Origin of the sequence: Bacillus sp. EKM206B, assembly GCF_011066015.1 — a bacterium.
GTDB classification, from domain to species: domain Bacteria; phylum Bacillota; class Bacilli; order Bacillales; family Bacillaceae; genus Bacillus; species Bacillus velezensis.
In genome coordinates this window covers 1-57,671 of record NZ_JAAMNL010000003.1, presented here as the reverse complement: position 1 = coordinate 57,671, position 57,671 = coordinate 1, and the positions used below count along the sequence as shown (strand labels likewise).

The following is a 57,671-nucleotide window of genomic DNA, read 5'->3' as shown; positions in this document are numbered from 1 at the left end:
TTTAGTCTACTTTTCAAACGGCACCCAGCCGCCTGTATTCTGAATCATTTCCCATAACGGTTCAGGAAGTCGGTATTTCTCAATTTCAGATGCTTGAATGGCTTTTTCGATTTCCTGTTCGCGGCCTTCTTTGACCAGCACCGCCCATTCGGGGTTAATCAAAATGACACGTCCCAGAGCCACCAGCGGAATTCCGCTTTCTAATACAGCAAGCGCTTCGTCCGCGGTATAGATGGAACCGACGGCCATCAGCGGCACTTTATGGCCGACGCGTTCGTTTAATAAATCCATCCGGGTCCGTGAAGTATCCGCCCCGCGGCGGGCTTTGGAATTGACATCCATCAGTGAAATATGCAGATAATCCAAGTTCTCTTCCGCAAGCGCGTCGGCGAGCATGAATGTTTCTTTCATTGTAAGCCCCGGTGTTTCCGGCTCTTCCGGTGACAGGCGGTAGCCGAGAACGAATGGATTTTCAGCGTGTGTATCAATTGCCTGTTTGACAGCGTCAACGACTGCAAGCGGGAACGCAAGGCGCTTTTCATCGCTTCCGCCCCAGCGGTCTGTGCGCCGGTTTGTTTTCGGTGAATAAAATTGGTGAATCAGGTACCCGTTTGCCCCGTGAATTTCAACACCGTCAAAGCCGGCTTCAATCGCTCTGCGTGTCGCTTCGCCGAATGCTTTCACGATGTGCTCAATTTCTTGTTCGGTGAGAGCCCGGGACGTTTGTCTCCCGTCTTCTTCTGAGCCGCTCGGACTGACGACGTCGTTGTTTGGCACGAGTTCAGGAGGGCATTCCAATCCTCCGTGGTGAATCTGCACAACGGCTTTCGCTCCTTGAGACTGGATCGCCTGAGCGAGTTTTTTCAAGCCGGGAATGTGAGAATCATCATAGATGCCGGGCTGGCCTGGAAACGCTTTGCCGTCCGGCGTTACGTTTGCACATGCCGTAATGACCATGCCCATTTCTTTTGAACGGGGAGTAATGTAGCTTAATTCACGGTCGGAAATTGTTCCGTCATCATTTGATGAATAGTGTGTCATCGGTGCGACTGAAATACGGTTTGGTATGGTGACGCCGCTTTCGAACGTAAAAGGTTCAAACAGCGGTTTATAAGTTTGCTTCATCATTTCGCCTTCTTCCTTAGGAGTTTAACTCGTCCGTATTCTAGCTTATGTTTTAATTGTGTGCAATTATTTTGCTTGTTCTTCTTCCTGAGGTTATGATCGGCTGAACCATTTAAACGAATGAAACGGTTTTCTCCGTTCCTTTTCAGGATCTTTATATCCTCCTGAAATTTGATGGCCGATCGAGCTGAATATGACAGCGGCGGCGAAGAGGAGAATGATTTTTTTCATATACATATCTTCTTTCTTATCTTTTACAAGGTTATTTATAAGCATACGCTTGTGCGAAAAAACCGTCAATTTGTTTTTATTTATTCTTTTTTCCACTTTCCTGCGGCGAATATCGTTCCGATCTGAATCACAACACTTAACAGAGCGCACACTGCCACAACTGTGTTGCTGTCCATAGAAGACACCCTCCTTTTTGTTAGGTTGATGTATCATATGACAGCTGTCTCTGTTTTGACAAAACCGTAATGCGGTGTTTCATATTTTTCAACACAAAAAGGGCGCTTTTTTAAGCGCCTTTACTTTTTTTTCAGCCGGTTCAAAGCGATTTGAACGGCGATGGCGTCATCCAGGTAGCCGATCGGAAACATGTAATCCGGAATGACGTCGGTCGCTAAAATATAATACAGCAGCGCGCTCCCGAGAATCGCGCGGTCTTCAGCCGGTGTTGATTCATCCATATACTGATGATGCATGTTTTTCAAATGATCAATAAAAGGGCCGACGCTTTCTTCATTGTCCATTTTCTTTTGAAACTCATCGCAAATCAGGCGATGGCCCTGCTGGGTTTTGGCGTATTGTTCATATCTGGTCAGTTCGCGCTCAATTTGCTCCCGGGAAAAAGGCTGATCAAACATCTCGGCCATATTCAGCATATCCTGAATCGCGTGCATCGGGTCTTGCGGCGCAGCTTCTTTTTCATGACCGATGTCTATGCCTGACGCCTCAAGCAATTCCTCCAGCGGGGTGCGGAGGTGTTTTGAAAATTCCTGAAGATGCTTTAAATTGGCCTTCTGTTTGCCGTTGATAATCCGGGAGATGGTGGCCGTATCAATGTTTGTTAAGGCGCCGAGCTTTCTCATGGAGAGCGAGTGCTTATCAAGCAGTGATTTTAAAAGGGGCCCCAGTGTCGTATTTTTATTTTCTGTCAAGGGTGTCACCTCGTTTCCGCCGGAATGATGATCATTAATCAATAATTTTTGCAGAAAAGGTACCTTTTTTGTGCTGCTGAATAGGATAGTGTAGATTCAACGGCACAACATGTTGAAAAGACATCAAAGAATGGAGAGAAACGAACATGGCTTGGTTATTGATTTTAGGTTTGGCAGTGTCCTCGAGCATTGATAATTTAGGAGTGGGGATGTCATACGGCATCAGAAAAATCAAAATATCGCATGCGTCAAATATGATGATCGCTTTTATCTGTTTTGTATTCAGTTATATCGGAATTTATTTCGGCAAATGGATTTCAGCCGTTTTACCGGGCTTTCTTCCTGTATTGCTGGCGGCGTTTATTTTATCTGTCATCGGTATTCGCATCATTCTGATGGCTGTGCCGAGAAAAACAGCGCGTGTTGGCGCGTCAGGAAAAAAAGGCCGTTTTGCCGGTCTGCTGCAAAATCCGGAGGCAGCGGATGCCGACGGTTCGGGAGAAATCGGTATATTGGAATCCATGGTTCTCGGGGTGGCCGTATCCGCAAATGCGCTGACCAACGGATTAAGCGCGGGGTTGATCGGGCTTTCTCCCGCTGCCATTTCCATCACTGCGGCGGTCGGAAGCTTTTTGACCATATGGATCGGCTGCTCGCTTGGAAAAAAAGCCGCATCATTGCGCATCGGTTCTTTTCACGTCGGACAGTTCAGCACGGTGCTGAGCGGAGTGATTATTCTCATCATTGCCGCCAATACGCTGCTCTTTTAAGTTGTCCCGTTCATTTTATGAAAAGCTCAAAATAAATATGAATGTTTCTATTCGGGAGAGCGCATGACGCGGCTCTCTTTTTTTGCCGATCTGATATTTTTTCAAAATGAACAGAAAGTCGTCCGTTTCCGTTAAATTCTGCATATTTGGCCTTCAGACAGAACCTTTTTCATAGACTGATCAGCTTGTTTTCTTTCTAAGTTCAGGTAAACAGCAGGTCAGATAGCCTTCATTCCAAATATGGAAAAGCGCTGGAGGAATGGGGGCTCCCTTTACAAATCGGTCATTCTGTTCAAAGATAAAGCCGAATGAGAAAACGTGAGGTGATCTGTGTGAAGTCTGTCATACTTCTGATCTTCACCGCATGGCTGTTATCAGGCTGCGAGTATACCGCGGAGGCTGATGCGGCGCCGTCATTTACACAGGAAGGAACATTTATAAAAGCGGCCGGAAACGATACGATCGCGGTCGAAATTGACGGAGAAAGGCAAGAGGTGAAGGTGCCTTTCGCTAAGCGGTTTGAATGTCAGTCCCTGCCTGAACATACGGCGGTGCAAATCACCTATAAAAAAGAGAGCAACGGACAATTACGGCTTGAGGAACTGAAAAAAGAAACAGATATGTGAAAACGGGGAGGAAAAAAACGTGGGTTTACTGACAAAAAGCGCTGCTGCCTTCGGTGCCGCTCTGCTTCTGCTTGCGCCGTCTGCTTATGCAGCTGAACCTTTGCAAGGGAAAACCATTTATATCGATGCCGGACATGGCGGAGAAGACAGCGGGGCCGGCGGAAATGGACTGCTTGAGAAAAACATCAATTTAGCGGTGTCAAACAAGGTGATCGCCAAATTGGAGACAGAAGGCGCAAAACCTGTTGCTTCAAGGACTGACGATACTTTTTTACGTTTGGACGAGCGGGTGGCGAAAGCAAGCGCCAGCCAATCCGATTTATTCGTCAGCCTCCATACGAATTCAGCCGTCTCAACGGCATCGGGCACGGAAACGTATTTTAATTCGACATATGAAGGAGCAGACAGCGAAAGGCTTGCTTCCGACATCCAGCAGCAGCTTGTCACGTCTTTAGGGATGAAGGACAGAGGCGTAAAAGAAGCTCCTTTTTATGTTATTACATATTCAAAGATGCCGAGTGTGCTGGCTGAATTAGGTTTTATCACAAATCCTCAAGATGCGGACAAGCTGAAAAGCGATAACGGACAAGAGCACGCCGCGGACGCCGTTGTAAACGGAATCGAAACCTATTACAGCGGACGGTAATTATAAAATATGTGTAAATAGCGCCCTCCTTATGTGCATAACGATTATAATAGAGAAAAGCGATGACAAACACCTGAGGTGACACATATGACGAATATTTTTGCCCACCGGGGGGCGTCGGGCGACTGCCCTGAAAATACGATGCCCGCGTTCAAAAAAGCGATTGAGGACGGGGCTGACGGAATCGAACTTGATGTACAGATGACAAAAGACGGCCGGATCGTGGTCATTCACGATGAAACCCTCGACCGCACGACGTCTTTGAAAGGATTTGTGAAAGATACGGCGTATGACAAAATCAGAACCGCCGATGCCGCCGGAAAATGGAAAGATGCTTTTAAAGGTGTCAGAATTCCGCTTTTGTCAGATGTGCTGCGTTTTGCGGAACGTGCTGATTTTCTGATAAACATTGAGCTGAAAAACAGTGTATTCCGTTACGAAGGAATGGAAGAAGAAGTGATTAAAAAAGTCAGATATTACGGACTGGAAAAGCGCGTTATTTTTTCTTCATTTAATCATGAGAGTCTTGCGGTTTGCCACGCCTTGGCGCCTGAAATTGAACGGGCGGTGCTGACAATGGATGTGCTGTACCGGCCTGAACGGTATCTTGCCGCCATTCCCGCTTCGGGTTATCATCCGAAGCTCGGTACGCCGGCGGTGAGCGCTGAAGTGATCAAACATCTTGCAAAACACCAAGCGGCGCTCCGTCCGTTCACCGTCAATCGTCCTGAGGATATGAAGCAGCTGATGAAAGCGGGAGCAGACGCAATTTTTACCGATTATCCAAAGCTGGCTGTTTCTATAAAAAAAGAATGCCGCAGCTGAGAAGACTGTTCAGACAGTCTTCTTTTTTTATGGGCGGGAAAAAGGCGGTGCACTCATAACTCGGTCAGCCGGTTCATATATTGTAACAGGGCGTTTTGTGTAAGCGTTATCTTTTATCTTATTGAAAGTGAGGCAAAATTGTGGGAAAAACGGTTATCGTCAGTGCGGCAAGAACGCCGTTCGGAAAATTTGGCGGCGCATTAAAAGAGGTAAAGGCAGCCGAGCTTGGCGGCATTGCCATAAAAGAAGCAATCAAGCGCGCCGCTATCAGTGAAAGCGAAGCGGAAGGAGCGGTGATGGGAATGGTCGTCCAGGCGGGTGCCGGGCAGATTCCGGCACGGCAGGCTGCAAGATATGCCGGGCTTCCGTGGTCCGTTCCGGCTGAAACCATTAATAAGGTCTGTGCATCAGGGCTCAGGGCCGTTACCATCTGTGATCAAATGATCCGGGCGAAAGATGCGGACGTGCTGATTGCAGGCGGAATGGAAAGCATGAGCAACATTCCGTACGCCATTCCGGCCGGCCGCTGGGGTGTGAGGATGGGGGACGGGGTGTTTCAGGATTTAATGGTTCATGACGGGCTGACCTGTGCGTTCGACCAGGTGCATATGGCTGTCCACGGAAGCACTGCGGCCAAAAAGTACGGCATTTCCCGGGATGAACAGGATCATTACGCTCTTTTGAGCCAGAAACGCGCGGCTGAGGCGGCCGAGGCGGGCAAATTGCGTGAAGAAATTGTCCCCGTCACCTGGACCGGCAAAAAGGGCAAACAGCATACCGTTGAAGCGGATGAGGGGCTGCGCCCTGATACGAGCCTTGAGCAGCTTGCAGCGCTCAAGCCAATTTTTACAGCCGACGGAACGGTTACAGCCGGAAACGCTCCCGGTGTAAATGACGGGGCCGGAGCATTTGTGCTGATGTCAGAGGAAAAAGCCGCGAAGCAGCATGTCAGGCCGCTCGCAGCGATACTTGGCTTTGCGTCCGTCGGACTGGAAGCGTCCGAGCTGGCCAGCGCGCCGGGAGAGGCCATCAGCCGGCTCTTGACAAAAACCGGACTGTCCGTTGACGATATTGATTTGTTTGAAGTAAATGAAGCATTTGCGTCCGTCGTGCTCGTGAGTGAAAAAATAGCCGGGTTCAGCCGGGAAAAAGTGAATGTAAACGGAGGGGCGATTGCGTTCGGCCACCCGATCGGTGCAAGCGGAGCGAGAATCATCATGAGTTTAATATACGAATTAAAGCGTCGCGGAGGAGGTTTAGGCATAGCGGCTATATGCAGCGGAGCGGCTCAAGGAGATGCCGTCTTGCTGGAGGTGTACTGATCAAAAGGAGGGAGCGACAGATGAAGATGAAAACAATCATGGTCGCAGGTGCCGGTCAGATGGGAGCAGGCATCGCGCAGACGGCTGCAGAAGCCGGGTTTGCCGTCAAGTTATACGATTGGGAGCCGGAAACGGTAACAAAAGGTCTTCACCGCATAAAGACAAACCTGGAGAAAGAGCAGGCAAAAGGACGGAAGTCACAGCAGGAGACAGATGCCGTTTTCAGCCGTATTTCCCCAGCAGAACTCACAGAAGCGGAAGATGCTGATTTTATAATTGAAGCCATTGCCGAAAACAAAAAAGCAAAAGCAGAATTGTTTGACACACTAGATAAAATCTGTCCCCCTCATGCCGTATTGGCAAGCAATACGTCTTCTCTTCCCATTACGGAGCTTGCCGCGGCCACAAAAAGGCCTGAAAAAGTAATCGGCATGCATTTTATGAATCCGGTTCCTGTCATGGAGCTTGTCGAAGTCATCAGAGGACTCGCCACATCGGAAGAAACGGCGGAAACAGTAAAGAAGCTTGCCGTCCGGATGAATAAAACCCCTGTCGAAGTCAATGACTTCCCGGGCTTTATATCTAATCGCATATTAATGCCGATGATTAACGAAGCCGTTTATTGCCTTTACGAAGGAGCAGCTTCTAAGGAAGCGATTGATGAGGTGATGAAGCTCGGCATGCGTCATCCGATGGGTCCTTTAACATTAGCTGACTTCATCGGGCTGGATACGTGCCTTTCCATTATGGAGGTTCTCTATGCGGGGCTCGGAGATTCGAAATACCGCCCATGCCCTCTGCTCAGAAAATATGTCAGCGCCGGCTGGCTCGGCAAAAAAAGCGGGCGCGGTTTTTATGAGTACGGCAGATGACGTAAAGATCATGAGGGGAGACGGCAGCCATGCATTTTACAGAAGAGCACATCATGATGAGAAAAATGGTGCGTGATTTTGCCCGCAAGGAAATCGCGCCGATGGTTGAGTTCATGGAATCAACAGATGAATTTCCGGAGCGGCTGATTAAAAAAATGGGCGAAGCGGGATTGATGGGCATTCCCGTCCCGGAAGCTTACGGCGGGGCGGGTGCTGATACAACATCTTACATTTTAGCGATTCATGAAATATCAAAAGTCAGCGCGGCCGTCGGCGTCATTTTGTCCGTCCACACATCGGTAGGGACAATCCCGATTTTGCATTTCGGGACAGAAGCCCAAAAACAAACGTATATTCCGAAGCTGGCAGCGGGCGAATATATTGGGGCTTTTGCGCTTACTGAGCCTCAATCCGGATCTGATGCGGGAAGCCTGAAAACAACGGCCGTGCGAAAAGGCGGTTCATATATTCTGAACGGTTCAAAAATCTTTATTACAAACGGCGGAGCGGCAGATCTGTATCTGACATTCGCCATAACCGATCCGGGTAAGGGGAGAAAGGGAATTTCCGCGTTTATCATTGAGAAAAACACACCCGGTTTTTCTATCGGAAAAAAAGAAAAAAAGCTCGGATTGTTAGGTTCCAACACTGTCGAATTGCAGTTTGACCAAGCGGAAATTCCGATTGAAAACCGGCTCGGCGAAGAGGGCGAAGGCTTTTCAATCGCCATGAAAAACCTTGACGTCGGACGGATCGGCATAGCGGCCCAGGCGCTCGGGATTATCGAAGCGGCGCTCGGCTGCTCGGTGGAGTACGCCAAAACCCGCAGCCAGTTCGGCAGACCCATCGCTTCGAATCAGGCCGTTTCATTTAAATTATCTGACATGGCGACGAATGCGGAAGCTGCCAAATTATTGGTCTATCATGCTGCTGATCTGTATCAGCGAGGGCTTCCGTGCGGAAAAGAAGCATCTATGGCGAAGCAATTCGCGTCCGATGCGGCGATGAAAGCGGCGGTGGAGGCTGTGCAGATTCACGGCGGCTACGGCTATATGAAAGAGTATCCCGCGGAGCGTTTATTTCGGGATGCGAAAGTCACGCAAATCTATGAAGGAACCAATGAGATTCAAAGGCTGATTATTTCTAAGTATCTTCTTCAATAAAAAGTGCGCAAAGGAGCGAAACCATGGAATCTTATTCTCCCGGTTTAGATGGCGTCATTGCGGTGGAAACGGGGATTTCTTTCCTGGATACACAGCAGGGCAGTATTTTAATCAAAGGCCACGATCTGATTGAGCTTTCTAAAACGGCCGGCTATATGGACATTGTTCATCTCTTATTGGAAGACAGACTTCCTGATGTGAAAGAGAAGGCGGCGCTTGAAGAAGACGTTCGGCGCGGCGGACACCTTCCCGAGGAAATCTTGCACATATGCCGTCTGCTGCCCGAACATACTCACCCGATGGACGGATTGAGGACGGGTTTGTCTGCGCTTGGAGGCTTTGACAAGGACATCGATGACCGTTCATCTTCCGTAAATCAGCACCGCGTACGCGGACTGATAGGCAAAATGCCGAATCTGACGGTCAACAGCTATCGAGTCATCAACGGGCTGGAGCCTTTGGCGCCGGTCGGAACCTTATCATACAGCGCAAACTTTTTATATATGATTACCGGAAAAACGCCGTCATCTTTGGAAGAAGAAATCTTCGACAGGTCGCTTCTTTTATACAGTGAGCATGAATTGCCGAACTCAACGTTTACGGCCCGTGTCATCGCTTCGACGCAATCGGATATTTACGGCGCGCTGACCGGAGCCGTCGCCTCGCTTAAGGGAAATCTTCACGGCGGAGCGAACGAAGCGGTTATGTACATGCTTGAGGAAGCGAAGGATACAGACGGGTTTACACAATTATTAACTCAAAAACTCGCAAACAAAGAAAAAATCATGGGCTTCGGCCACCGTGTCTACATGAAAAAAATGGACCCGAGGGCGCTCATGATGAAAGAAGCGTTAAAAAAGCTGTCTGATCTTTCAGGTGATTTCCGTCTTTATCATATGTGTGAAGCCGGCGAAACCGTCATGCGGGAGAAAAAAGGCCTTTATCCGAATTTAGATTACTACGCAGCGCCGGTCTATTACATGCTCGGCATCCCGATACCGCTGTACACGCCTATATTCTTCAGCGCACGGACGGTCGGACTGTGCGCTCACGTCATTGAACAGCACAGCCGAAACCGGCTTTTCCGCCCGCGTGTCCGCTATACCGGAGCGCGCCTGTAAACAGATGAGAAAGGAAGATGAAAACATGACAGAACCCCGCCGAATGGACGCTGTAATCGAAGAGATTTCTGACTACGTGCTCCATCAGGAAATTGACAGTTCAGAAGCTTTTACTACGGCAGGACATGTGCTTCTTGATACGATAGGCTGCGGAATTTTGGCGCTCAGCTATCCCGAATGTACAAAGCTGCTCGGCCCGATTGTCCCGGGAACCTCCGTGCCCAACGGCAGCAGAGTCCCGGGCACGCCTTTTGTTTTAGACCCGGTCACGGCTGCTTTTAATATCGGCTGTATCAACAGGTGGCTTGATTATAATGATACGTGGCTTGCGGCGGAATGGGGTCATCCGTCTGACAATCTCGGAGGCATATTGGCTTGTGCGGATTATATATCCAGAGTGCGGATTTCAGAAGGGAAAGAACCGCTTACCGTGCGCGATGTGCTTTGCGCAATGATCAAAGCGCACGAAATTCAAGGAATTCTCGCTTTGGAAAACAGCTTAAACAGAGTGGGGCTTGACCATGTGCTGTTTGTGAAAGTGGCGACTGCGGCTGTTTGCGCGCAAATGCTGGGCGGCTCAAAAGAGGAAATCAATAACGCCGTATCTCATGCCTGGATTGATAATTCAAGCCTCAGAACGTACCGTCATGCGCCGAACACCGGATCACGCAAATCATGGGCGGCCGGCGACGCGACGAGCAGAGGCGTATATTTGGCCCTTATGGCGCACAAAGGTGAAATGGGGTACCCGACGGCTCTGACCGCATCTGGGTGGGGATTTCAAGACGTATTGTTTAACCGGCAGGAAATAAAGCTTGCCCGCCCGCTTGGGTCTTATGTGATGGAGAATGTTCTGTTTAAAGTATCCTACCCGGCTGAATTCCATGCCCAGACAGCGGCGGAATGCGCGGTCCGGCTTCATCCCGAGGTGAAAGACCGCATCGAAGACATTGATAGGATCACGATTATGACCCATGAGTCGGCAATCCGGATTATCGATAAAAAAGGGCCGCTTCACAATCCGGCTGACCGGGATCACTGCCTCCAGTACATTACGGCAATCGGGCTGCTTTTCGGAGATATCACGGCCGATCATTATGAAGAGGAAACAGCGTCTGACCCGCGAATTGATACATTGCGGAGCAAAATGGAGGTGACGGAACACAAAGCGTACTCAAAAGATTACTTAGACCCGAATAAGCGATCCATATCAAATGCCGTACAGGTGCATTTTACAGACGGCACGGCTACGGGACGGATTGAATGTGAATACCCGCTCGGGCACCGGTTCCGCAGAAAAGAAGCCGTTCCGAAGATTCTTGCCAAGTTTTCAGCAAACATCAGCACTCATTTTTCATTGAAGCAGCAGCGAAAAATCGAAGAGGCCTGCGAACATAGCGGCCGAATGCAGAAGCTCAGCGTCAGTGAATTTATGGACTTATTTCTCGTATAAAATAGGAGGGTGACAAACATGACGTGGATCGTCAGCGAGCAGTCGTCTCAAGAGGAGCTTGCAGAGCGGTTCCGTACGCTGATGACAGCGCCGGATCTACTGCAGATCCCCGGCGCCCATGATGCGATGGCCGCTCTTATCGCCAAGAAAACGGGGTTTTCGGCTCTTTATTTATCAGGCGCGGCTTACGCGGCGAGCAGAGGGCTGCCCGATTTAGGGATCATCACGTCGGCGGAAATGGCTGAACGGGTTAAAGATCTGGTCCGCTCGTCTGATCTGCCCGTCCTTGTCGATATTGACACGGGTTTCGGAGGAGTGCTGAATGCCGCCCGGACGGCGAAAGAAATGTATGAAGCGCGCGCGGCCGCCGTCCAGATGGAGGATCAGCGCCTGCCGAAAAAATGCGGACATCTGAATGGGAAGCAGCTCGTGCCGATTGAAGAAATGGCGCAAAAAATCCAAGCGGTCAAGCGGGCCGCGCCGACTCTTCTTGTTGTTGCGAGAACAGACGCCAGACAGCAGGAAGGATTGGAGGGGGCATTAAAAAGGGCGTCCGCTTATATAAAAGCGGGTGCTGACGCTGTTTTTCCGGAAGCGCTCCAATCCGAAAGTGAATTCAGAGCGTTTTCCAAACAAATCAGTGTGCCGATTCTCGCAAACATGACTGAATTCGGAAAAACGCCGTATTACAGTGCTGATGAATTTTCCGATATGGGCTGTCAGATGGTCATTTACCCGGTCACGTCACTCAGAACGGCGGCCAAGGCTTTTGAGCGTATTTTCCGCCTTCTGAAAGAAGAAGGCTCGCAAAAAGAGGGGCTTTCGGATATGCAGACGAGAAAAGAATTATATGAAACGATCGCTTACGATGATTATGAAGAACTGGATCAATCCATTGCCAAAACGATACTGCCGGACGACTGAAAAAGCCCTTTTTTTGCAAGGGCTTTTTTTACAGCTTTTTTTTCCTGAACCGCGGGCTGACTTGATTGCGTTTCCGATCTCTGTACAGAATAAATCCGGCCAGAACATAAAGGCCGAACAAAAAAAACGCCAATCCGGCCGCCCCCTGAAGAAAAAGGGACGGAAACGGGGAAAACGCATGCCCGAATAATGCATCTCTCATCAGCTTAATGCCGAGCGCCGCGACAGCGCCGGGGAGGACCAGAATCAAAAGCGCTACAAGCCGGCTCATATTCAGAAAACCCCTTTACGATATGTTTTCCTTTATTGTCCAATCGAAAAAATATTTTGTCAAGAGATCAAAACGTGGTAACATAGGGTTGTGCAAATTATTGCAACGGGAAATACAGGTGTGCAAATTTTTTCATATAAAGGGGTATCGGGATGCAGAAGGTGCTGATTATAGGTGCTGGTAAAGGAGGCACGGCGCTCCTACAGATTTTGATGAAAACAAAGCTGATCCGGATTATTGCGGTGGTTGATCAAGATCCGGAGGCGCAAGGGCTGCAAGAAGCCCGGAGATATGGAATTGCAACCTCATCAGATTGGAAACCCTACATAACTGAAGATATAGATATTATCATTCATACAACAGGCGATAAAGCGGTCATGGATGAGCTGCTCCATGAGAAAAAAGAACAAACCATCGTCATGCCGGGAAAATTGGCGTACATGGTGTTTCAGCTGATGGAGGAAAAACAGCAGCTTATCCAAATGCTGAAGTCGCAGACGTATAAGCATGACCGGATTTTTAATTCAACGCACGACGGCATGATTTTTATAGACGTCAACGAAACGATCATTTTATTTAATCAGATGGCAGAAAAAATGGTCGGCCAAAAACGGGAGGATGTCATCGGCCGCCAAATTAAAGATGTAGTGCCGAACACAAAGCTGCCGCGGATTCTGGAAACGAGAGAGCCGGAATATAACCAGAAGCAGCTTCTCGGAAAGCACCTGCAGATTGTCACGACAAGACTGCCGATCATTGATGAAGGCGGAAAACTTCTCGGCGCGTTATGCGTGTTTAAAGACATCACCGACGCAGTTGAACTGGCGGAAGAGGTCACGAACTTAAAACAAATCCGCACCATGCTTGAAGCGATTATTCAATCGTCAGACGAGGCCATTTCCGTCGTTGATGAAAACGGCATCGGAATGTTAATCAACAAAGCGTATACAAAAATGACCGGGCTGTCAGAAAGCGAAGTCATCGGAAAACCCGCTTCCACCGATATCTCAGAAGGGGAAAGCATGCACCTGAAAGTATTGGGGACAAGGCGGCCCGTTCGGGGTGTGAGGATGAAGGTCGGCCCCAATAAAAAGGATGTCATCGTAAATGTTGCCCCCGTTATTGTGGACGGTATTTTAAAAGGCAGCGTCGGCGTCATCCACGACGTGTCAGAAATTAAAACGCTGACTGCTGAGCTGAATCGGGCGCGCCAGATCATCCGCACGCTTGAAGCGAAATACACGTTTGACGACATTATCGGCACGAGTGAACAAATGCTGGTCGCCCTTGAACAGGCGAAGCTCGGGGCGAAAACGCCGGCGACGATTCTGCTGCGGGGAGAATCCGGCACAGGAAAAGAACTTTTCGCCCACGCCATCCATAATGAAAGCGACCGAAAATACAATAAATTCATCCGGGTCAATTGTGCGGCCCTGTCTGAATCCCTGCTTGAATCCGAGCTTTTCGGCTATGAGGAAGGCGCGTTTACGGGTGCGAGGCGCGGGGGCAAAAAAGGACTTTTTGAGGAAGCGAATAACGGCAGCATTTTCTTAGATGAAATCGGAGAGCTGACCCAAAGCACCCAGGCAAAGCTGCTCAGAGTTCTGCAGGAAAAAGAAATTATCAGAGTCGGCGGCGCTAAAGCGATTTCTGTCAATGTCAGAATTATCGCAGCGACAAACGTCAACATCGAAAAGGCCATGGCGGAAGGCGCGTTCCGTGAAGACCTGTATTACCGGATTAACCGCTATCCGATCTCAATCCCGCCGCTTCGGCAGCGCAAAGAAGATATTGAAGCGCTGAGCATTCGGCTCATTGAAAAAATCAATCAGGATTACGGCCGCAATGTAAAGGGGCTCACGCCGAACGCGCTGCGAGCTTTATCAGCCTACAGCTGGCCGGGAAACGTACGGGAGCTTGAAAATGTTCTCGGACGGGCAATGATATTTTTAGAGCCGCACATGGAACGGATCGAACAGCAGCATCTGCCTGTTTTTGAATCAGAGCTGAATGAAAAAAACGGCACCCAAAGTGATTTTCCGGATGTGGAAGGGGAAAAGCTGTCTCAGGCTGTTGAAAAATTTGAAGCGCACGTCATTCAAAAAACGCTTGAAAAGCATAAATTCAACCGAACCAAAACGGCAAAAGCGCTTGGTGTCAGCATTCGGAATCTGTACTACAAAATGGACAAGTACGGCCTTGCAAATGACGGCATGCAATAAATTGCAGAGAAAGCGCAAACAGCTGCATGTTTTCTTGAAGAAAGCCGGAATAAACCCTCCCGCACATTTGGCACGGAACTTGCATTGTTAAAAGCGGATTCGCACAAGGAAGGTGGTACAAAATGAAGCTGAGAGACCTAGTTGAAAAAGCCGCGGCAAAAAACGCAAAAACCATTGCAGTGGCCCACGCAGCAGATAAAGAAGTGATCCAGGCCGTCAAAATGGCGGCAGAACACTTGTCGGCACGATTTTTACTGACGGGTGACAGCAGAAAGCTGAAAGAGCTTCTCGCAAATGAGCCGAAGTTCAATGCTGAAATCATCCACGCCGATTCACCCGAAGAATCTGCGGCAAAAGCAGTGCGCGCAGTGCGTGAACAAGAGGCGGCCGTTTTAATGAAAGGGAATCTTCCGAGCTCAACTCTTCTGAAATCGGTTTTAAACCGCCATGAAGGGCTTCGTTCAAAAAAGGTGTTATCACATGTAGCCGTTTTTGAGGTGCCGGACTATGACCGGCTGATGTATGTGACTGATTCAGCGCTGAACATTGCCCCGTCTCTTGAAGAGCTCGGGCATATTCTGCAAAATGCGGTTCATGTCGCACATTCAGTAGGGAATCCTATGCCGAAAGCCGCAGTCCTTGCCGCTATTGAAACGATTAATCCGAAAATGGAGGCGACGCTGAACGCGGCTGCGATCGTCCAGATGTGCAATAGAGGACAGATTATCGGCTGCATTGCGGACGGACCGCTTGCTTTGGATAATGCCGTATCTCAAGCGGCTGCGCTGCAAAAAGGAATTTCCGGAAGCGTAGCGGGCCAGGCGGATATTCTCTTGGTTCCTTCAATCGAGGCCGGAAATATGCTTTATAAGTCAATGATTTATTTTGCGAAAGCAAATGTTGCTGCCGTCATCGCCGGTGCAAAAGCGCCGATCGCATTAACGAGCAGAGCGGATACCGCAGAAAATAAACTGTATTCAATTGCGCTTGCGTTTTGCGCATCACAAGAACAGTAGGAGGAACGAACCTATGGAAATTTTTAAATATATGGAGACTTATGATTACGAACAATTGGTATTCTGCCAAGATGAACAATCCGGATTAAAAGCGATCATCGCGATTCATGATACGACGCTCGGCCCCGCACTCGGCGGAACAAGAATGTGGACATATGACAGTGAAGAAGCGGCGATTGAAGATGCACTAAGACTCGCAAAAGGTATGACTTATAAAAATGCGGCTGCCGGTTTAAACTTAGGCGGCGGGAAAACCGTTATTATCGGAGACCCGCGCAAAGATAAAAATGAAGAAATGTTCCGCGCGTTCGGCCGGTACATCCAAGGCTTAAACGGAAGGTATATTACGGCGGAAGACGTCGGCACCACCGTTGAAGATATGGACATCATTCATGATGAAACAGACTATGTAACCGGAATTTCTCCGGCATTCGGTTCATCAGGAAATCCGTCCCCGGTTACGGCGTACGGCGTCTACAAAGGGATGAAAGCCGCAGCGAAAGCGGCGTTTGGCACTGATTCCCTGGAAGGTAAAACAATTGCCGTGCAAGGCGTGGGAAATGTGGCTTACAATCTATGCCGCCACCTTCACGAAGAAGGCGCTTCTTTAATCGTAACGGATATCAATAAAGAATCTGTTAAACGTGCCGTTGAGGACTTCGGCGCACGCGCAGTTGATCCCGGCGACATTTACTCACAGGCGTGCGATATTTATGCCCCATGTGCTCTCGGCGCCGTCATTAACGATGACACGATTAAACAGCTGAAGGCGAAAGTCATTGCGGGAGCGGCCAATAACCAGCTGAAAGAAACACGTCACGGCGATACCATTCATGAAATGGGAATCGTGTACGCTCCGGATTATGTCATCAATGCAGGCGGCGTCATCAATGTGGCCGATGAGCTTTACGGCTACAATGCTGAGCGGGCTTTGAAAAAGGTTGAAGGCATTTATGCAAACATTGAGAGGGTGCTCGATATTTCCGCGCGTGACGGCATTCCGACATACTTAGCGGCTGACCGTCTGGCTGAGGAACGAATTGAGCGCATGCGCCGTTCAAGAAGCCAGTTTCTGCAAAACGGCCAAAGTATATTAAGCAGACGATAGGAATTTGATCTGGAGGTATGAAAATGTTCGAAAAGGAAAAACGCATTCTCATTCTGAATCCAGGCTCAACATCAACGAAAATCGGTGTCTTTCACAATGAACGCTGTATCTTTGAAAAGACGCTGCGGCATCCCGAAGAAGAGCTGAAAACATTTAACAGCATCATCGACCAATACGAATTTCGAAAAATAAGCATTCTTGAGTCTTTACACGAACAGGGCATCAACATTTCAAAGTTCGATGCCGTTTGTGCCAGGGGCGGCCTGCTCAGACCGATTGAGGGCGGCACATATGAAGTGAATGACGCCATGATCACTGATTTGAAAAACGGCTACAACGGCCAGCATGCTTCTAATCTGGGCGGAATTATTGCCAGGGAAATAGCTGACGGATTAAATATCCCCGCGTATATCGTCGATCCGGTCGTGGTGGATGAGATGACTCCGCTCGCTAAAGTATCAGGAATGCCTGAAATCAAGCGGAAAAGCATTTTCCATGCTTTGAATCAAAAAGCTGTTGCCCGTCAGGCGGCGGCGTCCCTCGGCAAACGGTATGAACAGATGAAGATGATCGTCACTCATATGGGCGGCGGCACCACAGTCGGTGTCCATGATTGCGGACGGGTGACGGATGTCAACAACGGGCTTCACGGAGAAGGACCCTTCAGCCCGGAGCGCGCGGGAACCGTTCCTGCGGGTGATTTGGTGGAGATGTGTTTTTCCGGCAAGTATTCAAAAGCCGATATGATGAAAAAACTTGTCGGCACGGGCGGACTCTCCGGCTACCTGGGGACAACGGACGCGGTGAAGGTGGAAAAACGCATTCAGGCCGGAGATGAGCATGCGAGGCTCATTTATGACGCCATGGCTTATCAAGTAGCAAAAGAAATCGGGGCGGCAAGCGCCGTTTTAAAAGGAAAAGTAGACATTATCGTCCTGACGGGCGGATTGGCGTACGGGAAAAGTTTCGTATCCGCCATCAGATCGTACATAGATTGGATTTCGGATGTACTGGTGTACCCGGGAGAAAATGAACTGCAATCTCTCGCGCAAGGCGCGCTTCGGGTTTTAGCCGGTGAGGAGCAGTCAAAGCAATATCAGATCGGCGAAGGAGTGAAAACAAATGGCGACTGAGTATGATGTGGTCATTCTGGGCGGCGGCACGGGCGGTTATGTAGCCGCCATCAGAGCGGCCCAGCTCGGCTTAAAAACGGCCGTTGTAGAAAAAGAAAAGCTCGGCGGAACATGCCTGCATAAAGGATGTATCCCGAGTAAAGCGCTGTTAAGAAGCGCGGAAGTGTACCGAACCGCAAAGGAAGCGGCAGCATTCGGCATTGAAACGGAAGGTGTCTCCCTCCGCTTTGACAGCGTGCAAAAACGAAAGCAGGGAATCGTTGACCGGCTGGCTGGCGGTGTCGCCCACTTGATGAAAAAGGGGAAGATTGATGTATTCAACGGGTACGGACGTATGCTCGGCCCTTCCATCTTCTCACCTCTTCCCGGTACGGTTTCCGTTGAATACGCAAATGGTGAAGAAAACGACATGCTGATACCGAAACAATTGATTATCGCAACCGGTTCAAGGCCGAAAATGCTGCCGGGTTTAGAAGCAGACGGTACATATATTCTGACATCAGATGAAGCGTTAGAGCTTGAACGTCTGCCCCAATCCATGATGATCGTCGGCGGCGGTGTCATCGGAATTGAATGGGCATCCATGCTGAACGATTTCGGCGTCAATATCACTGTGATTGAATATGCGGATCGCATTTTGCCGACGGAAGACCGTGATATTTCAAGCGAGATGGAAAAACTGTTAACGAAAAAAGGAATTAAGATCGTGACGGGTGCGAAAGTGCTTCCGGATACATTGGAAAAAGCGGACGGCGTTTCAATTGCCGCTGAAAAGAATGGAAAAAAAGAAACGTATCAAGCGGAACAAATGCTTGTTTCCATCGGCCGCCAGCCGAACATTGAAGGGATCGGGCTTGAAAACACGGATATTGAAGCGGAAAACGGTTCTATCATCGTGAACGAAGCCGGGCAGACGAAGGAATCGCACATTTATGCGATCGGTGATGTTGTCGGCGGGCTGCAGCTTGCGCATGTGGCCTCCCGTGAGGGCATCATTGCCGTTGAGCATATGGCGGGTCTTAATCCGGCTCCGCTTGATGCCGCTCTTGTGCCGAAATGTATTTATTCAAATCCGGAAGCGGCGAGCGTCGGTCTGACAGAAGAGGAAGCTCTTCGAAAAGGGCATGAACTGAAAATCGGGAAGTTTCCGTTCATGGCGATCGGAAAGGCTCTTGTATACGGAGAAAGCGACGGCTTTGTCAAAATCGTCGCCGATCGGAATACAGATGATATTCTCGGTGTTCATATGATCGGCCCGCACGTCACCGATATGATCTCTGAAGCGGGGCTTGCCAAGGTGCTCGACGCGACGCCTTGGGAAATCGGCCAGTCCATACATCCGCATCCGTCGCTGTCAGAAGCGATTGGAGAAGCTGCGTTAGCCGCAGACGGAAACGCGATTCATTTTTAAAAGGAAAGAAGGAGGGGTTTGAATGACTACAAACCGCCATCAAGCATTAGGGCTCTCTGACGAAGAAGCCGTTGAAATGTATAGAACTATGCTGTTAGCCAGAAAAATCGACGAAAGAATGTGGCTCTTAAACCGCTCGGGCAAAATTCCGTTCGTTGTTTCATGTCAAGGACAGGAAGCGGCGCAAGTAGGCGCGGCCTATGCCTTAAACCGTGATACCGACTATGTGCTTCCGTACTACAGAGATATAGGGGTTGTGCTTGCATTCGGTATGACTGCAAAGGATTTGATGATGTCGGGTTTTGCGAAAGCAGCTGACCCGAACTCAGGCGGAAGGCAGATGCCGGGCCACTTCGGGCAAAAGGAAAACAGAATCGTAACGGGCTCATCCCCTGTTACGACGCAGGTTCCTCATGCAGTCGGAATCGCGCTTGCGGGACGCATGGATAAAAAGGATATCGTCTCTTTCGTTACCTTTGGAGAAGGATCTTCCAACCAGGGGGATTTTCACGAAGGGGCAAACTTTGCCGCCGTGTATAAACTGCCGGTCATTTTCATGTGTGAAAACAATAAGTATGCCATTTCTGTCCCGTATGACAGACAGGTGGCGTGCGAGAAAATATCCGACCGGGCGGCAGGCTACGGCATGCCGGGAGTCACAGTTGACGGAAACGACCTGCTGGAAGTTTACCGGGCCGTAAAAGAAGCGCGCGAACGGGCATCTAAAGGCGAAGGCCCTACATTAATAGAAACGGTTTCCTACCGTTTGACGCCGCATTCCAGTGATGACGACGACAGCAGCTACAGAGAACGCGAAGAAGTAGAAGAAGCGAAGAAACAAGATCCGCTTCTTTTATACAAAGCATACTTGCAAGAAGCCGGGCTTCTAGGTGAAGAAGAAGAAAAGACCATGCTGGATGACATCATGGCTATCGTAAACGAAGCGACAGACGAAGCGGAGAAAGCGCCATACGCATCTCCTGAATCAACGCTTGATCACGTTTATGCGAAGTAGGGAGGAATACTTATGTCTGTAATGTCTTATATTGACAGTATTAATGCAGCAATGAAAGAAGAAATGGAAAGAGATTCGCGCGTTTTTGTTCTCGGGGAAGACGTCGGGAGAAAAGGCGGCGTGTTTAAAGCAACGGCGGGTCTCTATGAACAGTTTGGAGAAGAGCGGGTGATGGATACGCCGCTTGCTGAATCAGCGATTGCCGGTGTCGGGATCGGCGCCGCGATGTACGGCATGCGCCCGATTGCCGAGATGCAGTTTGCCGATTTCATTCTGCCTGCGGTCAACCAAATCATTTCAGAAGCGGCAAAAATACGCTACCGTTCAAACAATGATTGGAGCTGTCCGATGGTCATCAGAGCGCCTTACGGCGGCGGCGTGCACGGCGCGTTGTATCATTCCCAATCTGTGGAGGCCATTTTTGCCAACCAGCCGGGCCTTAAAATTGTCATGCCTTCAACTCCTTATGACGCAAAAGGGCTGTTGAAAGCTGCAGTCCGTGACGAAGATCCGGTGCTGTTTTTCGAACATAAGAGGGCGTACCGCCTGATTAAAGGCGAAGTCCCTGCGGATGATTACGTCCTTCCGATCGGAAAGGCGGATGTAAAACGCGAAGGCAGCGACATTACTGTCATTACGTACGGATTATGCGTCCATTTTGCTTTGCAGGCTGCCGAGCGCCTTGAAAAAGACGGAATTTCCGCACACGTATTAGATTTGCGTACGGTTTATCCGTTAGATAAAGAAGCCATCATTGAAGCCGCGTCTAAAACGGGAAAAGTATTGCTGATCACAGAAGATACGAAAGAAGGCGGTATTATGAGCGAGGTCGCCGCCATTATTTCTGAAAACTGCTTATTTGATTTAGACGCGCCGATCAAGCGGCTTGCAGGTCCTGACGTTCCGGCAATGCCTTATGCGCCGACAATGGAAAAATACTTCATGATGAATCCTGACAAAGCAGAAGCCGCGATGAGAGAATTAGCGGAGTTTTAAAGACGTAAGGAGGTTTTTGACATGGCGATTGAACAAATGGCTATGCCTCAGCTCGGAGAGAGCGTGACGGAAGGGACGATCAGCAAGTGGCTGGTATCCCCCGGTGATCAAGTGAATAAATATGACCCCATTGCGGAGGTCATGACGGATAAAGTGAATGCGGAGGTGCCGTCTTCTTTTACCGGTACGATTACAGAACTTGTAGGAGAAGAAGGCCAGACTCTTACAGTCGGCGAGATCATCTGCAAAATTGAAACGGAAGAAACGGAAACCGAAGAGGCGCCGAAGCGGGAAGAAGAGCAGAATACCCCTTCAGACACCGATGCAAACCGTCAAGGTAAAGATCAGTCAAATAAAGCGCGTTATTCACCGGCCGTGCTCAGATTAGCAGGAGAACACGGCATTCAGCTTGAAGAAGTTGAAGGAACGGGTGCAGGCGGAAGAATTACGCGAAAAGACATTCAAAAGATCATTGATTCGGGAATGCAGCAGAAGTCGGAAGCACCGGCGCCGGCTGCCGTTCAAACAACGCAACAAGCGCCGAAACAACAGCAAAAACAAGCGCCGGTGCCAGCTCTGTCAGCCGGTGATATTGAGATTCCGGTTACAGGCGTCAGAAAAGCCATCGCCGCCAATATGCATAAAAGCAAAACAGAAATTCCGCACGCCTGGACGATGATGGAAGTCGACGTCACGAACATGACGGCGTACAGAAACAGCATAAAAGACTCATTTAAACAGAAAGAAGGCTTCAATTTAACATTTTTCGCTTTCTTTGTAAAAGCGGCGGCGCAGGCTCTCAAAGAGTTCCCGCAGATGAACAGCATGTGGGCGGGAGACAAAATCGTCCAAAAGAAAGACATCAACATCTCTATTGCCGTTGCCACGGAAGATTCGCTGTTTGTTCCGGTTATTAAGCATGCTGATGAAAAAACGATTAAAGGCATAGCCAGAGAAATAACGGACCTTGCGAAAAAAGTGAGAAACGGAAAACTTACCGCGGAAGATATGCAGGGCGGCACATTTACCGTCAATAACACGGGATCTTTCGGCTCAGTTCAATCTATGGGCATTATCAACCATCCGCAGGCGGCGATTCTTCAGGTAGAATCTATCGTCAAACGTCCGGTTGTCATGAATAACGGGATGATTGCCGTTCGTGATATGGTTAATCTTTGCCTGTCTTTAGATCACAGAGTGCTCGACGGGCTCGTGTGCGGCCGATTCCTCGGACGCGTCAAAGAAATCTTAGAAAACATTGACGAAAATACTTCAGTCTATTAAAAAAACTCCTTTTGCCCGGGCGGCAAAAGGAGTTTTTTTACTTTCATTGTGAATCCTCGGGAACAAGCATAGTGAGATGATGTTTTTTCACTTCGATCGTACAAGGCGTTGTTCCGTATACCTCGCCATCTGTATCCGCGTCCATTTCACGTCCGGTTTCGATTTCAATCCTGGAGGCCTGAATATAGGACAGCTCCCCTTTGAAATCATCAAATGAACCCTGCTCCATCGTCATCAGCTCCCGCAACGCGGCAAGGCTTGTGTTGCGGCAGATTAACACATCGGCTAAGCCGTCCCGGAGGCTGGCATCAGGCAGGGGAACTCGGTTTGTCCCGATATAATGCCCGTTCATGACAAGCACCATTACGGCTTCGTCTTCTTTCACCTCGCCGTCAATCGTCAATTTGACAGGGAACGGGTTCGCGCTTGTCATCGTTCGCAAGGCGCTCGTGAAGTAGCTGATTTTACCGAGCCATGCTTTTTCAGTTTCATTGATATGGCTTGATGCTTCGGTGATCAATCCGATGCCCCAAAAGTTCAGAAAATAGCCGTCATCCGTTTTACAGACGTCAATCATTCGTTTATGTCCGGACGCGAGCGCTTCAGCGGCCTTTTGAAGGTTTTGCGGGATGCCGAGCGCCCGTGAGAAATCGTTGCACGTTCCTCCCGGCAAAATGCCGACAGCGGGCCTGTGATCAAGTTTGCTGATGCTGTTGATGCATTGATGCACAGTGCCGTCTCCGCCTAAAATATATAAATAGTCAACTGAACTGTCGAGATTTTCACAATACTGACGGGCATCATCCTGATGTTTGGTCGGTTTAATCAAAAGTTCGTCAGCTGACTGGGCCAAAATGGGGACGACCGTGCCGAGCGTTTTATCAATCTGTTTTTGACCGGCGTTTCCGTTATAAATTAATACTGCTTTCCGTTGGCTCATACGACTGCTCCTTTATTTCAGACAATCTCTTTAACAAGTTTCCCGTTTTTAAAAGGTCATAAACTTACATCGGGTACATAAAAGGGACAAAAACAATTGGATATGAGCGGTGTCATTTGCCGATAGGGAGGTTCCTTGCTATCATAAGAAGAGATGATCAAAAAGGAGAGGTCCCAGTTGAATATGGATTTTAATTTATTTATGAATGATGTCGTGCGTCAAGCCCGCCAGGAAATCACGGCCGCCGGGTATACAGAGCTGAAAACCGCTGAGGAAGTGGACGAAGCGCTTTCGAAAAAAGGAACCACACTCGTTATGGTTAACTCTGTGTGCGGATGCGCAGGCGGTATTGCACGGCCTGCCGCGTACCATTCCGTACATTACGATAAACGCCCGGATCAGCTTGTGACGGTATTTGCCGGACAGGATAAAGAAGCGACAGCCAAAGCGAGAGAATACTTTGAAGGCTATCCGCCGTCCTCTCCGTCATTTGCCATTTTAAAAGACGGGAAAATCATGAAAATGGTGGAACGCCATGAAATTGAAGGCCATGAGCCGATGGCCGTCGTCACAAAACTGCAGGAAGCATTTGAAGAATATTGTGAAGAAGTATAAGTGAAAGAAAAACCCCGGAGCCAAGCGCTTGGGGGTTTTTTTTATATGGCATATGTATAAATATAAATATATATACATCGGCGTTCAGCTGTCACTAACCTGAAAAACAATGACTATAATAAACACAGAAAGGAAAATATATTTTTCAAAAATAGTATTGCATCACAATTAAAAAGTGTTTAAAATACAAGTTAACGAATAAATATTCAAATTTAAGAGATCAGTAGATATGGGGGAAATGAATCATGAAGAAATGGCTGTTGGTATTAGCTGCCGCATGTATCACCTTTGCGCTGTCCGCTTGCGGATCAGGCAATTCAGGCTCAGAGGGCGGAAAGAACAAGCTGATTATGGGTACATCGGCTGACTATAAACCATTTGAATATAAAGACGGCGATCAGATCACCGGGTTTGACGTTGATCTGGCAAAAGCTCTGGGCAAAAAGACCGGCTATGACGTTGAGGTGCAGGACATGGACTTCAACAGCCTGATTACAGCCTTGAAGTCCAAGCAGGTAGATATGATTTTATCTGGAATGACACCTACGCCGGAACGGAAAAAGCAAGTTGATTTTTCTGATATTTATTATACTGCTAACAATATGATCGTTACGAAAAAGGGAAGCAGCATGAAATCCTTGAATGATCTGAAAGGCAAAACCGTCGGTGTTCAGCTCGGCTCCATTCAAGAGGAAAAAGGCAAGAAGCTCGCTTCGAAATACGGTTTTCAGCTCGAAGACCGCAACCGGATCTCAGACTTAACCGAAGAGATCAAATCCGGGCGTTTTGATGCCGCGATTATCGAAGACATCGTAGCACAAGGCTATTTCAGTTCAAATCAAGATCTGCAGGGCTTTGCGTCAGCAGATGCGAAATCAGAGGAATCGGGTTCCGCGATTGCGTTCCGCAAAGACAGTGATCTGACAGCGAAGTTCAACAAAGCGCTGAAAGAAATGGAGAAAAACGGAGAAATCGAAAAACTGAAGAAAAAATGGTTCACCAACGAGAAATAAAAGAAAGCTCAACTTTTCGTTGAGCTTTTTATCTTGAATAAAGACAAAGGAGATCACACGTATGAATTTGGATTTCTCAGCGACAATCCCCCAAATTCCTTTTATATTGGAAGGCCTTGCGGTCACATTGAAAATTGTGCTCGTTTCGGCGGTCATCGGTCTTGTATTAGGCATCGTGCTCAGCTTATTTAAAATCAGCACGATCAGTCCGCTGAAATGGATTGCGGATTTTTATACTTCGATATTCCGCGGCACGCCGCTCGTGCTGCAGCTGATGATCATCTATTTCGGTATGCCGCAGCTTCTGGGCTTTCAGATCGATCAATTTTGGGCGGCGGTCACTGCATTATCGCTCAATTCAGCCGCTTACGTCTCTGAAATTATCAGAGCGGGAATCAACGCAATTGACAAAGGACAAAAAGAGGCCGCCGTCGCTCTCGGCGTGCCGTACGGAAAAATGATGAAAGATCTGCTGCTGCCGCAGGCGTTTAAAAACATTTCTCCGGCTATTATTAACGAATTAATCACCTTAACGAAAGAATCGGCGATCGTCACAGTTATCGGTCTTGGCGACATTATGAGACGGGCCTACCAGTCCGGCGCCGCAACATACAACTATTTAGAACCTCTTATTGTGGCGGGCTTAATCTATTACGTGCTCGTTTTGATCTTAGCATTCATCGGAAAAGGCGTAGAAAGGAAGCTGAAAGCCAATGATTAAGGTCGACAACCTGTCAAAATCATTCGGGAAACATGAAGTACTGAAAAACATTTCAACACAGATCGAAGAAGGGGAAGTCGTCGCTGTCATCGGCCCTTCCGGTTCCGGCAAATCAACGTTTCTGCGCTGCTTAAATCTGCTGGAAACCCCGAGCGGCGGAACGATTGCCATTAAAGAAAATGAAATTACCGCAGCTAAAACGAATAAACTGAAAGTGCGGGAAAATATCGGCATGGTATTTCAGCATTTTCATTTGTTTCCTCATAAAACGGTGCTTGAAAATATCACATACGCGCCAGTCAGCGTGAAGAAAGAGTCTAAAAAGGAGGCGGAGGAAAAGGCGTGCGCCCTCCTTGAAAAAGTCGGACTGCTTGACAAACAGAACGACTATCCGAACCGTTTGTCAGGCGGACAGAAGCAGCGGGTCGCCATCGCGCGTGCGCTTGCCATGAATCCTGACATCATGCTGTTTGATGAACCGACCTCGGCTCTTGACCCGGAAATGGTCAAAGAAGTTCTTGAGGTGATGAAAGAGCTCGCGCAGACGGGCATGACGATGGTGATCGTAACGCACGAAATGGGATTTGCCAAAGAAGTCGCAGACCGCGTATTATTCATGGATGAAGGGACGATCGTGGAAGACGGGCAGCCGGAAGAATTTTTTCTTTCTCCGAAGTCAAAAAGAGCACAGGACTTTTTAGAAAAAATATTATAAAATATAACTGTAAGAAAAGAAGAAGAATGCTCTTCTTCTTTTTTTTGAGAAAGAAACAAACAGAATGGAGCAAGCAATGTTTAAAATCGGTTACCGCACACTAAAGACCGCACTTGGAACGGCGCTGGCCATTTATTTAGCCCAGCTGTTGCATCTGCAAAACTTCGCATCCGCAGGAATCATCACCATATTGTGCATCCAGATTACGCAAAAGCGGTCGCTTCAGGCCTCGTGGGCCCGATTTGCCGCCTGTTTATTGGCGATCGTCTTCTCATATGTCTTTTTCGGGCTGATCGGCTATTATCCGTTTGCGATCGGAATATTGCTGGTGCTCTTCATTCCGACTACAGTCGTTTTAAAAATAAACGAAGGGATCGTCACCAGCTCAGTAATCATTCTTCATTTATATATGTCCGGCGGCATTACGATGGCGTTTATCTGGAATGAGTTCCAGCTGATCACCGTAGGTATCGGCGTCGCGCTGTTAATGAATCTGTATATGCCGAGCCTCGACAGAAAACTCGCGGCGTACCGGAAAAAAATCGAGGACAACTTTTCCGTCATCTTCGCCGAAATCGAACGGTATTTGTTAACTGGTGAGCAAGATTGGTCGGGGAAGGAAATACCGGAGACGCATCAGATGATTCAAGAGGCGAAAAACCTCGCCTATCGGGACGTTCAGAATCATATTTTGCGCCATGAAAATCTTTACTATCATTATTTTAAGATGAGACAGAAACAATTTGAAATCATTGAACGGCTGCTGCCGAAGATTACCTCTATTTCAATAACGGTGGAGCAGGGCAAAATAATCGCCCATTTCATCCATGAATTAAGGGAAGCCATTCATCCCGGCAATACCGCTCATAAATTTTTAAAAAGACTTGCAGAAATGAGAACGGAATTTGAAGAAATGCCGCTCCCGGCAACGCGCGAGGAGTTTGAAGCGCGGGCGGCTTTGTTCCACCTCCTCGGTGAGATGGAACAATATCTCGTGATTAAAAGTTATTTCAAAGGCATCAAGCTGTAAAAAACATATGGATCAATCGCATGAGTCCTCCTTTCATTGGTCATTCTAATGAAAAAAGGAGGGGAGCCCATGCGATTTTTTTTATTGTCAGCCGCCCTGCTGCTGTCTCCGCTTTGGCCGCTTGGCGCGAACCCTTTGCCGGGTGACCCTTATATTATCGTCAATAAAGCCACAAATGCGCTTGCTGTTGTGAAGGATAACCGAATAGAAGGCATTTATCAGGTGGCGACGGGAAAAACGGATGATTTGACGCCTGAAGGAGAATTTACGGTAACGGTCAAAGCCGTCAATCCGTATTACCGGAAGAAAAATGTAGAGGGAGGCGCGCCGGAAAACCCGCTCGGCGTCCGCTGGATCGGTTTTGACGCGAAAGGTACCGACGGCAGGATATACGGCATTCACGGAACAAACAGAGAAGAGCTGATCGGGGGGTTTGTATCAAACGGCTGTATCCGTATGAAAAACCGGGATGTCATCCGTATTTTCCGGATTATTCCTCCCGGAACGAAAGTATTGATTACAAAAGAAAACCGCTCATTCGAGGACATTGCAATAGAGCGGAAAGCCCTCATAAAAAAGCAGGAAACCCCCTTGCAATGAGGCGCCTGCTTTTTTACCGCAAATACATCATAATGCCTGAGAGGAGGGTTGAAAGTATAAATACGCCCAAAATGACGATGACGGCGCTTTTCATAAATTTTTGAGACATTGTTTCACTCCTTAAGATTACTGTCTATCATTTTAACGTGTTTTGCTTGTATGAACAAGCCATATCCTATGGCGGAAAGCAGGTGGCCGCGCTATGAAAAAACTTGATCATGTCGGCATTGCCGTCAGCTCTATTGAAGCCGCGAGAGGATTTTACGAACGGATGCTCGGGCTTACGTATATGGGAGACGAGCTGGTAAGCGGCCAAAATGTGAGAGTTGCTTTTTTAGAAGCGGGAGGCACAAAGCTTGAGCTGATTGAGCCGCTGTCGGACGCGTCTCCCGTCAGCTCTTTTTTACAGAAAAGAGGCGAAGGGCTGCATCATTTGGCATTCCGCTGCGCCGATATGAAGGAAACGATCAAGGAGCTTGAAGCATGCCGCATGACTTTGATCCATCATGAACCGCAAAACGGAGCGGGCGGGAAGAAGATCGCATTTCTCTCTCCAAAAGAGGCGAACGGGGTCCTGATTGAGCTTTGTGAAACAATTGAAAAAGGAGAAACTCAAGATGAGCATGAGTGATCATATCAGACACTTAAATGAAAGACGTTCCTTTTTAACAAACGGCGGCGGAGCGGAAAAAAATGAAAAACAGCACAAAAAAGGCAAGCTGACGGCAAGAGAAAGAATTGACTATTTATTGGACGAAGACAGTTTTTCAGAGCTGCAGCCGTTTGCCAAAAGCCGCATGCCCGGATGCCAGAATGCTCCGGGAGACGGCGTTGTTACCGGATACGGCACAATTGACGGACGGCCCGTGTATTTGTTTGCCCATGACTTTACCGTACTCGGCGGGACGCTCGGCGAGACACATGCGGAAAAAATCGCGGCGGTAATGGATCTGGCGGCGAAAAATAAAACTCCGATCATCGGGCTGAACGACTCAGGTGGTGCGAGAATTCAAGAGGGTGTGGTATCATTAAATGGATACGGTCATATCTTTAGGCGCAACGTCCTTTACTCGGGAGTGATTCCGCAAATCTCTGTCATCCTTGGGCCGTGTGCCGGCGGTGCTGTTTATTCACCCGCATTGACGGATTTTGTGATTATGGCGGAGCATACGTCGCACATGTTTATTACAGGCCCGAAAGTCATTGAACAGGTGACGGGTGAACAGATTGACGCGGAAAGTTTAGGCGGTGCGGGAATACATAATGTGATAAGCGGAAATGCCCACTATTCCGCACGAACGGAAAAAGAGGCTCTTTCCGCTGTGAAAACCCTGCTTTCTTATCTCCCGCACGGCGGACAGACGGCATTGCCCGTTAAAAAGGAAGACGCCAGACCGTTATTAAACACCCTCGTTCCCGCGGACAGTTCGAAACCTTACGATATGTTACAGGTAATAAAAGAGCTGGCGGATGACGGAACGTTTTTTGACATTCAGCCGTATTTTGCCAAAAACATTGCTGTCGGTTTTCTGAAACTCGGACGGCGTACAGTCGGTGTTGTCGCAAACCAGCCGAAACACTTGGCGGGGAGCCTCACGATTGATGCCGCTGACAAAGCGTCGAGATTCATCCGTTTTTGCGACGCGTTTCATATTCCGCTATTGACGATCGCTGATGTTCCTGGATTTCTTCCGGGCTTTCAGCAGGAACATGCGGGAATCATCCGTCACGGAGCAAAATTGCTGTATGCTTTTGCCGAAGCGGCGGTGCCGAAAGTGACGCTCATCATCAGAAAAGCTTACGGAGGCGCCTATGTCGCCATGAATTCGAAAGGGCTCGGGGCAGATCTTGTATTCGCCTGGCCCAATGCGGAAATCGCCGTGATGGGAGCGGAAGGCGCGGCGTCGATTTTATACAGCAGAGACATACAGGCTTCTGACGACCCGGAGAAAACGAAGCGCGAAAAAAAAGCCATATACGAAAAGGAAAACGCCGGTCCGTATAAAGCAGCGGCCTGCGGAATGGTGGATGATATCATCCGGCCGGAAGACTCGAGGAAAAAATTGATTCAGGCATTTGACATGCTTGCGCATAAGGAAGAGGAAAGACCGAAAAAAAAGCACGGTAATATACCGCTTTAAACGGAGGGAACTGAAAATGGTAAACGAAAAACGTCTGCTTGAAGAATTTCTTGAACTCGTTCAAATTGATTCAGAGACAAAACATGAAGCGGAAATCAGCAAGGTGCTCAAACAAAAATTCACTGATTTAGGATTGAGCGTAAAAGAAGATGATACAAAAGAAGTGACGGGGCATGGAGCCGGCAACTTAATCTGTACGTTAAAGGGCACAAAAGATGCGGATACGATTTATTTCACATCGCACATGGACACGGTTGTCCCGGGCAAAGGCGTTAAGCCGATTGTGGAAGACGGCTATGTAAAATCCGACGGCACGACGATTCTCGGCGCTGATGATAAGACGGGACTTGCCGCAATGTTTGAAGCCATTAAAGTGCTGAAAGAACAAAACATCGAGCACGGCACCATTGAATTCATTATCACGGCCGGAGAAGAATCGGGATTAGTCGGGGCAAAAGCAATGGATCGTTCAGACATTACCGCGAAATACGGTTTTGCGCTTGATTCAGACGGAAAAGTCGGCAACATTATTGTAGCCGCGCCAACACAAGCGAAAGTGAGAGCAACCATTTTCGGGAAAACGGCTCATGCGGGGGTAGAACCGGAAAAAGGCATCTCCGCGATTACAATCGCGTCAAAAGCTATCTCTAAAATGCCGCTCGGCCGTATTGATAAAGAAACAACGGCTAATATCGGACGTTTCGAAGGCGGCACGCAAACCAATATCGTCTGCGACCAGGTTGATATTCTGGCTGAAGCGCGTTCATTAGTGCCTGAAAAAATGGAAGCGCAAGTGCAGAAAATGAAAGAAGCTTTCGAATCTGCTGCAGCTGAGATGGGAGGCCGCGCGGAAGTGGACATCGCGGTCATGTATCCGGGTTTCAAATATCAGGACGGCGATCAGGTTGTGGAAGTCGCGAAAAAAGCGGCGGCAAAAATCGGCCGGCCGAGCGAACTTCAGACAAGCGGCGGAGGAAGTGACGCAAACGTCATTGCCGGCCACGGCATTCCGACAGTCAACCTGTCAGTTGGTTATGAACAAATCCATACGAAAAATGAAAAAATGCCGATTGAAGAGCTCGTCAAAACGGCGGAAATGGTCGTTGCCATTATCGAAACAGCGGCCAATTAAAAACGAAGCACCCAGTTGATTGGGTGCTTTTTTCATTCTTCATGATAATTGGCTTAAAGCCTTGCAGATACAAGAAAAAACCCTGCCGGATAGGTTCCGGCAGGGTTTCAGTATTATGATTTGGCGGGCTCCGCCTGAGCCGCAGCTTGTTTCTTTTTATGATGCGTCTGCTGTAAAAGTACATTCTGCACTGTCAAAAACAGTCCGCTTGTAAACCAGTAAAGCGGCAGCGCAGCCGGTACGTTAAGTGAAAAAACGGTCATCATGACAGGGAAAATAAAGACCATGATTTTTGCTGACTGCATTGCGGCCGGATTTTGAGCAGCCGGTGAATATTTCTCGTTTAATTTTTGGGAAATATAAGCCTGTAAGAAATACATGGCCCCCGCGCACAGTGATACAAGAATATCAGAATGCCCTAAGCTGAACCACAGAAATGAGTGTGAAGCGATTTCCGGCGTTGAGCGGATGGCGTAATAAAAACCGATCAAAATCGGGAATTGCACCAGCATCGGAAGACATCCCATTGCCATCGGATTCAGATTGTGCTCACGGTAAAGCTTCATCATTTCCATTTGCAGTTCTTTTTGTTTCTCCGCATCTTTCGTTTGTTTCATTTTAGCCTGAATGCTGTCGACCTGCGGTTTGATCACAGCCATTTTTTCCTGGAACACCCGCTGTTTCTTAAATTGGTTCACAAACAAAGGCAATACAACGATCCGGACGATAATCGTCACCAGAATAATCGACAATCCGTACTCACCGTGGAACAGGCCCGCCACACCTTTTAAAAGTGCCGAAAACGGCTCGATCAGGTAATCGTGGAAAAAACCGATATTCCCGAGGCCTCCCGTCTGAGTCTGAGATGTCGCCGCAAAAGCCGAGCGGCCTGTGCACAGTACGATAAAAAACAATCCGAATGCGATCCATTTTTGATATGTTTTAGACAATTATGTCTCCTCCTTTTTATCTTCACTTGCCGTTATAAAAGGAGGAATCTGACATCTTCATCATCATTCGCCGGTGAATTCATGCGGATGACTTTACGTATCCAAGTTGTAATGCGATGATATATAATAATAAGAAAGTCTGTTCGGTTCAGCTGAACGACTGCTTGATGTTCATCTATTCGTTTCGTTCTCCAATGCTCGCCTGCGCGGCGCTCACGCAAAAGAAAAGCGATGCCGATCGCGGTCAGAGCGGGAAGAATAATTGTGAAAAAATCGACTAAAAATAAAAAGTCATTCATTGACTCAAGAATCATTTTATCACATCCATTCAGCTCTTATTTTACTACATATATATAAGGTTGTCTATGAAAGGAAAGGAGGCGCCGGGAGTGGCCGGAAAAGGGAGAATTATATTTCATATCGATATGAACAGTTTTTATGCCTCCGTAGAAATGGCGTATGATCCGTCTTTAAGAGGAAAACCTATCGCCGTTGCCGGAAACGTGAAGGAACGGAAAGGAATCATCGTCACCTGCAGCTATGAAGCGAGAGCGCGGGGCGTAAAGACCACCATGCCGGTGTGGCGGGCAAAACGCCTCTGTCCGGAACTCATCGTCGTGCCTCCGAATTTTGACCGCTATCGGAGTTCGTCAAAAGAAATGTTCAGCATTCTGAGGGAGTATACGGATTTAGTCGAGCCTGTTTCTATTGATGAAGGATACATGGATATTACGGACACACCGCACAGCCACAGGGCGTATGAGACAGCCGAAGACATTCAGGCGAGACTCCAAAAAGAGCTTTTGCTTCCGTCAAGCATCGGCATCGCCCCGAATAAATTTCTCGCTAAAATGGCTTCTGACATGAAAAAACCGCTCGGCATCACCATTTTAAGAAAAAGAGAGCTGCCTGAAGTCTTATGGCCTCTTCCGATTGAAGAGATGCACGGTATAGGAACGAAAACTGCGGAAAAAATAAAAACGCTCGGCATCAAAACGATCGGTGATTTGGCAAAGGGAGATGAACATGCGCTGAAAACGCTTCTCGGCATAAACGGCCCGAGGCTGAAGGATAAAGCGAACGGCATCCATCCTGCAGAAGTCAATCCCGAGCGGATATATGAATTTAAAAGCGTCGGCAACTCATCCACCCTGTCGCATGATTCGGCTGACTGGGATGAATTAACGGGCGTGTTTGACCGGCTCGCGCTGTCTGTGAGCGAACGGCTCCAGCGTAAGGAGGTCATGGCCTGCCGGCTGTTCATCATGATTCGGTATGCGGATTGGAAAACGGTCACAAGAAGCATGACCCTCAGCAATCCGGCTGATCAGAAAAAAGACATCATGGAAGCGGCGATGGAACTGTTTGACAAGCACTGGAACCAAAATCCGGTAAGGCTTCTCGGCATCACCGGAACGGAACTGGTTGAAAAACAGCAGGCGTATAAACAGCTTGATCTGTTTTCATTCAAGGAGGACGCAAAGGATGAGCCGATTTTTCAGATGATGAACGAGCTGAATGAAAAGTACGGCCAAAACCTGATCAGAAAAGGCGCTGTTATAAAAAAAGAAGAAAGCAAAACAAGGGGAACGAGCTTTAACAGAGACTTTTTTCAGGATGAAAAGAAAAGGTGAATAACTTGAAAAAAGGGGTTATGTATGATAATTTCTTTAGTATAAATATCATTTTATTTTAATTTAAATTTTAAAATGGTTAAACGTTTGAAGAAGGGACGTTAGAATATGTCAAAACAACAAATCGGAGTTATCGGTCTTGCGGTAATGGGTAAAAATCTGGCTCTTAACATCGAAAGCCGGGGATTTTCTGTGTCTGTATACAACAGATCAAGCAGCAAAACGGAAGAGTTTTTAGAAGAGGCAAAAGGCAAAAATGTTGTCGGTACATACAGCATTGAGGAGTTTGTCCAGTCTCTTGAAACACCCCGTAAAATTTTATTAATGGTTAAAGCGGGAACTGCAACGGATGCGACGATTCAATCTCTTCTTCCTCATCTGGAAAAAGACGATATTTTGATTGACGGCGGAAATACATACTATAAAGATACACAGCGCCGGAACAAAGAGCTTGCCGAAAGCGGCATTCACTTTATCGGAACGGGTGTATCAGGCGGTGAAGAGGGAGCGCTGAAAGGGCCTTCTATTATGCCGGGCGGCCAAAAGGAAGCGCACGAACTCGTGAAACCGATTCTAGAAGCCATTTCTGCTAAAGTGGACGGAGAAGCTTGTACGACATACATCGGCCCGGACGGAGCGGGGCACTATGTAAAAATGGTGCACAACGGTATCGAATACGGTGACATGCAGCTGATCTCTGAGTCATATTTCATTTTGAAACAGGTGCTCGGATTGTCTGCCGAAGAGCTTCACGAAGTATTCGCTGAGTGGAACAAAGGAGAGCTTGACAGCTATCTGATCGAAATCACGGCTGACATTTTCACTAAAAAAGATGAAGAAACGGGCAAACCGCTTGTTGACGTGATCCTTGATAAAGCAGGCCAAAAAGGAACGGGTAAATGGACAAGCCAAAGCGCTCTTGACTTAGGCGTGCCGCTTCCGATTATCACTGAATCTGTTTTTGCGCGTTTCATTTCCGCAATGAAAGAAGAGCGTGTGAAAGCAAGCAGCCTTCTGTCCGGACCAGACGTTAAGCCGGTCACTGAAAATAAAGAAGAGCTGATTGAAGCGGTCAGAAAAGCGCTCTTCATGAGTAAAATCTGTTCTTACGCACAAGGCTTCGCCCAAATGAAAGCCGCGTCTGAAGAGTATAACTGGGATCTGAAATACGGTGAAATCGCGATGATCTTCCGCGGCGGCTGTATCATCCGCGCGGCGTTCCTGCAAAAGATCAAAGACGCATATGACCGTGAACCGGAGCTTGACAACCTGCTGTTAGACAGCTACTTCAAAAACATTGCAGAAAGCTACCAAGGCGCCCTTCGCCAAGTGATTTCACTTGCCGTAGCTCAAGGCGTGCCGGTACCTTCGTTCTCAAGCGCACTTGCGTATTACGACAGCTACCGTACGGCAGTGCTTCCTGCAAACTTGATTCAAGCGCAGCGTGATTACTTCGGCGCGCATACGTATGAACGCACAGATAAAGAAGGCATTTTCCATACTGAATGGATGAAGTAATGAAGAAGCCCCCGCAGTTATTGCGGGGGCTTTTCTAATATTAAAAACCGCGGGCCGTCATGAACGGCGCCGCGGTTTTTGATGTTTTCTTATATATTCCACCAGTGGAGACCGTCTTTTTCAAGAAGATCGTCCGAAGCTTTCGGTCCCATTGACCCGGCTTCATAATTCGGAGAAAGGGTTTTGTCGGCTGCCCACGTTTCGGAAATCGCATCGACGAAATTCCATGAAAGCGCCACTTCGTCCCAATGGGCAAAGTTTGTCGCATCACCGAGCAGACAGTCATGGATTAATTTTTCATAGGCTTCCGGTGTGTTCATTTCGTCACTGCAGTTGCTGCAGTAATCCAGCTTAATCGGCTGAGCATGAGCGGCTCCGCCTAATTTTTTAGCATTCAGATATAGTGTAATGCCTTCATCCGGCTGAATATGGATGACAAGCAGGTTCGGATTTACATTCGTTTCATTGCCGTAATAAAGGTTCATCGGAATGTCTTTAAATTGAACGACGATTTTCGTTGATTTTTCTTTCATCCGTTTCCCTGTGCGGATATAAAACGGAACGCCGGCCCAGCGGAAGTTATCGATTAACAGCTTACCGGACACGAATGTTTCCGTATTGGAATCCGGTGCTACATTTTGTTCATCTGTATAGCTCGGTACAGCGTTTCCGTCAATCGTTCCCGCTTGGTATTGTCCGCGGACGAAGTAGTCGCTCACTTCGTTTGGGGCGACAGGGCGGAGAGCCCTCAGCACCTTCACTTTTTCGCTGCGGATTTCTTCCGTGTTCAGTTTAATCGGCGGTTCCATCGCCAAGAGAGCGACCATTTGTAAAATATGGTTTTGAACCATATCACGGAGTGCGCCTGATTTCTCATAATATCTTGCACGATCCTCAACGCCGAGATCCTCACTTGACGTAATCTGGATGTTTGAGATGTAGCGGTTATTCCACAGCGGCTCAAACAGCGCATTCGCAAACCGAATGACTTCGATATTTTGAACCATTTGTTTGCCTAAGTAATGGTCGATCCGGTAAATTTGATCTTCCGTGAAAGCTTCGCGTATTTCTTTGTTAAGCTCTTTCGCACTCGGCAGGTCATGGCCGAACGGTTTTTCAATGACGAGACGGGACCAGCCATTTGTCGCTGTGACACCTTCGTTTTTAAGTGATTTTGCGATCGTGCCGAAAAACTCAGGAGCCATCGCCAAGTAAAACATTCTGTTGTTCGGGATTTCATATGTATGTTCAAGCTGATCAAGCAGGACATTCAGCTCCTGATAGGAACCCGGATTCGTTACATCAAACGGATGGTAATAAAAATGAGATGTGAAATCGTCTATGTCTTTTTGCCCGGCAGAAGAAACAGACGTTTTAACGGTTTCCCGGAGGTCCTCGTTTGACCAAGGTCTTCTTCCAACACCTACAACTGCAAACTCTTCACCAATTTGACCATTTTTATATAAACGGTGAATGGATGGGTAAAGTTTTCGTTTTGCCAAATCCCCTGTGGCACCAAATATTACAATTACTGCTTTTGGTTTGTCGTTTGTTTTCACTTAGAGTACCTCACTTTATCTGAAGCATGGTTTAAAACCCCGCATATTTCCTTCATTTTAAATCTAAAATTCGTTGAAAGCAAACATTTCAGCCTGTTTTTTGCGGTTTGCGGAAAAAAATTATTCAGGCCGGAGAAGGCCCGGGTGAATTCACATTTTCAGCCTGATCCTGTATCCTTAGTAGTACAAAGATCTAGGAGGAAGCATTGTGGAATTATTATTTTTAGGGACGGGGGCCGGCATGCCGGCAAAGACGAGAAACGTAACGTCCGTCGCGCTGAAGCTTCTTGAAGAAAGGCGTTCCGTATGGCTGTTTGATTGCGGAGAAGCCACTCAGCATCAGATATTACATACAACAATCAAACCGAGGAAAATTGAGAAGATTTTCATCACCCACCTTCACGGCGACCATGTTTACGGGCTTCCGGGTCTGTTGGGGAGCCGTTCATTTCAGGGCGGTGAAGAAGAGCTGACGATTTACGGGCCAAAAGGCATTAAAGCCTTTATCGAAACAAGCCTGAACGTGACGGCGACTCATCTGACGTATCCTCTTACCGTACATGAAATCGAAGAGGGGACGGTTTTTGAAGATGAGCAATTCATTGTTACCGCAGCATCCGTCATTCACGGCGTGGAAGCGTTCGGCTACCGGGTTCAGGAAAAGGATATTCCCGGCGCATTGCAGGCCGGCAGATTGAAAGAAATGAATATCCCGCCCGGACCCGTCTATCAGAAAATCAAAAAAGGCGAAACGGTCACACTTGACGATGGCAGAATCATTAACGGGAGGGATTTTCTGGAACCCCCGAAAAAAGGGAGAATCGTCGCTTTTTCCGGGGATACGAGGGTATCAGAGCGGGTAACGGAGCTGGCGCGCAATGCGGATGTGCTTGTTCATGAAGCGACGTTTGCCAAGGAAGATGCAAAGCTCGCACATAATTATTATCACGCGACGACAGAACAGGCTGCGCAAACGGCAAAAAAAGCAGGCGCCAAACGGCTGATCTTAACTCATATCAGCGCAAGGTATCAGGGTGAATCGCCGATAGAGCGCCTCGAACATGAGGCGAAAGCGGTATTTGAAAACAGTAAGATCGCATTTGACTTCATGGAGGTCACTGTGGAGCGGTCTTAAAAAATGGACGCTTGACATTTATTTCTGGTGAGATATAATAAAACGTAATAATTACGATTTAAAGAGGTGAAAATGATGCGTGTGAATGTTACATTGGCCTGTACAGAGACAGGGGACAGAAATTATATTACGACGAAGAACAAACGGACGAATCCGGACCGGTTAGAAATGAAAAAGTATTCACCCCGGTTGAAAAAGTATACGTTGCATCGTGAGACAAAATAGATCACGATAACAAAAGCCATTGTGCCGTTGCACAATGGCTTTTGTTTTATCAGTTTACCGCCTGATAGGCAGGAGCATTCATTTGCTGGCGCACCGCGCACCAAACATCATAAATGGCAAGGTGGACGATGTGCGGTTCATCGTGGTGAATGGCATGAGAACTGTTTTTGGCCTGAATCCATCCGCTTTGATAAGAGACATCAAGCATGCTTCTGTGCAGTTTCACCCATTGTTCATGAGCGTGCTTTAAACGCTCATCCCGCTCTCCCGATGATAAAATCAACAGCGGCATATCGCCGAAATGAATCTGCTGATGCTTGATCTGACGAAGGCTCGTCAAAAATTCCGCGTGTGATCCTTCCAATATGAATTGTTTCAAATAGGCGGCTTTCATTTCTTCGGGAAGAAGCGGAAGCACTTTCGTCTCCTGATCCTCAGAAACCGGATCAAGCATCACCATCCCGAGAATATCCCGGCGGTTCCGGCTCGCCCAAAGTCTGCTGATAATCGCGCCGTATGAATGCGAGACGACAAGATAAGGAGGCTTGACGCCGGCCTTCAGAAGAAGAGCGTTTAATTCCTGTACCATGTGGTCCGCCGTTCTCTTGTTTCGGCTTTGTCCGCTTTTGCCGATTCCGGCTCTGTCATATGTGAAAACCCCAAATTCTTCATCTATGTCAGCGAGTAATGATGTCCATGTTTCAGAAGAAGTGCCGTAACCGGCTTCAAAGACGATCGTCACTTCGCCGGCGCCTTTACGGTGTTTCGTATAAAACGGACACCCGTCAATCAGATATGTCCTTTCCATCCATGCTGCTTTCATTGGAGTCATCCCCTCTAATTGGTTCTATAGGGAAGACGGAGAAGCTTCGGCAATCGTTTCTCAAAAAATAAAAAAAGAGACAGCCGGATCGAAAAACTCCGGCTGTCACTTCATCACCATGCTCTGTCGTATTGAACCGGTGACGGTATTTCAGTATTCAGCTGCTTCGCTGCACTCCTTGCAAAGTGCGGATCGCGCAGAAGTTCTCTCGCGACAAAAATAAGGTCAGCGCGGTTGTTTTGCAGAATTTCTTCCGCCATTGTTCCCGTCGTTATCAAACCGACGGCGCCTGTTGCGATTTCGGCCTGTTCACGGATTTTCTCTGCGAAGCTCACTTGGTAGCCTGGGAAGACATTAATATCAGCTTGAACGAGTGCGCCTGAGCTGCAATCAATGAGGTCGACTCCCTGTTCTTTCATCCACTTCGCAAAACCGATATGATCCGCAATGTCCAGCCCTTTGTCTGTATAATCCGATGCAGAAATACGGACAAATAACGGGCCGTCCCAGACTTCCTTGACGGCTTCAATGGTCTCGCCTAAGAAGCGGTAGCGATTTTCATGTGAGCCTCCGTATTCGTCTGTACGGTGATTGGACAGAGGGGACAAAAATTCGTGCATTAAGTAGCCGTGTGCCGCATGAAGTTCAATAATATCAAAGCCGGCTTCTTTCGCGCGCGCCGCTGCCTGTTTGAATTCCTGAATGGTTTCTTTAATTTGTTCTGTCGTCATTTCAGCCGGTGTTTTGGACTGCTCATCGAACGGAATGGCTGACGGAGCGTAAATGTCTCCCTCAAGCTCAGCTTTACGTCCGGCGTGCGCAAGCTGAATGCCGATTTTAGATCCTTGCGCTTTCACTTGTTCCGTCAGTTTGGCAAAACCTTCGATATGATCATCGCTCCAAATGCCCAAATCCTGATCGGAAATGCGCCCTTGAGGATTAACGGCTGTCGCTTCCACGATAATCAGGCCGACCTGTCCGATTGCACGCGATATGTAGTGCGCCATATGAAAAGGCTGCAGTTTTCCGTCCTTCTCATGTGAGGAATACATGCACATCGGTGCCATAACAATACGGTTTTTGATCGTTACATCTTTAACGGTCCATGGTGTGAATAATTTTCTGGCCATTTATTTCGCCTCCCGGAATGTTTTTAGACATTGATTATAACAACTCATGATCATTCAGTCATATAAACTGCTCACAACTGAACACATCGTTCTTATTGTTCTGGACGGGCATTTTTTTATACACATCTGTGCCGTATCTTCATAACAGGCATTTACAGCCGAACATATAGCAAATATAGATGAGAAACGCACCGATGACTGCGTGGCCCCACCTTTGAACCAGTTTGTCAGGATGAAAATACTGCTGATGAAGATCACTGCGCCGAAGGCACCGAATATTCCGTTTTTTTGAGCGGCTCTGAAATCGTCGGCACTCATATTTTTCAGCTGCAAGTGAATATTCAGTAACGTCATGATCGGCAGCAATGTAATAACGCCTGATAAAAATAAGTATTTCGATTTGCTTAAATACGCGGCGGCCACCATAACGGTGCCGCCGATAAAAAATTGAATGAGAAAACTCATGCTGAAACGCTCACCTTCTGTTTGTTATCAAGTATAATGATGGAGACATTGCCATTTTATTTTTGATTGATGTATAAGTAAACTAAATATAACTAATGCATTGGATAATAAAGAATGATATCTGGGAGATGAAGCCGGTTGGATTTAAAGAAGCATTTAGCCTTTATTAAAACGGTTGAAAGCGGCAGCCTGACCCAAGCCGCTGCCATATTGAATTACACACAGCCGAACATCAGCCAAATGATCAGTAAATTAGAGGAAGAGTACGGTTTTCCGCTTTTGATCAGACAGCGGCATGGAGTGAGGCCCACCGCAAATGGCTTGAAAGTGTTACATATTATGAAGGAAATTCAAAAAAACTATGAAAAACTGTCTGAAACCGTTGATAATATTAATGGGTTAGAAAGAGGGGAAGTCCGGCTCGGCACTGTTACGAGCGTGGCGGTAAAATGGCTGCCGAAAATTTTGAGGGAATTTAATGAGCTGTATCCTTCCATTAAGGTGCATCTGTTTGAAGGAAATTCTACTGAACTGGAAGAATGGCTGAAAGATGATCGGATTGATGCGGCGATCGGGACATCCCACAGCGAGAAGTGGCATTTTTACCCGTTGGCAGAGGATCCGATTGTAGCGGTGATGAGCCCGCAGCATGAATTGGCGCAATGTGAAACGGTTCCGTTACATGTCATGGAGTCCGTCAAATGTATCGTGCCTTATCCGGAGACACATTTTGATGTGCTGAAAGTGCTGAAGGAAGAAAAGATTACGCCGCGGGTCGCTTATCAAATCAGAGGGGATGAAGCGATTATTGCAATGGTGCGGAACAATCTGGGGATCAGCATCTTGCCGCAGCTTTTGGTGAATGATTGTGATGTGCTCATCAAACGGTTCGACCGGTATGTCTCCAGGCAGCTCGGCATTTTGACAGCTCATGCAAAGGAGACGCAGACACCTTCTGTCCAGAAACTGATTCAATGCATACAAGAATGGGTTGCGGTCCGTCAGGCTTCTGTCTGAAGAAGCCTGATATGCGTTTAAGCCGGTTCAGCATAATAGACCAGCATAAAATATGTCACCGGTTCATCCGAGGAATTAAAATAACTGTGCGGCATCGCCCGAAGTCAGCACATGCTTTTCGTCATCAAGCTCAACCGTCAATTCACCGCTCTTGATTAAAATGTATCTTCCCCTAAATGTGATTTTGCCTCACGGGCGCAGCCCGGCTTCAGGTCAACTATGTCAAAAAGTTTGACCGTGACGGTGGTGAGCGGGGTTATTTCGGTGTCGGGCTTTCGTTTGTATATAAAAAGAGCATCAACGGCACATGCTGTTGATGCTTTTTTTGAAATGCTAGGGTTTGGAGAGCACTTCAATTCCGACGTTGACCATTTTGTCCAGTCCCATAAAAGACAGGCAGATTTTGGCGCGTCTTTTTCTTTTATCGATCTTTTTAATAATGCCTTCCATTCCTTTAAGAGGCCCTGAGGCAACGGTTACTTTTGAATTTTCAATATAGACTTTTGAATAATCTACAGTGTCTCCTTCTCCGATCAGCCTGATGATAGGGAGGATTTCTTCATCCTTAATTGTCGTGAAATAGGTTTTACGCTCTTTGGAATAATATGCGCCGTTATTCACGATTCTGCATGAAATGGGGAGTTCTTTGATTTTATGAAATGTCCGCTCTGTCATCTTCGTTTTAAACAGCACATATCCCGGAAACATCTTTTTGAGTGCCTCGTATTTGATTCCGGCTTTTCGTTCTGTGACTTTTTTCTTGGGTATGATTGAGTAGAGAGCCTGCTCATCAAACTGCAGACGCAGAAATTTTTGAACTGTTTCTTCTTTTCCGGACTCTACAAAAAGTGCGTACCATTTCATGACTGGGTCCTCCTTAGAATAATAAGAAATTATTATACAAAGAAAGTATTTAATGGATAGTATTTAAAATGATTAAAAATTTTTCTAATTCATCTTTTTTTTACATAATATATGAAAATGAAAAATAAGTATAGACCCAATTGACAGAGAAGCGAGGAATTTTCTTTGACATGAAAAGGGTTCAGGGAATTATCTGACATTTATCCCGAAACAATTATGCCGACTGTCCACCTAACATAAAACTGTGGAATAAATGTCAGAAAATAACGAAATAAAGCCTTGACATTATTATCTATAAATTGATATTATTCTCTTTAAATAGCAACTATTTGTTAAATTTATTAAATTGATGTAAAGCACCTATTAAATTTCAATCGCTGTTTCGGCACGTTGAAGAGGAAATAGGGATTATAAAAATGATTGTAGTGTATATATCTACATATACATGATAAGGGAGAAGTGTGCCGTCATGGCTGTTTTCGGGCATATTGGCACTGCAGCTTGTCATGCGAAACATTCAGTAAACAAGCAAGATGTCTTTATATAAATTATGTTAGAAAAGGAAAACACAATGCGTTTGCGATTTTTAAACCTGTGCTGAATCGCAAACGCGTTTGTGTTTTTATTTTTATGCCGGTGTTTACACCAGTCAATATATGAAATAAGAGACGTTTTTGTATGGAGATCCACATGTGATATACAAAATTGGCGATGCGGAAAGGATGAGGATAAGATGCTTACGTTTGTGTTCCCGGGGCAGGGTTCTCAATTTAAAGGAATGGGAGCCGGACTGTTTGATGAATTTCAAGATCTCACACGTCAGGCTGATGACATATTAGGCTACTCTATAGAAGAATTGTGTCTGGAGGATCCGAATCACCAGCTGGGGAAAACGCAATTTACCCAGCCGGCGTTATATACGGTGAGTGCACTCAGTTATTTAAAGAAAATGAAAGAGTCCGGCAGAGAGCCTGATTACGCCGCAGGGCACAGTTTAGGAGAATATAATGCGTTATTTGCGGCCGGCTGCTTTGATTTTGAGACCGGTTTGCAGCTTGTGAAAAAAAGAGGGGAGCTCATGAGCAAGGCAGCTCCCGGAGGCATGGCGGCGGTTTTGGGGTTTACCGCTGAACAAGTAAAAGAGGTTCTATCCGATTATCATCTGACCGGCATTGATATCGCTAACCACAATTCACCTTCGCAAATTGTGATCGCCGGAACGAAACAAGACATTGAAAAAGCGGGCCCCGTCTTTGAAAAAGCCGGCGTGAGAATGTACCTTCCTTTAAATGTGAGCGGCGCCTTCCATTCCCGCTATATGAAAGATGCTGAAAAAGAGTTCGCGGATTATTTAGAAGAAACGGCGTTTTTGCCTCTTCGTTTTCCGGTGATCTCAAATCTTCATGCCGCACCTTATAAGAATGATGAAATCAAAACAAATCTGACTTTGCAAATGACCAATCAGGTAAAGTGGACGGACACGATACGCCGTCTGATGGGACTTGAAAATAATGAAATTGCAGAAGTCGGGCCCGGGGAAGTGCTGACAAAACTGACGCGTCAGATTAAAAAAGATGCCGTCCCATTACCTATGCCGAAAGAAGAGTCTGATACTGCTGATGTTAAAGCATCGGCAGCTGATCCGCAAAAAACGGCGGGAATGAGATTAGGGAACGAAGATTTTAAAAAAGATTATAACATCCAATATGCTTACATGACGGGCTCCATGTACAGGGGAATTGCTTCGGAACAGATGGTCATTAAAGCGGCAAAAGCGGGAATGCTGGGCTTTTTCGGAACGGGCGGATTGAGTATCGAACGGATCGGACAGGCCATCGGAACCATCCGGTCTGCACTGCGGCAAGGGGAAACATTCGGAATGAATCTTCTTCATCATATGATGTCACCTGACAAGGAAGTCAGAATGATAGATTTATATTTGAAAAACGGCATTCATCTTATTGAAGCATCGGCATTTATGGGCATAACCCCCGCTCTTGTTATATACAGGGCAAAGGGATTAAGCAGGAATCATGACGGGTCGGTGTCAGTTCAAAACAAAATCATCGCGAAAGTATCCCGGCCTGAAGTCGCTGAGGCCTTTCTGAATCCGGCTCCGGCTCATGTGCTGGAAAGACTTGTGTCTGACAATCGGCTGACAGCCGGGGAAGCGGCGCTTGCAAAAGAAATTCCGATGGCTGATGACATTTGCGTTGAAGCGGATTCAGGAGGGCATACCGACCAAGGGATTCCGTATACATTAATGCCTGCCATGATCAGACTCAGAGACCGCATGATGGAGAAGCACGGTTATGCGAAAAAAGTAAGAATCGGCGCAGCGGGCGGCATCGGCACTCCGGAAGCGGCTGCTGCCGCGTTTCTGCTCGGCGCCGAATTTATCGGAACCGGTTCTATTAATCAATGCACGGTCGAAGCCGGGACAAGTGATTCAGTGAAAGATCTGCTTCAGGAAGCGAACGTGCAGGATACGTCATACGCTCCCGCGGGAGATATGTTTGAAGCGGGAGCAAGGGTGCAGGTGCTGAAAAAAGGCCTGTTTTTCCCGGCAAGAGCCAATAAACTCTTTGACTTGTACAGACAATACAATTCTTTAGATGAAATAGATGAAAAAACGAAAACATTAATTGAAGAAAAGTATTTCCAGCGCAGTTTTGAAGAAGTGTATGAGCAGTTGAAACGTGATAAATCTCCTGAGCAGATCGCCAAAGCCGAACAGAATCCGAAACACAAAATGGCGATGGTATTTAAATGGTATTTTTCTCATACGACAAGGCTCGCTCTGGAAGGAAAAAGCGAAAGTAAAATAGATTACCAAATTCATTGCGGTCCTGCGCTCGGCGCGTTTAATCAATGGGTGAAAGGAACCCCGCTTGAAAATTGGAGAAACAGGCATGTCGATCTGATCGGCAAACAGCTCATGGAAGAAACAGCCGGCCTTCTTGCGCAAAGGCTGGTATCGATTACAGGCTGAGTATGACTAGCCATTACATTTTTTCTGCGGAGGACAGACCATGCTGATTGAAAATCATGAATTAACGATGAGCCATGTCGGGTTAGGGAATTTGAATGAGTACGCGCTGCTGCTGTTATTCGGCAACGCACACAGTCACCATTTAACGGACGGAACGGGATTCCGGCCTGATCAGATGGCCGATCACCAAGGGCTGATTTTGTATCCGGCTTATTTTATGACACATCTCAAAGTTCCTTCAGATCAGCCTCTTGATCAGTACCGATTATGGGACGAGGTTTCCGTCGGAGTCGATATCTCCCGGTTTGGAGAAACCATATTAGAATCTGATTATTTGTTCGGGCCGAAAGGAGCGGTCAGCTCTGATAAAAGCGAGTGGGACCGGGGACGGTTTCCTTCTATGAAAGCCAATAGTTTAATTGTCGTCGACGTCACACAAACAGAAGGTTCGACGCGCAAAGTCTCAGCGCCTAAGGCTGAATGCATTGCGGAACTTTCTAAGCTAGTCAAGCCGCCTTACGCCCTGATGCGGTCAAAGAAAATCAGAACGGACGCCTTCGGTATGAAGCCGGGCAATCTCAAAACAGCAGACCCCGTTTCATATCGGGTTCCTGTTGATCAGGATGCTGCGCCCGGGCATGCCATGGTGTTTGCGAAATTCAGCAAGATAATGGATGCGGCGGAATTTGAATGGATGACGCGCCGGTCGAAGCCGGGTTTTCCAGTTTCAATCGCGCGGCATTTATTTTTGCTTGAAAGAGAGACGTATTATTACGGAAATTGTTTTGCAGATGAAGAGCTTGATATTTATATGACGGGACACATTGAAGAATGCGATCCCGACTTTCACGGTGAGTCCCTCGGTATGAGCTCAGTGGCGAAAATCAGCTATCAGATTGAAGTCTATATGAAAAGAAATCATACATTGCTGGCCATTTCCAAGGTGGACAAGCTGCTGGCGGTGCCGACCTCTTCACAAGATCATATTCCGGATTATAAGCGGGTCATCAGAAGTTTATAAAATGAAGAATGGAGCTGAAAGCAAATGGAACAAACCAAGGAAATGAAGCAGATCATCGCTCAAATCATTCAGGATATTCAAGAACAGCAGTCATATCGGGCCGTCGAAGCGGGGGATGATGTGAGAGTCATAGAGGATCTGGGCTTCTCATCACTGGATATCGCTCAATTAGTCGCACAGATGGAGATGGAAACCGGAGTAGATCCTTTTTCCCAAGGAGAAACAATTTCAAGCATTACAACCGTCGGCAGCATTTGTGATATTTATCAAAAATATATGGACAGTGCTCAATCATGAAAACAGAAAGCGGGGGAGATATCAGCTGGGTGACTGATAAGCTTAGGGAAACGCAAGACAGTGAGTTTCTCATTTTTAAAGAGCAGACTTTTACGTATGATGATTTGCTGGCACGAATTAGCTTTTTTCAGAAAGAACTTGAACAAAACGGAATACGTGAAGGAGAATGTGTGGCGCTTATCGGGGATTATTCCCCGAACGCTATTTTTTTGCTGATGGCGCTTTTGTTAAACCGAAATATCGTTGTCCCTCTCAGCAATGAATCAAGGGAAAAGCATCTCGATATGTTTGAAGACGCGAAAGTGAATCAAATCATTGAAATAAATGAAAATGACAGCTGGACGCTTCGTGAAGGTTCTGAAAGCGCCTCTCACCCTCTGCTTGATGACCTGCGCGAGAGAGGGGAGTCAGGCATTATTATTTTCACATCGGGAACTTCCGGCAAAAGCAAAGCATCCGTGTTAAGCGCCGGCCGGCTGCTTAAAAAATATAAAACGGCGAAGAGAAAACCGCTGCGTACGCTCATTTTTCTGAAATTGGATCATATCGGCGGCATTAATACGCTGTTTGCGATTCTATTTAACGGGGGAACCATCGTCACATCAGACAGCAGAACGCCGGAGTCCGTTTATCAGGCGGTCGACAAGCATGCTGTCCAAGTGCTCCCCGCCACCCCGACCTTTTTAAACATGCTGCTGATGTCCAAGGCGGATGCCGGCTATAACCTCTCTTCACTCCGGCTGATCACTTACGGCACAGAACCGATGCCCCAATCAACGCTGCGCGGCATTCACCGGCTGTTTCCGGATGTACGGCTGAAACAAACATACGGATTAACTGAACTGGGTATATTCTCAACGAAATCAAAAGACAGCCAATCCACTTGGATGAAAGTGGGCGGTGCCGGAACAGAGACCAAAATTACCGGAGGCACGCTTTGGGTCCGTTCTGAGTCCGCGATGCTCGGCTATTTAAACGCACCGTCACCTTTCGATGAAGACGGCTGGTATGACACCGGTGACCAGGTGGAAACAGACGGCGAATATATAAGAATCCTTGGAAGAAAGAGTGAAATCATTAATGTGGGCGGAGAGAAAGTGTTTCCGGCAGAGGTGGAAAGCGTCTTTCTGGAGATACCGAATGTCCGGGATGTTCTCATAACGGGAAGAAAAAATCCGATTACGGGCGAGATTGTTGCGGCGGAGGCCGTGCTTGAAAAAGAGGAAGATATTAAATCTTTCAGAAAGCGGGCCGTAGCTCATTGCAAACAGAAGCTGCAGCCATATCAGGTACCGCAGATCATCTCTGTTACAGATCGGAAACTGTCTAATGACCGATTTAAAAAAATAAGAAACGTGTAAAACAGGAGGCAAATATGAATAACGGAAAAGTAGCGGTCGTCAGCGGAGGAAGCCGGGGGCTGGGAAAAGCGATTGTACAGACGCTTTTGGATGAGGATTACATAGTAGCCGCTTTCAGCCGCAGTGAATCTGATTTTATTAACACATTGAGAGAGAGTGAAAAGTACCGTGACCGCTTTTATTGGGAAGCGGCGGATGCGGCGGATGATGCCGCCATGAAACAGTTTGTTCTTCAAGTATACCGCAAGTTTTCCAGAATAGACGGCTTGGTCAATAACGCCGGTTTGAACCTTGATCAGCTGCTGCCCCTGACCAATGATGAAGACATTGACCGCATCCTCAATCTGAATATCGGCTCAGTCATCAAGCTGACCCGGAACGTTTCCCGTGTCATGCTGAAACAAAATTCCGGATCAATCGTTAACATAAGCTCCATTATCGGCTCAAGAGGATTTAAAGGCACTTCAGTCTACAGTGCATCCAAAGCGGCTCTTGACGGCTTGACGCGAAGCCTGGCCAGGGAGCTCGGGTCTAAAGGAATCCGTGTCAATTCACTTGCGCCCGGTTTTGTGGACACCGATATGACGAAAAATATGCCGGAAAAACAAAAATCACAGATTATCAGAAGGACGCCGATGGGCCGTTTAGGTGAAACAGACGATATGACCGGACTCGTTCGTTTCCTGCTTTCTCCTGAATCGTCCTTTATGACCGGACAGACAATGGCAATAGACGGCGGATTAACTTGTTAAAGCACAGAAAAATTCTTTTGTACAAGGGATGGTATCCTCATGAAATGTATTAACGAATTTTTAAGAACGGTAATAGCGCAAAAGCTGGGTGCCGAGGTGACCGAAGCGGAAGATAAAACCGCTTTTTTTACTTTGGGCGTGACGTCTCTCATCAGTGAAGAAATCATGACCATATTGCATAAAGAATTTACCGGCCTTTCTGAAACGCTGCTTTTTGAATATCCGAACATTGAGAAATTGAGTGAGTTTTTAAGTGCGCAGAAACGAAATCCCGAAAGCGTTCTTGAATTCACAGAAACGGAGCCTGATACGGGAAGCCGGCAGGAAGAAGAATTGCTTCCCGTACAGGCGGCTGAAAAGGTGCCTGAACCGGGAACGGGCGGGAGCTCTGATATTGCGGTTATCGGAATGAGCGGGATGTTTCCGAAAGCGGAAAACCAGCATGATTTTTGGGACAATTTAATGGAAAATAAAGATTGTGTCTCCGAAATCCCAGAGGACAGATGGGACAGCTCTTATTACTCGGAAGAGAAAACGGCAGAATACGCGTCATACAGTAAATGGGGAGGTTTTATTGATCATCCGGATCAATTTGACCCGCTGTTTTTTTCTGTTTCCCCGTGGGAAGCTGATTTAATGGATCCTCAGCAAAAATTGTATGTCACGTGCTGCTGGGAAGCGATGGAGGATGCCGGTTACGGGAATCCGGCGGCGAGGCCGACGGATCAAATCGGTGTATTCGCCGGAGTGACCTGGAATGAATATTCATTAATTGCACACGAAGAAGGTTTCCTCAAAGATCAGTACAAAGGCCCCGGCTCCTTATATTGGGGCATTCCGAACCGGGTTTCTTATTTCCTTGATCTCCATGGCCCGAGCATCGCTGTTGATACGGCGTGTTCTTCATCGCTTGTCGCCGTCCATCAGGCTTGTCAGGCCATTATGTCGGGCGACTGTGAAATGGCGCTGGCCGGAGGCGTCAACCTCAGCTTACATCCGCAAAAATACATGTTTTTAAGCCAATCGCATTTTCTGTCTTCTGAAGGAAAATGCCGCAGTTTCGGTGAAGGCGGAGACGGTTACGTGCCCGGCGAAGGCGCGGGAGCCGTTTTGTTAAAACCATTGAAAAAAGCGATTGCGGACAAAGACCACATCTACGGTGTCATTAAGGGGTCCGCCACTAATCACGGCGGCAAAACGACCGGGTATACGGTGCCGAATCCGGAAGCGCACCGGGACCTGATTTTATCCGCTCTAAACAGAGCCGCGGTAAGTCCGGCGGATATCAGCTACATTGAAGCTCACGGAACCGGCACGGCGCTCGGCGATCCGATTGAGATACGCGGCCTGTCTATGGCATTTGATAAACAGACCGATGAGAAAAACTACTGCGGAATCGGCTCGGTGAAATCCAATATCGGACATTTGGAAGCGGCTGCAGGGATCGCCGGTTTAATCAAGGTGCTTTTAAGCATGAAACATGAAACGCTTCCCGCCAGTCTGCACTCCGAGGAACTGAACCGCAAGATTTCTTTTTCTGATTCGCCATTTTATGTCGTCCGAAACAACCGGCCGTGGCCGGCTGAAGGAGATAAACCGAGAATCGCCGCAATCAGTTCATTCGGCGCAGGAGGCTCTAATGCTCATCTGATCGTAGGTGCTTATCAGCCAAAACGGCAAGCGGACAAGAATACTGAGCAAAAACCGCATGCCGTCGTATTAAGCGCACATTCCGAACAGCAGCTGAAAGAATATGCCGGGAAATTGAGCTCCTTTCTTGACCGATTGGAAAACCTGCCTTCTGCCGGCGGATACAGTCTGGAAAATATCGCTGCCACCTTATTGTCAGGCAGAGAGCCTTTCTCCTTCCGGCTTGCTGTCATTGCATCATCCCTTTCTGAGCTGAAACAGCGATTGGACGGATTTGTAAGCGGTCACAGTGACGGCAGTCATATGTACTTCGGAAAAGCGTCACACGGGCGGCCGGACGTTTCAGGCCAATCCGTTTCAGATCCTGAGAAATTTGCCGCGCTGTGGGTGAAAGGCCTTCAAGGTTGCAAAAAGCCGGAAACGCCGTATCAGAAAGTTCCGCTTCCTACGTATCCGTTCTTAAAGGAAACGTCCTGGCTGACCGATCAAAAAAAGCGGTATACAAAAAAGCCCCAAAATATCAAAAGGCGTGAAGCGCTGCATCCTCTGCTTGATGAGAATGTTTCATCCGCCCGGAAAGGGACGTTTCAAAAGATATTTTCCAAGGATGAATATTTCTTTAAAGATCATTTAGTGAACGAAAAATATGTGCTTCCCGGAGTCTGTCATCTGGAAATGGCGGCATACGGCGCGGGATTGTGGGGAGAACGCCCGGTCGTCTCTCTTCAAAGTGTGTGGTACATGGAGCCGATTGTGACAGGGACAGACCCAAGATCCGTCATGATAGAGTTTGAAGCAGAAAAAGAGCGTATAAGCTATGTCATTAAAGAAAAAGGAGCGGACGGCGCTCTCTTTTCGCAAGGGGAAGTGATTTGTAAAGAAAAAGGAGCATCTTTTGAGGCCCCGGTCTTTCAGCTCCCGGCGCCATTTGCGCAGAGAACGGAGCCGAAAGATATCTATCACTCGTTCTCTGAGGCGGGAATCGTGCAAAAGGACAGTTTTCAGGTCATCCGCGAATTCTCTTATACAGAAAGGAAAGCACTGGCCAAATTAACGCTCCCGTCACACTTGGAAGCCGATTTTAAACAGTACATCCTACATCCGTCCTTAATGGATGGCGCTGTTCAAACTGCAATGGCGCATGTGCTGCAATTTCAAAAAGAGCCTGCGCTTATCGTACCGTTTTCCTTCGGAGAAATACAGCTGCTTGAACCGTTAGCGAAAACCGTATTTGTGCATGCGGAGGTAAAAGCGGCCTCCGTTCACCAATTTGATCTGCATATTTGTGATGAGCGCGGCGTGCTGTTGGCGGCAGTGAAAGATTTTATCATAAAAGAGGTGCAGGAAAGCGCCGGGTTTAACCAAAAAGCCGGCGTCACGCCGAAGAAAAGCCGTGAAACGGAATTGCTTATGACACCGGTTTGGAACACCGTCACCATTCCGGAAACCGGCATGTCTTTCATGCGTATGCGTGAAGAAAAAATAATCGTCATCGGGGCTGGGCCGAATTTTCAGCAGGCTTTGAAAGAGATGTATTCCGATGTCCGTTTTCCGGACATCACTTCTTTGGACAGCGCGGAACAAATGGCTGAAACATTGAAAGCGCAAGGCTCTTTTCAACACATGATATGGGCGGCGCCGGATCAGCCCATTCCATCCGTTTATGATGCGGATACGGCCGAGGGACAGGAGCACGGGGTCATGCAGCTTTTCCGGCTGGTAAAAGCGCTTCTGCTTCTGAATTTTGACACGGAACAACTATCATTGACAATCTGCACGTTTCAAGCACAGCCGATTCATGAACATGATGAGGTCAATCCGAGTCATGCAAGCATACACGGATTAGCGGGGTCGCTTGCAAAAGAATACAGCAATTGGAGCATCCGGCTTCTTGATTTGGAATCTCAAAGGGGAGACCGGCATCTTCCCGATGTCTTCTCTTTACCGGCGGACCCCGAGGGAAATCCGTGGGTCTTTCGTGCAGGTCAGTGGCACCGACAGCAATTGGCCGTCTGCCGGCCTCATGCAGATGAGCCTTCATTATACCGGCACGGCGGGGTTTATGTGATTATCGGCGGAGCAGGCGGAATAGGAGAAGTATGGACTGAATATATGATTCAGACCTATCAGGCGAAAATTGTCTGGATCGGGAGGCGGAAAAAAGATACACAGATTGAAAGAAAGCTGAAAAGACTTGCGGCTTTAGGTCCCGCACCGCAATATTTCAGCGCGGATGCTGCGGATTATGACTCTCTCAAACGGGCGTATGACACCCTTGTGAAGGAAAATGGAAAGATCCGCGGGATCATTCATTCCGCCATCGTGTTATCAGACCGAAGTTTTGCCAATATGGAAGAGGATCAGTTCCGCGCGTCACTTTCTGCAAAAACTGATGTCAGCTTGCAGATTGCCCGGGTAGCTGAAGGGGAGCCCCTGGATTTCTTGCTGTTTTTCTCTTCGATGATGTCGTTTCAAAAAGCGCCGGGACAGAGCAATTATGCCGCCGGGTGCACGTTTAAAGACGCTTTTGCTAAGCGGATCTCACAGAAAGCGCCGTATGCCGTAAAAGTTGTCAATTGGGGCTTTTGGGGAAGCGTCGGCGTTGTCGCTTCAGAACAATACCGGAAACGGATGGAGCGGAACGGAATCGCTTCTATTGAGGCGCCCGAAGCGATGAAAACGCTGGAAACCCTGCTTTCCGGACCTCATGACCAGCTGGCGCTGATCAAAACGACAGATCCGGTTTTTATGAAAGACGATCTGAAAGAACAAGTAACGGTTTATCCGGAAAAGATTCCTTCCGCACTCGGACAATTAACGGTTAACATCACGCAGAATGACGAAGCTGAGCGGTTAAAAGCATCAAGTGTCATGAGCTGCATGAGAGAGATGGAATCCCTTATTGAAAAAATGCTTGTATCAACTCTTTATGAGATGGGAGCCGGGCTTGATCAGGCTTTGCCGTTATTTCAATCGGCTGCCGGCATAACGGAACAATACAGCAGATGGCTGAAAGAGAGCTTTGTCCTCCTGAATAAATTAGCGCTTGCTCCGGAAAAAACGGATCTAGGGCAGGTGTGGGAGGAATGGGAGCGGAAAAAAGAGACTTGGCTGCGCCAGAAAGACATGAGGGCGCATGTCAGATTGGCAGAAGAGACATTGCGTGTGCTTCCAGACATTTTAACCGGAAAGCTTCCGGCAACGGAAGTGATGTTCCCTGACTCCTCCTTCCGTCTTGTGGAAGGCATTTACCGCAATAATATCATTTCTGATTTTTTCAATGACAAGCTTGCTGACACATTGATTGCAGTTTTGAAGGAACGTCTGGAAAAAGACCCGCAGGCGAAAATCCGCATTTTAGAAATCGGAGCCGGAACGGGCGGGACGAGCGCCGCGGTCATGAGAAAATTGAAACCGTATGAAGCGCATATTGCCGAATATTGTTTCACGGATATTTCTAAAGCATTTCTTTTACATGCAGAAGACATATTCGGTCCGGAATATCCTTATGTCACTTATAAAATATTCAACGCTGAGCAGCCGGTATCAACAGAAGCGCCGGACATCGGCACGTATGACGCAGTGATCGCGACCAATGTGCTTCATGCGACAAAAAATATCCGCTTTGCGCTGCGCCATGCGAAAGCAATGCTGCAAAAAAACGGCCAGCTGTTTATAAATGAGATCAACAGCCGCACCATATTCAACCATGTGACGTTCGGCCTTCTTGAAGGCTGGTGGCTGTATGAGGATCATGATTTACGGATTCCGGGCTGTCCGGGGGTTGATCCGGCCGGCTGGGCGGAAGCGCTTTCGCTTGAAGGATTCGTCCATCCTCTGTTTCCGGCTGAAGCCGCACACGACTTAGGCCAGCAGATTATAGCGGCTGAAAGTGACGGAACGGTCAGGCTTGCCCTCCCGCAGGCGTCAGAAGAAAAACCGGAGCGCCGTCCGTATGACGCAGATGGTCTTTCGGATGATACCTTGCATTTCAGCTTGAGAGAAAAAAGCGTTGAACTGATGAAGAAGGTAATCGGTGAAGCGCTTAAAGTGCCGGCGCATCGTCTTTTATCCTATGAACCTTTAACCGCATACGGATTGGATTCCATACTGGTCGTCAGACTGACCAACGCGTTAAAAGACGTCTTCGGTTCTGTCAGCAGCACTTTGTTTTTTGAATATCAAACCATTGATGAGCTTGCTGATTACTTTCTGTCTTCCCGTAAAGAAGCGCTCGAGCGGCAATTCGGGAATGGACGGGCTCATCCCGAAAACGCCGGACGGGTGCAGGCTCCCGCAGAAAGCGCCGCGCCGATTCCAAACGTAAGGGAACGGGGCATCACATATCTGACGGAATTAATAGGAAAAACGCTGAAGATTCCGAGCGGGAGAATGGATCCGTCGGTTTCCTTAACCGCATACGGTTTGGATTCTATTCTGGTCGTCAGGCTCACAAATGCCTTTCGTAACGTGTTTGACCAAATGACCAGCACCCTCTTTTTTGAATATCAGACGATAGAAGAAATCGCGGATTACCTGCTTCTTTCTCAGCGGGGAGCATTTATGAAAGCGATGGGTGTGCGTGAGGAGCAGCTGTCTGATCACACAGATAACCTGAATGTAAAACAAAACAAGATTCCTCAAAACGAGGAAGGCAACAGGACAAACGGAGATCGCTATGTCCAGGATATCGCTGTCATCGGTCTGTCAGGCCGGTATCCGGGCGCCGATCACGTTGATGAGCTGTGGGAAAATGTAAAAGCCGGCAGGCATTCTATTACTGAAGTGCCGAAAGATCGCTGGGACTGGAAAACGTTTTATAACGAGGAACGCGGAAAATGGGGGTCCATTTATTCAAAATGGGGCGGTTTTCTCGATGACATTGATACATTTGATCCGCTGTTTTTCCGTATATCTCCCGCGGAAGCTGAAAGGATGGATCCGCAGGAAAGGTTGTTTCTGCAGACTGCTTATTCAAGCATTGAAGATGCGGGGTACACCCCGGCCACGCTTTGTGACAGCCGGAAAATCGGAGTCTTTGTCGGTGTGATGAACAGCAATTACCCGACAGTTCCCAGCGACTGGTCTATCGCAAACAGAGTATCGTTTTTGTTCAATTTCCAAGGGCCGAGTATGGCTGTGGATACAGCCTGCTCTTCTTCTTTAACAGCTGTCCATCTCGCTGCAGAAAGCCTGCGGAGCGGAATGAGTGAAACAGCGATTGCCGGCGGAGTCAATCTTATCGTTGATCCGGCCCACTATGAGCGGCTGTCCGCTTTTTCAATGCTGTCTCCCGGTGATAAATGCAAATCTTTCGGAGACAGTGCGGACGGTTTTGTTGACGGTGAAGGAGTAGGGGCGATTGTGTTAAAGCCGCTTGCTCAAGCGGAGAAAGACGGCGATCATATTTACGGCGTTATCAAAGGAAGCATGCTGAACGCAGCAGGCAGGACAAACGCTTATATGGTGCCGAATCCGAAAGCGCAGTTTGATCTGATCGCAGAGACGTTGAAACGAACAGACATTCACCCGAGAACGGTCAGTTACTTGGAAGCCCACGGAACGGGCACTGCGCTCGGTGATCCGATTGAAATCGACGGGTTAACGAAAGCTTTTCGCCTGACAACAGAAGATCGGCAGTTTTGTTCCATCGGTTCCATTAAATCAAATATCGGACATTTAGAAAGCGCTGCCGGGATTGCGGGGATCACCAAACTGCTTCTGCAATTGAAACATAAGAGGATTGCCCCTTCATTGCATGCGGCGGAATTGAATCCGAATATTGAGTTTGAGCACACTCCGTTTTTCGTACAGCAAAAAGAAACGGAATGGAAACGACCTGTCTTGAATATCACGGGTAAAATGAAGGAATATCCGAGAATTGCCGGCATTTCCTCGTTTGGAGCAGGAGGTTCAAACGCACATGTCATCATTCAGGAATATGTGCCGTCTGACAGCCTGAAACCAATGGAAAACGCGTCTGTTTCTCCGCAAAAACCGGCTGTTATCATTTTATCAGCGCGAAATGAGCAGCAATTGTCAGAGCGCGCCCGCCAGCTTCTGGATGATGTCATAAGAAAAAAACGTTCTGACGGGGATTTGGCCAAGATCGCTTACACGCTTCAGGCGGGAAGAGAACCGATGGCTGAGCGGCTTGCATTTACGGCCGAGTCGATAGAAGAACTGAAAATGAAGCTTATGAGTTTCTCAAACGATCATAATATCGAACATGCTCATATCTGGCGGGGCAGGACAGCCAAACATCATTCATTGGCGGCTTCACTCACTTCTGATGAAGATATGGCGCTTACCATAAAAGCCTGGCTGAAAAAAGGGAAATACGGAAAGCTGCTTGACCTTTGGGTTAAAGGACTTGACGTCGATTGGTCAGCTCTTTATCAGCGCAACCCGGGCCGCATCAGTCTCCCGGCCTACCCTTTTGCCAAAGACCGATATTGGGTGACAAAAGCTGATGTGTCACTTGACAAAACAGGCTCAGCGAAAAGTGAGAAAGCAGCCAGACTTCACCCGCTGCTCCACGCGAATACATCGACCTTTACCGCCCAGCGTTTTACTTCTGTTTTTTCAGGACATGAACCGTTTTTTGCCGATCACATCGTTAATGGAAAACCGGTGCTTCCGGGCGCGGCTGCTTTAGAAATGACCCGGGCCGCCATTACACTTGCCGCCGAAGACTTGCCCGGCGGGAAAACGGGTGTCCGGCTCAAACAGATTGTTTGGCTCCGTCCGGTGACGGCGCTTTCTGAAGGAGTGACGCTTCATGTAAAGCTTCAGCCGGAAGAAAACAGAGACATCGCTTTTGAAGCGTATGCCGAAGGAGAAGAGCCGCTTGTCTTTTTCCAGGGAAAGGCCGTGCTCGAAGAGACGGAGCGTGCTCCGGTACTCGA

The 57,671-nt window shown here is 47.8% G+C and carries 50 protein-coding genes and 1 pseudogene; 38 read left to right on the top strand and 13 right to left on the bottom strand.

The genetic code is table 11. The features are described from left to right. Nucleotides 1-6: 6 nt before the first annotated feature. The 3 genes from G9F50_RS06155 to G9F50_RS06145 all read right to left on the bottom strand — a co-directional run bounded on the left by G9F50_RS06155 (nucleotide 7) and on the right by G9F50_RS06145 (nucleotide 2,285). Nucleotides 7-1,125 (bottom strand): NADH-dependent flavin oxidoreductase, encoded by a 1,119-nt coding sequence (locus tag G9F50_RS06155; RefSeq protein ID WP_032863662.1) that lies wholly within the window; start codon nucleotides 1,123-1,125, stop codon nucleotides 7-9. 93 nt (nucleotides 1,126-1,218) lie between these two features. Then, nucleotides 1,219-1,356, bottom strand: a complete 138-nt coding sequence (locus G9F50_RS06150) for a hypothetical protein (protein ID WP_014470646.1) — start codon at nucleotides 1,354-1,356, stop codon at nucleotides 1,219-1,221. A gap of 296 nt (nucleotides 1,357-1,652) precedes the next feature. Then, nucleotides 1,653-2,285, bottom strand: a complete 633-nt coding sequence (locus tag G9F50_RS06145; RefSeq protein WP_007408365.1) for a helix-turn-helix domain-containing protein — start codon at nucleotides 2,283-2,285, stop codon at nucleotides 1,653-1,655. Nucleotides 2,286-2,431: 146 nt separating this feature from the next. Between G9F50_RS06145 and ytaF the strand changes: the two genes are divergently transcribed. The 10 genes from ytaF to prpB all read left to right on the top strand — a co-directional run bounded on the left by ytaF (nucleotide 2,432) and on the right by prpB (nucleotide 12,007). Continuing rightward, complete coding sequence (gene ytaF / locus G9F50_RS06140; RefSeq protein WP_060562601.1) at nucleotides 2,432-3,055, top strand: sporulation membrane protein YtaF; 624 nt, start codon at nucleotides 2,432-2,434, stop codon at nucleotides 3,053-3,055. Between the two features lie 308 nt (nucleotides 3,056-3,363). Continuing rightward, on the top strand, nucleotides 3,364-3,681 hold the full coding sequence (locus G9F50_RS06135) for a hypothetical protein (protein ID WP_014721488.1): 318 nt from the start codon (nucleotides 3,364-3,366) through the stop codon (nucleotides 3,679-3,681). 19 nt (nucleotides 3,682-3,700) lie between these two features. Next, nucleotides 3,701-4,327: an N-acetylmuramoyl-L-alanine amidase family protein gene (locus G9F50_RS06130; RefSeq protein ID WP_017418119.1), complete on the top strand. Its 627-nt coding sequence runs from the start codon at nucleotides 3,701-3,703 to the stop codon at nucleotides 4,325-4,327. 87 nt (nucleotides 4,328-4,414) lie between these two features. Further along, on the top strand, nucleotides 4,415-5,152 hold the full coding sequence (locus G9F50_RS06125) for a glycerophosphodiester phosphodiesterase (protein WP_053573207.1): 738 nt from the start codon (nucleotides 4,415-4,417) through the stop codon (nucleotides 5,150-5,152). Between the two features lie 140 nt (nucleotides 5,153-5,292). Beyond that, the gene (locus G9F50_RS06120) at nucleotides 5,293-6,474 is read left to right on the top strand and encodes an acetyl-CoA C-acetyltransferase (protein WP_015417795.1); all 1,182 of its coding nucleotides are present in this window, start codon (nucleotides 5,293-5,295) and stop codon (nucleotides 6,472-6,474) included. 20 nt (nucleotides 6,475-6,494) lie between these two features. Then, nucleotides 6,495-7,346: a 3-hydroxybutyryl-CoA dehydrogenase gene (locus tag G9F50_RS06115; RefSeq protein ID WP_060562600.1), complete on the top strand. Its 852-nt coding sequence runs from the start codon at nucleotides 6,495-6,497 to the stop codon at nucleotides 7,344-7,346. Between the two features lie 29 nt (nucleotides 7,347-7,375). Next, the gene (locus G9F50_RS06110) at nucleotides 7,376-8,509 is read left to right on the top strand and encodes an acyl-CoA dehydrogenase (protein ID WP_060562599.1); all 1,134 of its coding nucleotides are present in this window, start codon (nucleotides 7,376-7,378) and stop codon (nucleotides 8,507-8,509) included. Between the two features lie 23 nt (nucleotides 8,510-8,532). Continuing rightward, nucleotides 8,533-9,630: a citrate synthase gene (gene mmgD, locus G9F50_RS06105; RefSeq protein WP_033574137.1), complete on the top strand. Its 1,098-nt coding sequence runs from the start codon at nucleotides 8,533-8,535 to the stop codon at nucleotides 9,628-9,630. Nucleotides 9,631-9,655: 25 nt separating this feature from the next. Then, on the top strand, nucleotides 9,656-11,083 hold the full coding sequence (locus G9F50_RS06100; RefSeq protein ID WP_162262649.1) for a bifunctional 2-methylcitrate dehydratase/aconitate hydratase: 1,428 nt from the start codon (nucleotides 9,656-9,658) through the stop codon (nucleotides 11,081-11,083). Nucleotides 11,084-11,101: 18 nt separating this feature from the next. Then, entirely contained in the window at nucleotides 11,102-12,007 is a 906-nt protein-coding gene (gene prpB / locus G9F50_RS06095; RefSeq protein WP_060562597.1) for a methylisocitrate lyase, read from the top strand. A 28-nt stretch (nucleotides 12,008-12,035) separates the two neighbouring features. Here the strand turns inward: prpB and G9F50_RS06090 are convergent, their stop codons facing one another. Further along, nucleotides 12,036-12,278: a DUF2627 domain-containing protein gene (locus G9F50_RS06090; RefSeq protein WP_007408378.1), complete on the bottom strand. Its 243-nt coding sequence runs from the start codon at nucleotides 12,276-12,278 to the stop codon at nucleotides 12,036-12,038. A 152-nt stretch (nucleotides 12,279-12,430) separates the two neighbouring features. Between G9F50_RS06090 and G9F50_RS06085 the strand changes: the two genes are divergently transcribed. From G9F50_RS06085 to G9F50_RS06050, 8 genes are all read left to right on the top strand, one after another. After that, nucleotides 12,431-14,500 (top strand): sigma-54 interaction domain-containing protein, encoded by a 2,070-nt coding sequence (locus tag G9F50_RS06085; RefSeq protein WP_007408379.1) that lies wholly within the window; start codon nucleotides 12,431-12,433, stop codon nucleotides 14,498-14,500. Nucleotides 14,501-14,622: 122 nt separating this feature from the next. Further along, nucleotides 14,623-15,516 carry a phosphate butyryltransferase gene (yqiS, locus tag G9F50_RS06080; RefSeq protein WP_060562596.1) on the top strand — a complete coding sequence of 298 codons (894 nt, stop codon included), beginning with the start codon at nucleotides 14,623-14,625 and terminating at the stop codon, nucleotides 15,514-15,516. Between the two features lie 13 nt (nucleotides 15,517-15,529). Next, nucleotides 15,530-16,624, top strand: coding sequence for a branched-chain amino acid dehydrogenase (gene bcd, locus G9F50_RS06075; protein ID WP_003153209.1), 1,095 nt, complete (start codon nucleotides 15,530-15,532; stop codon nucleotides 16,622-16,624). Between the two features lie 17 nt (nucleotides 16,625-16,641). Further along, complete coding sequence (gene buk / locus G9F50_RS06070; RefSeq protein WP_094032254.1) at nucleotides 16,642-17,757, top strand: butyrate kinase; 1,116 nt, start codon at nucleotides 16,642-16,644, stop codon at nucleotides 17,755-17,757. Then, on the top strand, nucleotides 17,747-19,168 hold the full coding sequence (lpdA, locus tag G9F50_RS06065) for a dihydrolipoyl dehydrogenase (RefSeq protein WP_060562595.1): 1,422 nt from the start codon (nucleotides 17,747-17,749) through the stop codon (nucleotides 19,166-19,168). The genes buk and lpdA overlap by 11 nt, the downstream gene beginning before the upstream one ends. 22 nt (nucleotides 19,169-19,190) lie before the next feature. Next, nucleotides 19,191-20,183: a thiamine pyrophosphate-dependent dehydrogenase E1 component subunit alpha gene (locus G9F50_RS06060; protein ID WP_007408383.1), complete on the top strand. Its 993-nt coding sequence runs from the start codon at nucleotides 19,191-19,193 to the stop codon at nucleotides 20,181-20,183. Nucleotides 20,184-20,195: 12 nt separating this feature from the next. Continuing rightward, nucleotides 20,196-21,179 carry a 3-methyl-2-oxobutanoate dehydrogenase subunit beta gene (gene bfmBAB, locus G9F50_RS06055; RefSeq protein WP_060562594.1) on the top strand — a complete coding sequence of 328 codons (984 nt, stop codon included), beginning with the start codon at nucleotides 20,196-20,198 and terminating at the stop codon, nucleotides 21,177-21,179. Between the two features lie 21 nt (nucleotides 21,180-21,200). Further along, nucleotides 21,201-22,463 (top strand): dihydrolipoamide acetyltransferase family protein, encoded by a 1,263-nt coding sequence (locus tag G9F50_RS06050; protein ID WP_060562593.1) that lies wholly within the window; start codon nucleotides 21,201-21,203, stop codon nucleotides 22,461-22,463. A 43-nt stretch (nucleotides 22,464-22,506) separates the two neighbouring features. Here the strand turns inward: G9F50_RS06050 and G9F50_RS06045 are convergent, their stop codons facing one another. Further along, a complete protein-coding gene (locus tag G9F50_RS06045) occupies nucleotides 22,507-23,403 on the bottom strand; it encodes a YegS/Rv2252/BmrU family lipid kinase (RefSeq protein ID WP_060562592.1) in 897 nt (298 codons plus the stop codon). A 177-nt stretch (nucleotides 23,404-23,580) separates the two neighbouring features. On the opposite strand from G9F50_RS06045, the gene brxB reads away from it, so the two are divergent. From brxB to G9F50_RS06015, 6 genes are all read left to right on the top strand, one after another. After that, nucleotides 23,581-24,018 (top strand): bacilliredoxin BrxB, encoded by a 438-nt coding sequence (brxB, locus tag G9F50_RS06040; RefSeq protein ID WP_003153223.1) that lies wholly within the window; start codon nucleotides 23,581-23,583, stop codon nucleotides 24,016-24,018. A gap of 245 nt (nucleotides 24,019-24,263) precedes the next feature. Beyond that, nucleotides 24,264-25,031 (top strand): arginine ABC transporter substrate-binding protein ArtP, encoded by a 768-nt coding sequence (gene artP / locus G9F50_RS06035; protein WP_060562591.1) that lies wholly within the window; start codon nucleotides 24,264-24,266, stop codon nucleotides 25,029-25,031. Between the two features lie 61 nt (nucleotides 25,032-25,092). After that, nucleotides 25,093-25,752 (top strand): arginine ABC transporter permease ArtQ, encoded by a 660-nt coding sequence (gene artQ / locus G9F50_RS06030; protein WP_003153227.1) that lies wholly within the window; start codon nucleotides 25,093-25,095, stop codon nucleotides 25,750-25,752. Next, nucleotides 25,745-26,467: an arginine ABC transporter ATP-binding protein ArtM gene (gene artM, locus G9F50_RS06025; RefSeq protein WP_059368145.1), complete on the top strand. Its 723-nt coding sequence runs from the start codon at nucleotides 25,745-25,747 to the stop codon at nucleotides 26,465-26,467. Before artQ ends, artM begins: the two co-directional genes overlap by 8 nt. A gap of 76 nt (nucleotides 26,468-26,543) precedes the next feature. Next, entirely contained in the window at nucleotides 26,544-27,497 is a 954-nt protein-coding gene (locus tag G9F50_RS06020; protein ID WP_007408388.1) for an aromatic acid exporter family protein, read from the top strand. A gap of 69 nt (nucleotides 27,498-27,566) precedes the next feature. Then, complete coding sequence (locus G9F50_RS06015) at nucleotides 27,567-28,097, top strand: L,D-transpeptidase (protein ID WP_003153233.1); 531 nt, start codon at nucleotides 27,567-27,569, stop codon at nucleotides 28,095-28,097. A gap of 13 nt (nucleotides 28,098-28,110) precedes the next feature. Here the strand turns inward: G9F50_RS06015 and prli42 are convergent, their stop codons facing one another. Then, nucleotides 28,111-28,206, bottom strand: a complete 96-nt coding sequence (gene prli42 / locus G9F50_RS06010; RefSeq protein ID WP_007408390.1) for a stressosome-associated protein Prli42 — start codon at nucleotides 28,204-28,206, stop codon at nucleotides 28,111-28,113. A 93-nt stretch (nucleotides 28,207-28,299) separates the two neighbouring features. On the opposite strand from prli42, the gene mce reads away from it, so the two are divergent. From mce to G9F50_RS05995, 3 genes are read left to right on the top strand one after another with little or no spacing between them, the layout of a single operon-like run. Continuing rightward, entirely contained in the window at nucleotides 28,300-28,728 is a 429-nt protein-coding gene (mce, locus tag G9F50_RS06005) for a methylmalonyl-CoA epimerase (protein WP_015240172.1), read from the top strand. Beyond that, nucleotides 28,715-30,238, top strand: coding sequence for an acyl-CoA carboxylase subunit beta (locus G9F50_RS06000; protein ID WP_060562590.1), 1,524 nt, complete (start codon nucleotides 28,715-28,717; stop codon nucleotides 30,236-30,238). The genes mce and G9F50_RS06000 overlap by 14 nt, the downstream gene beginning before the upstream one ends. Nucleotides 30,239-30,254: 16 nt before the next feature. Next, a complete protein-coding gene (locus G9F50_RS05995) occupies nucleotides 30,255-31,370 on the top strand; it encodes a tripeptidase T (RefSeq protein ID WP_003153237.1) in 1,116 nt (371 codons plus the stop codon). Nucleotides 31,371-31,483: 113 nt separating this feature from the next. Here G9F50_RS05995 and G9F50_RS05990 read toward each other — a convergent pair whose 3' ends face one another. Next, nucleotides 31,484-32,320: a membrane protein insertase YidC gene (locus G9F50_RS05990; protein ID WP_007408393.1), complete on the bottom strand. Its 837-nt coding sequence runs from the start codon at nucleotides 32,318-32,320 to the stop codon at nucleotides 31,484-31,486. A gap of 32 nt (nucleotides 32,321-32,352) precedes the next feature. After that, nucleotides 32,353-32,634 (bottom strand): hypothetical protein, encoded by a 282-nt coding sequence (locus tag G9F50_RS05985; protein ID WP_039254558.1) that lies wholly within the window; start codon nucleotides 32,632-32,634, stop codon nucleotides 32,353-32,355. 75 nt (nucleotides 32,635-32,709) lie between these two features. Between G9F50_RS05985 and G9F50_RS05980 the strand changes: the two genes are divergently transcribed. Both G9F50_RS05980 and gndA read left to right on the top strand, forming a co-directional pair. Next, nucleotides 32,710-33,954, top strand: coding sequence for a DNA polymerase IV (locus G9F50_RS05980; protein WP_060562589.1), 1,245 nt, complete (start codon nucleotides 32,710-32,712; stop codon nucleotides 33,952-33,954). 108 nt (nucleotides 33,955-34,062) lie between these two features. Next, the gene (gndA, locus tag G9F50_RS05975; protein ID WP_007408395.1) at nucleotides 34,063-35,472 is read left to right on the top strand and encodes an NADP-dependent phosphogluconate dehydrogenase; all 1,410 of its coding nucleotides are present in this window, start codon (nucleotides 34,063-34,065) and stop codon (nucleotides 35,470-35,472) included. Between the two features lie 89 nt (nucleotides 35,473-35,561). On the opposite strand, the gene zwf is transcribed toward gndA, so the two are convergent. Beyond that, nucleotides 35,562-37,031, bottom strand: a complete 1,470-nt coding sequence (gene zwf, locus G9F50_RS05970) for a glucose-6-phosphate dehydrogenase (protein WP_045208191.1) — start codon at nucleotides 37,029-37,031, stop codon at nucleotides 35,562-35,564. A 208-nt stretch (nucleotides 37,032-37,239) separates the two neighbouring features. Between zwf and rnz the strand changes: the two genes are divergently transcribed. Both rnz and rpmG read left to right on the top strand, forming a co-directional pair. Continuing rightward, nucleotides 37,240-38,166, top strand: a complete 927-nt coding sequence (gene rnz / locus G9F50_RS05965; RefSeq protein WP_015240167.1) for a ribonuclease Z — start codon at nucleotides 37,240-37,242, stop codon at nucleotides 38,164-38,166. Between the two features lie 75 nt (nucleotides 38,167-38,241). Next, entirely contained in the window at nucleotides 38,242-38,391 is a 150-nt protein-coding gene (rpmG, locus tag G9F50_RS05960) for a 50S ribosomal protein L33 (protein ID WP_003153246.1), read from the top strand. A gap of 49 nt (nucleotides 38,392-38,440) precedes the next feature. On the opposite strand, the gene G9F50_RS05955 is transcribed toward rpmG, so the two are convergent. From G9F50_RS05955 to G9F50_RS05945, 3 genes and pseudogenes are all read right to left on the bottom strand, one after another. Further along, a complete protein-coding gene (locus G9F50_RS05955) occupies nucleotides 38,441-39,214 on the bottom strand; it encodes an alpha/beta fold hydrolase (RefSeq protein WP_012117933.1) in 774 nt (257 codons plus the stop codon). Nucleotides 39,215-39,327: 113 nt separating this feature from the next. Next, nucleotides 39,328-40,344, bottom strand: coding sequence for an NADPH dehydrogenase NamA (gene namA, locus G9F50_RS05950; protein WP_003153250.1), 1,017 nt, complete (start codon nucleotides 40,342-40,344; stop codon nucleotides 39,328-39,330). Nucleotides 40,345-40,483: 139 nt separating this feature from the next. Continuing rightward, nucleotides 40,484-40,809 (bottom strand): annotated as a pseudogene (locus G9F50_RS05945) (GlpM family protein). 138 nt (nucleotides 40,810-40,947) lie between these two features. On the opposite strand from G9F50_RS05945, the gene G9F50_RS05940 reads away from it, so the two are divergent. Further along, nucleotides 40,948-41,826, top strand: coding sequence for a LysR family transcriptional regulator (locus G9F50_RS05940; RefSeq protein WP_015240165.1), 879 nt, complete (start codon nucleotides 40,948-40,950; stop codon nucleotides 41,824-41,826). Between the two features lie 333 nt (nucleotides 41,827-42,159). Here G9F50_RS05940 and loaP read toward each other — a convergent pair whose 3' ends face one another. Further along, nucleotides 42,160-42,690: an antiterminator LoaP gene (gene loaP / locus G9F50_RS05935; RefSeq protein ID WP_007408401.1), complete on the bottom strand. Its 531-nt coding sequence runs from the start codon at nucleotides 42,688-42,690 to the stop codon at nucleotides 42,160-42,162. A 733-nt stretch (nucleotides 42,691-43,423) separates the two neighbouring features. Here loaP and fabD point away from each other — a divergent pair. The 6 genes from fabD to G9F50_RS05905 all read left to right on the top strand — a co-directional run. Beyond that, nucleotides 43,424-45,682 (top strand): ACP S-malonyltransferase, encoded by a 2,259-nt coding sequence (gene fabD, locus G9F50_RS05930; protein ID WP_012117930.1) that lies wholly within the window; start codon nucleotides 43,424-43,426, stop codon nucleotides 45,680-45,682. Between the two features lie 40 nt (nucleotides 45,683-45,722). After that, nucleotides 45,723-46,703, top strand: coding sequence for an LnmK family bifunctional acyltransferase/decarboxylase (locus G9F50_RS05925; RefSeq protein WP_060562588.1), 981 nt, complete (start codon nucleotides 45,723-45,725; stop codon nucleotides 46,701-46,703). A 24-nt stretch (nucleotides 46,704-46,727) separates the two neighbouring features. Then, on the top strand, nucleotides 46,728-47,000 hold the full coding sequence (locus G9F50_RS05920) for an acyl carrier protein (RefSeq protein ID WP_003153264.1): 273 nt from the start codon (nucleotides 46,728-46,730) through the stop codon (nucleotides 46,998-47,000). Beyond that, nucleotides 46,997-48,361, top strand: a complete 1,365-nt coding sequence (locus G9F50_RS05915) for a long-chain fatty acid--CoA ligase (RefSeq protein ID WP_060562587.1) — start codon at nucleotides 46,997-46,999, stop codon at nucleotides 48,359-48,361. Before G9F50_RS05920 ends, G9F50_RS05915 begins: the two co-directional genes overlap by 4 nt. Nucleotides 48,362-48,375: 14 nt before the next feature. Further along, the gene (locus G9F50_RS05910; RefSeq protein WP_060562586.1) at nucleotides 48,376-49,113 is read left to right on the top strand and encodes an SDR family oxidoreductase; all 738 of its coding nucleotides are present in this window, start codon (nucleotides 48,376-48,378) and stop codon (nucleotides 49,111-49,113) included. Nucleotides 49,114-49,152: 39 nt separating this feature from the next. Continuing rightward, on the top strand, nucleotides 49,153-57,671 hold an 8,519-nt coding region (locus tag G9F50_RS05905; RefSeq protein ID WP_165417698.1), incomplete at its 3' end, for an SDR family NAD(P)-dependent oxidoreductase.

Bases quoted from the DNA above. Each gene is read 5' to 3' on its own strand.
- G9F50_RS06155 (WP_032863662.1), bottom strand. From the start codon at position 1,125: ATGAAGCAAACTTATAAACCGCTGTTTGAACCTTTTACGTTCGAAAGC.
- G9F50_RS06150 (WP_014470646.1), bottom strand. From the start codon at position 1,356: ATGAAAAAAATCATTCTCCTCTTCGCCGCCGCTGTCATATTCAGCTCG.
- ytaF (WP_060562601.1), top strand. From the start codon at position 2,432: ATGGCTTGGTTATTGATTTTAGGTTTGGCAGTGTCCTCGAGCATTGAT.
- G9F50_RS06135 (WP_014721488.1), top strand. From the start codon at position 3,364: ATGAGAAAACGTGAGGTGATCTGTGTGAAGTCTGTCATACTTCTGATC.
- G9F50_RS06125 (WP_053573207.1), top strand. From the start codon at position 4,415: ATGACGAATATTTTTGCCCACCGGGGGGCGTCGGGCGACTGCCCTGAA.
- G9F50_RS06115 (WP_060562600.1), top strand. From the start codon at position 6,495: ATGAAGATGAAAACAATCATGGTCGCAGGTGCCGGTCAGATGGGAGCA.
- G9F50_RS06110 (WP_060562599.1), top strand. From the start codon at position 7,376: ATGCATTTTACAGAAGAGCACATCATGATGAGAAAAATGGTGCGTGAT.
- mmgD (WP_033574137.1), top strand. From the start codon at position 8,533: ATGGAATCTTATTCTCCCGGTTTAGATGGCGTCATTGCGGTGGAAACG.
- G9F50_RS06100 (WP_162262649.1), top strand. From the start codon at position 9,656: ATGACAGAACCCCGCCGAATGGACGCTGTAATCGAAGAGATTTCTGAC.
- prpB (WP_060562597.1), top strand. From the start codon at position 11,102: ATGACGTGGATCGTCAGCGAGCAGTCGTCTCAAGAGGAGCTTGCAGAG.
- G9F50_RS06090 (WP_007408378.1), bottom strand. From the start codon at position 12,278: ATGAGCCGGCTTGTAGCGCTTTTGATTCTGGTCCTCCCCGGCGCTGTC.
- G9F50_RS06085 (WP_007408379.1), top strand. From the start codon at position 12,431: ATGCAGAAGGTGCTGATTATAGGTGCTGGTAAAGGAGGCACGGCGCTC.
- yqiS (WP_060562596.1), top strand. From the start codon at position 14,623: ATGAAGCTGAGAGACCTAGTTGAAAAAGCCGCGGCAAAAAACGCAAAA.
- bcd (WP_003153209.1), top strand. From the start codon at position 15,530: ATGGAAATTTTTAAATATATGGAGACTTATGATTACGAACAATTGGTA.
- buk (WP_094032254.1), top strand. From the start codon at position 16,642: ATGAAAATGTTCGAAAAGGAAAAACGCATTCTCATTCTGAATCCAGGC.
- lpdA (WP_060562595.1), top strand. From the start codon at position 17,747: ATGGCGACTGAGTATGATGTGGTCATTCTGGGCGGCGGCACGGGCGGT.
- G9F50_RS06060 (WP_007408383.1), top strand. From the start codon at position 19,191: ATGACTACAAACCGCCATCAAGCATTAGGGCTCTCTGACGAAGAAGCC.
- bfmBAB (WP_060562594.1), top strand. From the start codon at position 20,196: ATGTCTGTAATGTCTTATATTGACAGTATTAATGCAGCAATGAAAGAA.
- G9F50_RS06050 (WP_060562593.1), top strand. From the start codon at position 21,201: ATGGCGATTGAACAAATGGCTATGCCTCAGCTCGGAGAGAGCGTGACG.
- G9F50_RS06045 (WP_060562592.1), bottom strand. From the start codon at position 23,403: ATGAGCCAACGGAAAGCAGTATTAATTTATAACGGAAACGCCGGTCAA.
- artP (WP_060562591.1), top strand. From the start codon at position 24,264: ATGAAGAAATGGCTGTTGGTATTAGCTGCCGCATGTATCACCTTTGCG.
- artQ (WP_003153227.1), top strand. From the start codon at position 25,093: ATGAATTTGGATTTCTCAGCGACAATCCCCCAAATTCCTTTTATATTG.
- artM (WP_059368145.1), top strand. From the start codon at position 25,745: ATGATTAAGGTCGACAACCTGTCAAAATCATTCGGGAAACATGAAGTA.
- G9F50_RS06020 (WP_007408388.1), top strand. From the start codon at position 26,544: ATGTTTAAAATCGGTTACCGCACACTAAAGACCGCACTTGGAACGGCG.
- G9F50_RS06015 (WP_003153233.1), top strand. From the start codon at position 27,567: ATGCGATTTTTTTTATTGTCAGCCGCCCTGCTGCTGTCTCCGCTTTGG.
- prli42 (WP_007408390.1), bottom strand. From the start codon at position 28,206: ATGTCTCAAAAATTTATGAAAAGCGCCGTCATCGTCATTTTGGGCGTA.
- mce (WP_015240172.1), top strand. From the start codon at position 28,300: ATGAAAAAACTTGATCATGTCGGCATTGCCGTCAGCTCTATTGAAGCC.
- G9F50_RS06000 (WP_060562590.1), top strand. From the start codon at position 28,715: ATGAGCATGAGTGATCATATCAGACACTTAAATGAAAGACGTTCCTTT.
- G9F50_RS05995 (WP_003153237.1), top strand. From the start codon at position 30,255: ATGGTAAACGAAAAACGTCTGCTTGAAGAATTTCTTGAACTCGTTCAA.
- G9F50_RS05985 (WP_039254558.1), bottom strand. From the start codon at position 32,634: ATGATTCTTGAGTCAATGAATGACTTTTTATTTTTAGTCGATTTTTTC.
- gndA (WP_007408395.1), top strand. From the start codon at position 34,063: ATGTCAAAACAACAAATCGGAGTTATCGGTCTTGCGGTAATGGGTAAA.
- rpmG (WP_003153246.1), top strand. From the start codon at position 38,242: ATGCGTGTGAATGTTACATTGGCCTGTACAGAGACAGGGGACAGAAAT.
- G9F50_RS05955 (WP_012117933.1), bottom strand. From the start codon at position 39,214: ATGAAAGCAGCATGGATGGAAAGGACATATCTGATTGACGGGTGTCCG.
- namA (WP_003153250.1), bottom strand. From the start codon at position 40,344: ATGGCCAGAAAATTATTCACACCATGGACCGTTAAAGATGTAACGATC.
- loaP (WP_007408401.1), bottom strand. From the start codon at position 42,690: ATGAAATGGTACGCACTTTTTGTAGAGTCCGGAAAAGAAGAAACAGTT.
- fabD (WP_012117930.1), top strand. From the start codon at position 43,424: ATGCTTACGTTTGTGTTCCCGGGGCAGGGTTCTCAATTTAAAGGAATG.
- G9F50_RS05925 (WP_060562588.1), top strand. From the start codon at position 45,723: ATGCTGATTGAAAATCATGAATTAACGATGAGCCATGTCGGGTTAGGG.
- G9F50_RS05920 (WP_003153264.1), top strand. From the start codon at position 46,728: ATGGAACAAACCAAGGAAATGAAGCAGATCATCGCTCAAATCATTCAG.
- G9F50_RS05915 (WP_060562587.1), top strand. From the start codon at position 46,997: ATGAAAACAGAAAGCGGGGGAGATATCAGCTGGGTGACTGATAAGCTT.
- G9F50_RS05910 (WP_060562586.1), top strand. From the start codon at position 48,376: ATGAATAACGGAAAAGTAGCGGTCGTCAGCGGAGGAAGCCGGGGGCTG.